The 57671-nt window shown below is 64.3% G+C and carries 46 protein-coding genes and 3 pseudogenes; 37 read left to right on the top strand and 12 right to left on the bottom strand.

Annotated elements, in window-relative coordinates; all coding sequences use genetic code 11:
• Positions 1 to 28: 28 nt before the first annotated feature.
• Positions 29 to 1372, top strand: a complete 1344-nt coding sequence (locus H3V53_RS22100) for an MFS transporter (RefSeq protein ID WP_336599764.1) — start codon at positions 29 to 31, stop codon at positions 1370 to 1372.
• Between the two features lie 72 nt (positions 1373 to 1444).
• Here the strand turns inward: H3V53_RS22100 and H3V53_RS22095 are convergent, their stop codons facing one another.
• Positions 1445 to 2170: a GntR family transcriptional regulator gene (locus tag H3V53_RS22095; RefSeq protein WP_336599763.1), complete on the bottom strand. Its 726-nt coding sequence runs from the start codon at positions 2168 to 2170 to the stop codon at positions 1445 to 1447.
• A 147-nt stretch (positions 2171 to 2317) separates the two neighbouring features.
• Here H3V53_RS22095 and H3V53_RS22090 point away from each other — a divergent pair, with 147 nt between their 5' ends.
• From H3V53_RS22090 to H3V53_RS22075, 4 genes are all read left to right on the top strand, one after another.
• Positions 2318 to 3538 carry a pyridoxal-phosphate-dependent aminotransferase family protein gene (locus H3V53_RS22090; protein ID WP_336599762.1) on the top strand — a complete coding sequence of 407 codons (1221 nt, stop codon included), beginning with the start codon at positions 2318 to 2320 and terminating at the stop codon, positions 3536 to 3538.
• 213 nt (positions 3539 to 3751) lie between these two features.
• Positions 3752 to 5029, top strand: a complete 1278-nt coding sequence (locus H3V53_RS22085) for an MFS transporter (RefSeq protein ID WP_336599761.1) — start codon at positions 3752 to 3754, stop codon at positions 5027 to 5029.
• A 24-nt stretch (positions 5030 to 5053) separates the two neighbouring features.
• Positions 5054 to 5803, top strand: coding sequence for a 2-keto-4-pentenoate hydratase (locus tag H3V53_RS22080; RefSeq protein ID WP_336599760.1), 750 nt, complete (start codon positions 5054 to 5056; stop codon positions 5801 to 5803).
• 34 nt (positions 5804 to 5837) lie between these two features.
• Positions 5838 to 8852, top strand: a complete 3015-nt coding sequence (locus H3V53_RS22075) for an FAD-binding and (Fe-S)-binding domain-containing protein (protein ID WP_336599759.1) — start codon at positions 5838 to 5840, stop codon at positions 8850 to 8852.
• A gap of 636 nt (positions 8853 to 9488) precedes the next feature.
• On the opposite strand, the gene H3V53_RS22070 is transcribed toward H3V53_RS22075, so the two are convergent.
• From H3V53_RS22070 to H3V53_RS22060, 3 genes are all read right to left on the bottom strand, one after another.
• Positions 9489 to 10379, bottom strand: coding sequence for an aminotransferase class I/II-fold pyridoxal phosphate-dependent enzyme (locus H3V53_RS22070; protein ID WP_336599758.1), 891 nt, complete (start codon positions 10377 to 10379; stop codon positions 9489 to 9491).
• 10 nt (positions 10380 to 10389) lie between these two features.
• Entirely contained in the window at positions 10390 to 10614 is a 225-nt protein-coding gene (locus H3V53_RS22065) for a hypothetical protein (protein ID WP_336599757.1), read from the bottom strand.
• Positions 10615 to 10789: 175 nt separating this feature from the next.
• Entirely contained in the window at positions 10790 to 11707 is a 918-nt protein-coding gene (locus H3V53_RS22060; RefSeq protein ID WP_336599756.1) for an AraC family transcriptional regulator, read from the bottom strand.
• A 153-nt stretch (positions 11708 to 11860) separates the two neighbouring features.
• On the opposite strand from H3V53_RS22060, the gene H3V53_RS22055 reads away from it, so the two are divergent.
• The 4 genes from H3V53_RS22055 (at position 11861) to H3V53_RS22040 (ending at position 16315) form a co-directional block, all read left to right on the top strand.
• Positions 11861 to 12760, top strand: coding sequence for a DMT family transporter (locus H3V53_RS22055; RefSeq protein WP_336599755.1), 900 nt, complete (start codon positions 11861 to 11863; stop codon positions 12758 to 12760).
• A gap of 290 nt (positions 12761 to 13050) precedes the next feature.
• On the top strand, positions 13051 to 15177 hold the full coding sequence (locus H3V53_RS22050; RefSeq protein WP_336599779.1) for an NHL repeat-containing protein: 2127 nt from the start codon (positions 13051 to 13053) through the stop codon (positions 15175 to 15177).
• Positions 15178 to 15327: 150 nt separating this feature from the next.
• Positions 15328 to 15582, top strand: coding sequence for a hypothetical protein (locus H3V53_RS22045; protein WP_336599754.1), 255 nt, complete (start codon positions 15328 to 15330; stop codon positions 15580 to 15582).
• A 133-nt stretch (positions 15583 to 15715) separates the two neighbouring features.
• On the top strand, positions 15716 to 16315 hold the full coding sequence (locus tag H3V53_RS22040; protein WP_336599753.1) for a LysE family translocator: 600 nt from the start codon (positions 15716 to 15718) through the stop codon (positions 16313 to 16315).
• Between the two features lie 25 nt (positions 16316 to 16340).
• Here the strand turns inward: H3V53_RS22040 and H3V53_RS22035 are convergent, their stop codons facing one another.
• The 5 genes from H3V53_RS22035 to H3V53_RS22015 all read right to left on the bottom strand — a co-directional run bounded on the left by H3V53_RS22035 (position 16341) and on the right by H3V53_RS22015 (position 21589).
• Complete coding sequence (locus H3V53_RS22035) at positions 16341 to 17555, bottom strand: winged helix-turn-helix domain-containing protein (protein ID WP_336599752.1); 1215 nt, start codon at positions 17553 to 17555, stop codon at positions 16341 to 16343.
• A 182-nt stretch (positions 17556 to 17737) separates the two neighbouring features.
• Complete coding sequence (locus H3V53_RS22030; protein WP_336599751.1) at positions 17738 to 18022, bottom strand: hypothetical protein; 285 nt, start codon at positions 18020 to 18022, stop codon at positions 17738 to 17740.
• Between the two features lie 268 nt (positions 18023 to 18290).
• Positions 18291 to 19997 carry an FAD-dependent oxidoreductase gene (locus H3V53_RS22025; protein ID WP_336599750.1) on the bottom strand — a complete coding sequence of 569 codons (1707 nt, stop codon included), beginning with the start codon at positions 19995 to 19997 and terminating at the stop codon, positions 18291 to 18293.
• Positions 19998 to 20049: 52 nt separating this feature from the next.
• Positions 20050 to 21039, bottom strand: coding sequence for a DedA family protein/thiosulfate sulfurtransferase GlpE (locus H3V53_RS22020; RefSeq protein WP_336599749.1), 990 nt, complete (start codon positions 21037 to 21039; stop codon positions 20050 to 20052).
• A 298-nt stretch (positions 21040 to 21337) separates the two neighbouring features.
• Entirely contained in the window at positions 21338 to 21589 is a 252-nt protein-coding gene (locus tag H3V53_RS22015; RefSeq protein WP_054923675.1) for a hypothetical protein, read from the bottom strand.
• Positions 21590 to 22031: 442 nt separating this feature from the next.
• On the opposite strand from H3V53_RS22015, the gene H3V53_RS22010 reads away from it, so the two are divergent.
• Positions 22032 to 22553 (top strand): methylated-DNA--[protein]-cysteine S-methyltransferase, encoded by a 522-nt coding sequence (locus H3V53_RS22010; protein ID WP_336599748.1) that lies wholly within the window; start codon positions 22032 to 22034, stop codon positions 22551 to 22553.
• A gap of 195 nt (positions 22554 to 22748) precedes the next feature.
• Here H3V53_RS22010 and H3V53_RS22005 read toward each other — a convergent pair whose 3' ends face one another.
• Positions 22749 to 24389, bottom strand: coding sequence for a methyl-accepting chemotaxis protein (locus H3V53_RS22005; protein WP_336599747.1), 1641 nt, complete (start codon positions 24387 to 24389; stop codon positions 22749 to 22751).
• A 384-nt stretch (positions 24390 to 24773) separates the two neighbouring features.
• Between H3V53_RS22005 and H3V53_RS22000 the strand changes: the two genes are divergently transcribed.
• The 7 genes from H3V53_RS22000 to H3V53_RS21970 all read left to right on the top strand — a co-directional run bounded on the left by H3V53_RS22000 (position 24774) and on the right by H3V53_RS21970 (position 34205).
• Positions 24774 to 28322, top strand: a complete 3549-nt coding sequence (locus H3V53_RS22000) for an ATP-binding protein (protein ID WP_336599746.1) — start codon at positions 24774 to 24776, stop codon at positions 28320 to 28322.
• A 296-nt stretch (positions 28323 to 28618) separates the two neighbouring features.
• Positions 28619 to 29728, top strand: a complete 1110-nt coding sequence (locus tag H3V53_RS21995; protein ID WP_336599745.1) for a porin — start codon at positions 28619 to 28621, stop codon at positions 29726 to 29728.
• A gap of 429 nt (positions 29729 to 30157) precedes the next feature.
• Positions 30158 to 32179 (top strand): acyl CoA:acetate/3-ketoacid CoA transferase, encoded by a 2022-nt coding sequence (locus H3V53_RS21990; RefSeq protein ID WP_336599744.1) that lies wholly within the window; start codon positions 30158 to 30160, stop codon positions 32177 to 32179.
• An 88-nt stretch (positions 32180 to 32267) separates the two neighbouring features.
• Positions 32268 to 32522, top strand: a complete 255-nt coding sequence (locus tag H3V53_RS21985; RefSeq protein ID WP_054923683.1) for a DUF6723 family protein — start codon at positions 32268 to 32270, stop codon at positions 32520 to 32522.
• A 101-nt stretch (positions 32523 to 32623) separates the two neighbouring features.
• Positions 32624 to 32863: a DUF2442 domain-containing protein gene (locus H3V53_RS21980; RefSeq protein WP_054923669.1), complete on the top strand. Its 240-nt coding sequence runs from the start codon at positions 32624 to 32626 to the stop codon at positions 32861 to 32863.
• A 693-nt stretch (positions 32864 to 33556) separates the two neighbouring features.
• Positions 33557 to 33796: a hypothetical protein gene (locus tag H3V53_RS21975; protein WP_336599743.1), complete on the top strand. Its 240-nt coding sequence runs from the start codon at positions 33557 to 33559 to the stop codon at positions 33794 to 33796.
• Positions 33797 to 33800: 4 nt separating this feature from the next.
• Complete coding sequence (locus tag H3V53_RS21970) at positions 33801 to 34205, top strand: hypothetical protein (protein ID WP_336599742.1); 405 nt, start codon at positions 33801 to 33803, stop codon at positions 34203 to 34205.
• Positions 34206 to 34294: 89 nt separating this feature from the next.
• Here the strand turns inward: H3V53_RS21970 and H3V53_RS21965 are convergent, their stop codons facing one another.
• Entirely contained in the window at positions 34295 to 35698 is a 1404-nt protein-coding gene (locus tag H3V53_RS21965; RefSeq protein WP_054923666.1) for a GntP family permease, read from the bottom strand.
• A 300-nt stretch (positions 35699 to 35998) separates the two neighbouring features.
• Here H3V53_RS21965 and H3V53_RS21960 point away from each other — a divergent pair, with 300 nt between their 5' ends.
• The 19 genes and pseudogenes from H3V53_RS21960 (at position 35999) to H3V53_RS21870 (ending at position 56414) form a co-directional block, all read left to right on the top strand.
• Complete coding sequence (locus H3V53_RS21960; protein WP_336599741.1) at positions 35999 to 37450, top strand: sigma-54 interaction domain-containing protein; 1452 nt, start codon at positions 35999 to 36001, stop codon at positions 37448 to 37450.
• Positions 37451 to 37525: 75 nt separating this feature from the next.
• A complete protein-coding gene (locus H3V53_RS21955) occupies positions 37526 to 38062 on the top strand; it encodes a BON domain-containing protein (RefSeq protein WP_336599740.1) in 537 nt (178 codons plus the stop codon).
• Positions 38063 to 38200: 138 nt separating this feature from the next.
• A complete protein-coding gene (locus H3V53_RS21950) occupies positions 38201 to 38479 on the top strand; it encodes a hypothetical protein (protein ID WP_336599739.1) in 279 nt (92 codons plus the stop codon).
• Positions 38480 to 38847: 368 nt separating this feature from the next.
• On the top strand, positions 38848 to 39051 hold the full coding sequence (locus H3V53_RS21945; protein ID WP_054923662.1) for a hypothetical protein: 204 nt from the start codon (positions 38848 to 38850) through the stop codon (positions 39049 to 39051).
• 259 nt (positions 39052 to 39310) lie between these two features.
• A complete protein-coding gene (locus H3V53_RS21940; protein ID WP_336599738.1) occupies positions 39311 to 39601 on the top strand; it encodes an H-NS histone family protein in 291 nt (96 codons plus the stop codon).
• A 542-nt stretch (positions 39602 to 40143) separates the two neighbouring features.
• Positions 40144 to 40992: pseudogene (locus tag H3V53_RS21935) on the top strand (aldehyde dehydrogenase family protein); the annotation flags it as partial.
• A 21-nt stretch (positions 40993 to 41013) separates the two neighbouring features.
• Positions 41014 to 41243, top strand: a pseudogene (locus tag H3V53_RS21930) (hypothetical protein); the annotation flags it as partial.
• 425 nt (positions 41244 to 41668) lie between these two features.
• Positions 41669 to 42238, top strand: a complete 570-nt coding sequence (locus tag H3V53_RS21925; RefSeq protein WP_336599737.1) for a fimbrial protein — start codon at positions 41669 to 41671, stop codon at positions 42236 to 42238.
• A gap of 83 nt (positions 42239 to 42321) precedes the next feature.
• Positions 42322 to 43062, top strand: a complete 741-nt coding sequence (locus H3V53_RS21920; protein ID WP_336599736.1) for a fimbrial biogenesis chaperone — start codon at positions 42322 to 42324, stop codon at positions 43060 to 43062.
• A gap of 231 nt (positions 43063 to 43293) precedes the next feature.
• Positions 43294 to 45924, top strand: coding sequence for a fimbria/pilus outer membrane usher protein (locus H3V53_RS21915; RefSeq protein ID WP_336599735.1), 2631 nt, complete (start codon positions 43294 to 43296; stop codon positions 45922 to 45924).
• 98 nt (positions 45925 to 46022) lie between these two features.
• The gene (locus H3V53_RS21910) at positions 46023 to 47075 is read left to right on the top strand and encodes a fimbrial protein (protein WP_336599734.1); all 1053 of its coding nucleotides are present in this window, start codon (positions 46023 to 46025) and stop codon (positions 47073 to 47075) included.
• A gap of 25 nt (positions 47076 to 47100) precedes the next feature.
• Positions 47101 to 48114 carry a fimbrial protein gene (locus H3V53_RS21905; protein WP_336599733.1) on the top strand — a complete coding sequence of 338 codons (1014 nt, stop codon included), beginning with the start codon at positions 47101 to 47103 and terminating at the stop codon, positions 48112 to 48114.
• 5 nt (positions 48115 to 48119) lie between these two features.
• Positions 48120 to 48677 (top strand): hypothetical protein, encoded by a 558-nt coding sequence (locus tag H3V53_RS21900; protein ID WP_336599732.1) that lies wholly within the window; start codon positions 48120 to 48122, stop codon positions 48675 to 48677.
• A 17-nt stretch (positions 48678 to 48694) separates the two neighbouring features.
• A complete protein-coding gene (locus H3V53_RS21895) occupies positions 48695 to 49129 on the top strand; it encodes a fimbrial protein (RefSeq protein WP_336599731.1) in 435 nt (144 codons plus the stop codon).
• Positions 49130 to 49336: 207 nt separating this feature from the next.
• Entirely contained in the window at positions 49337 to 50938 is a 1602-nt protein-coding gene (locus H3V53_RS21890) for a peptide chain release factor 3 (RefSeq protein WP_054923655.1), read from the top strand.
• A gap of 301 nt (positions 50939 to 51239) precedes the next feature.
• A complete protein-coding gene (locus H3V53_RS21885) occupies positions 51240 to 51803 on the top strand; it encodes a fimbrial protein (RefSeq protein WP_336599730.1) in 564 nt (187 codons plus the stop codon).
• Between the two features lie 73 nt (positions 51804 to 51876).
• On the top strand, positions 51877 to 52608 hold the full coding sequence (locus tag H3V53_RS21880) for a fimbria/pilus periplasmic chaperone (protein WP_336599729.1): 732 nt from the start codon (positions 51877 to 51879) through the stop codon (positions 52606 to 52608).
• A gap of 195 nt (positions 52609 to 52803) precedes the next feature.
• Positions 52804 to 55410, top strand: coding sequence for a fimbria/pilus outer membrane usher protein (locus H3V53_RS21875; RefSeq protein ID WP_336599728.1), 2607 nt, complete (start codon positions 52804 to 52806; stop codon positions 55408 to 55410).
• 11 nt (positions 55411 to 55421) lie between these two features.
• Positions 55422 to 56414: a fimbrial protein gene (locus H3V53_RS21870; protein ID WP_336599727.1), complete on the top strand. Its 993-nt coding sequence runs from the start codon at positions 55422 to 55424 to the stop codon at positions 56412 to 56414.
• 31 nt (positions 56415 to 56445) lie between these two features.
• Here H3V53_RS21870 and H3V53_RS21865 read toward each other — a convergent pair.
• Positions 56446 to 56934 (bottom strand): annotated as a pseudogene (locus H3V53_RS21865) (LysR family transcriptional regulator); the annotation flags it as partial.
• Between the two features lie 427 nt (positions 56935 to 57361).
• On the opposite strand from H3V53_RS21865, the gene H3V53_RS21860 reads away from it, so the two are divergent.
• The coding region (locus H3V53_RS21860; RefSeq protein ID WP_336599726.1) for a CoA-binding protein at positions 57362 to 57671 on the top strand (310 nt) is incomplete at its 3' end.

Genomic DNA, 57671 nt, shown 5'->3' with positions numbered 1-57671 from the left:
GGCGAATCCGGCCAACAAGGAGACAGGCATGAGCACACCCAACGCAGTCGCGGCGGACAGCCGCGACAACACACTATCGGCGACCGCCGACATCATCAGGAAGGTCACGTGGCGGCTGATGCCGCTCATCATGATCTGCTATCTGTTCGCGTTCTTCGACCGCATCAACATCAGCTTCGCGAAGTTCCAGCTGCAAAGCGATCTGGGCTTTTCCGACACCGCGTATGGCCTCGGCGCGAGTCTCTTCGTGATCGGCTATGTGCTGTTCGAGGTGCCGAGCAACCTGCTGCTGTACAAGGTCGGCGCGCGCAAATGGATCGCGCGGATCATGATTTCATGGGGTCTCGCAACGGCCGCGATGGTGTTCGTCAACAACGAATGGCAGTTCTACGGGCTGCGCTTCGTGATCGGCGCGATGGAAGCAGGCTTTGCGCCGGGCGTGCTCTACTATCTGACGCTGTGGTTTCCGGCGAGCTATCGCGGACGCGTGACGTCGCTGTTGTTCCTCGCGTCGGCGTTCTCGGGTCTGGTCGGCGCGCCGATCTCGGGCCTCGTGCTCGGGCAGATGGACGGCGTGTTCGGCATTCGCGGCTGGCATTGGCTGTTCATGCTCGGCGGCCTGCCGTGCGTCGTGCTGGGCATCCTTGTGCTGAAGGTGCTGAAGGACCGTATCGAAGACGCGGGTTGGCTGTCGCCGTCGGAGAAAACGTATTTGTCGAGTCAGATCGCGCAACAGGCGCAGCCGACCACGCACGGTCATTCGCTGCTCGGCGCGATTCGCACGCCTGGGTTCCTCACGCTCGGCCTTGTTTATTTCCTCATCCAGATTGCCTCGTATGGCCTGAATTTCTGGGCGCCGCATCTGATTCGCAGCGCAGGCACGCAGAGCCCGACGATCATCGGTCTGCTCACGGCCGTGCCTTACATCTGCGGCGCAATCTGCATGGTGGTGGTGGGGCGGATGTCGGATGCGTCGGGCGAGCGGCGCAAGTTCGTCAGCGTGTTGCTGTTGATGGCAGCCGTCGGGTTCTTCGCAGCCGGCTTCTTCGACAAGCAGACGACCATGCTCGTTGTCGCGCTCGCCGTGCTGGGCGGCGGCGTGATCGCTTCGATTCCCGCCTTCTGGGCGCTGCCGCCGAAGCTCGTGACGGGCGCGGGCGCAGCGGGCGGCATCGCGCTGATCAACACGCTGGGACAGTTGGGCGGCATCGTGAGCCCGGTGATGGTGGGACGCGTGCGCGACGTAACGGGCAGCACGACCCCCGCTCTGTATGTGATCGGCGCGTTGAGCCTGATTTGCGCGTTGATCGTGCTGGTTGGCTTGCCGCAGTCGTTGCGCCAGAAGGATCACACCGGGCCTACGAAAACATGATGCGTTGAAGCACGCATCACGAACAAAAAACGCACGGCATCGCGCCGTGCGTTTTTCATTTGAGCCGTTGATTCACGCCTTCAACTTCACTGCCGCCGCATCTTCGCGCGATTGCACCTGCAACACTGCATCGCGCTTGTCGAGCAGATGCTGCCGCAAGATCGCACTCAGACGCTTGCCGTCGCGTGCTTCAAGCGCCTTCAGCATTTCATCGTGATCGTGAATCGCGCTGTCCCACTTCGGCGTCTGGAAGTTCGAGCGAAAGCGCATCGCCTGCAAGCGGCGATTCAACGACAGATACGTCTGCCGCAAAGCCGAATTGCGCGCGGCTTCGTTGATCTTGTCGTGGATCGCCTGGTTGCGGCTGTAGTAACCGGCCAGGTCGTTCTGCGCGCGGCACGCGAGCATCGCGTAATGCAGCGCCTTGATCTCGCCGAGTTCGGCCGCCGTCATCCGCTCGGCGGCGAGTTCGCCTGAGAACGCTTCGAGTCCGCTCATCAGTTCGAACATCTCCCGCATCTCGGCTTCCGACATCTTCGACACCGACGCGCCGCGATTCGGCTCGATTTCGATCAGCCCCTCCGCCGCGAGCACCTTCAGCGCCTCGCGCAGCGGCGTGCGCGAAATGCCCAGCGTCTCGCACAGTTCGCGCTCGTTCAGTTTTTTGCCCGGCTCCAACGCGCCTTCGACGATGAAGCGCCGGATGTGCTCGACCACCGTGTCGTGCAAACGCTGGCGTTCGACCTTCGGCATCAGGGGCGGCGGCGTCAGGCCTGCGTCAATGTCCGAATTTTGCATACAAAAATCCTCAAGCACGATGTGCACCAATTTTAAAGCAACGGACGTGTATGGCGGTGATAGCAGGGGTAAACACTGCCTTGGGTTTGTCACAGTCTCTTTGTTATAGTTTTTTGCATGCAAAATTCAAATTGAGGAGATCGACCGATGCTGAAGCTCGACTTTCATCCCGCAGGCCGCCACTTTTTGCAGATTCCGGGTCCGAGCCCGGTGCCCGACCGCATCCTGCGGGCGATGAGCTATCCGACCATCGACCATCGCGGCCCCGAGTTCGGCGCGCTCGGCCTGAAGGTGTTGGAAGGCATCAAGAAGATCTTCAAGACGCAGCAGCCTGTCGTCATCTATCCGGCGTCGGGCACGGGCGCGTGGGAAGCGGCGCTCTCCAACACGCTGAGCCCCGGCGACCACGTGCTGATGTTCGAGACGGGCCACTTCGCGACGCTGTGGAAGAAGATGGCCGAGAACCTTGGCCTGAAGCCGGAGTTTCTCGGGCTTCCCGGCATCGAAGGCTGGCGGCGCGGCGTGCAGCCGCAAATGATCGAAGCGCGTCTGCGCGAAGACACGCAGCACGCGATCAAGGCCGTGTGCGTCGTCCACAACGAAACCTCGACGGGCGTCACCTCCGACATCGCCGCCGTGCGCCGCGCGATCGATGCAGCGGGCCATCCCGCGCTGCTGCTCGTCGATACGATCTCGGGCCTTGCGTGCGCCGACTATCGTCATGACGAATGGGGCGTCGACGTGACCGTTTCCGGTTCGCAGAAGGGCTTGATGCTGCCGCCTGGCATCAGCTTCAACGCCGTGTCGCAGAAGGCGCTCGAAGCCGGCAAGCAGGCGAAGCTGCCGCGCGCGTTCTGGGACTGGACCGAAATCATCGACATGAACAAGAGCGGCTACTGGCCGTACACGCCCAACACGAACCTGCTGTACGGGCTCTCGGAAGCGCTCGACATGATTCTCGGCGAAGGGCTCGACAACGTGTTCGCGCGTCACGACCGTCTCGCCGAAGCGTGCCGGCGCGCGGTGCGCGCGTGGGGCCTCGAGATTCAATGCGCCGATCCCGCCGTCTATAGCCCGGTGTTGACGGGCGTGATGATGCCGGAAGGCATCGATGCCGACGCCGTGCGCAAGGTCATCTACGAACGGTTCGACATGTCGCTTGGCACGGGCCTCGGCAAGATGAAAGGGCGCATGTTCCGCATCGGGCATCTCGGCGACTGCAACGACCTGACGCTGATGGCGACGCTGGCAGGCTGCGAAATGGGCTTGCAGCTCGCGGGCGTGCCCGTTGCCGCGAGCGGTTTGTCCGCCGCGATGTCGTTCCTGATGTCGCAGCCCAACGCGCCAAAGCTCAAAGCCGTCGCGTGATCTGCCGATAAACATCCGTTGAAGCAAAAACAACCACGAAGTACCGCGCGCCTGGCCAGCGCGACGCATCGCAAGAACAGAAAGACAAACACGCAAGCAAACCACCAACGACGCGACCAACGCCAACGGCAGACCCTGCAGACGGCGGTTCGCGCGGCATGAAGGCCGGACACGCCGCGCGAACACGCCGTTCACCAGCAACGGAGACAGACGATGAAGCGGTTTCGTGTGACCAGTGCGACCAGTATCGTTCTATTGATGCTATGCATCATGTACTTCATCACTTACCTTGACCGCGTCAACGTCAGCACGGCGGCGGCGGGCTTCGGCAAGGAGTTTCATCTTTCGCATACGGAAATCGGCCTCGTGTTCTCGGCCTTCGCCTATCCGTACCTCGTGTTCCAGATCATCGGCGGCTGGGTCAGCGACCGCTTCGGCGCGAAACGCACGTTGATCGCATGCGGCGCGATCTGGGCATTCGCGACGCTGCTGACTGGCTTCGCGGGCGGCCTCGTCTCGCTGCTGTTCGCGCGGCTGCTGCTCGGTTTCGGCGAAGGCGCGACTTTTCCCGCCGCGACGGCGGCGATGTCGCGCTGGGTCGCGAAAGAAAAGCGCGGCTTTGCACAGGGCATCACGCACGCGGCGGCGCGCATCGGCAATGCGGTTGCGCCCGGCGTGATCGTGCTCGTGATGACGACGTGGGGCTGGCGCGAATCGTTCTATATTTGCGGCGCATTCAGCCTGTTGTGGGTCATCGTGTGGGCGCTGACCTTCACCGAGTATCCGAAAGAGCATCGCCGCATCACGCAGGCGGAACTCGACGTATTGCCCAAGCCGAAAGGAAAGGCCGCGAACGTGCCGTGGAAGGCCCTCTTCAAGCGCATGACGCCCGTGACGATCGTGTACTTCTGCTATGGCTGGACGCTGTGGCTGTTCCTGAGCTGGATTCCGCAGTACTTTCTGCACAGCTATCAGCTCGACCTGAAGAAGTCGGCAGTATTCGCTTCGGCCGTGTTCTTCGCGGGCGTGATCGGCGATACGCTGGGCGGCATCGTTACCGACAAACTCTTCGAGCGCACAGGTAGCCTCAAGCGCGCGCGCAGCTGGATGGTGTCGATCTGCATGCTGCTCACGCTCGCGTCGCTCGTGCCGCTGATGCTCACGCACAACCTGTATGTGTCGATGGTGTGTCTGTCGGCGGGCTTCTTCTTCGCCGAGATGACGATCGGCCCGATGTGGGCGATCCCGATGGACATCGCGCCGGAATATTCAGGCACGGCGAGCGGCATGATGAACACGGGCTCGGCGCTCGCGGCCATCATTTCGCCCGTGCTGTCCGGCTATCTGATCGACACGTTCGGCAACTGGGAGTTGCCGTTCGCGGGCAGCATGCTGCTGATGGCCATCGGCGTCGTGCTCGCCTTCCGCATGCAACCCGAAAGCCGCTTCGCGGTCGGCGCAGAGCCGGGCGCGCAACCCGCCACGCCGTGAGGCGTGCACCACGCTAACGTTCGAATGACCATGCTGAGCCAACAACTTGCCGACGCGCGCGCCGACCACACGACGCTCGCGTCGCTGTCCCCCGACCTCGTTCCCGCCGATATGAACGCCGCGTACGCGATCCAGCATGCGTTGCTGGCGCAGCGCGGCGCCCGCATCGGCGGCTGGAAGATCGGCGCGAAATCCGCCGAGGGCGCGATCCAGGGCGCGCCGCTGCCTTCGACAGACCTTCATCTTGACGGCACACGTTTGCCGCGCGCGCACTACACGCCGCTCGGGCTTGAACTGGAGATTGCGTTTCGGTTCGGGCGAGCTTTCGAGCCTTCCGCGAACGCGTATCACGAAGTCGAAGTGCTCGCCGCCATCGATTCAATGGCGGCGACCATCGAGATCGTCGCGAGCCGCTTCGCGCAGTGGCCGAACGTGGACAAGCTCGCGCAACTCGCCGACCTGCAGAATCATGGCGCGCTGATCGTCGGCGAGTTCTCGAAGTATCGGCGCGATTTTCCGTTCGTCGCGCCCGCCCTTCGCTTCACGTTCGACGGGCAGGACGTGGTGAAGGCTACGCCTTCGAATCCGTGCGGCGACCCGCGGCGTTTGCTGACGTGGCTCGTCAATCACTGCACGCAGCATCATCGAATAGCGGTGACGCCCGACATCGTCGTGACGACTGGCTCGTACACGGGCATGTTCTTTCCGCAGCATGCGGGCACGGCGCGCGGGCAGATCGAAGGGCTTGCGCCCGTGAGCGTCACGCTCGAATAGCCCTGCTTTTCAAGCCTCTTTCCGGCCGAAGCTCATGTCGAACCCGAACCTGCTCGTCAAACCGATTCATCTCGTGCCGTCGGCGGCGCGCATGAGCACGCAGCTGGCGAACCGTTTGCGCAAGGAACTGCGCGGCGATGTGCTGTTCGACGCCGCAAGCCGCGGCCGCTATTCGACCGACGCGTCGATCTATCAGATCACGCCCATCGGCGTCGTGGTGCCGCGCGATCAGGACGATCTTCGCGTCGCGCTCGACATCGCACGCAGCGAGCGCGTGCCGCTGCTCGCGCGGGGCGCGGGTTCGAGCCAATGCGGACAGACGGTTGGCGAGGCGCTCGTCGTCGATACGAGCAAATGGTTGAATCAGGTTATCGCGTTCGACAAGGCGCAACGCACGGTGACAGTCGAGCCCGGCGTCGTGCTCGATCATCTGAATGCATGGCTGAAGCCGCATGGCTTGTGGTTTCCCGTCGATGTGTCGACGGCGGCGCAGTGCACGATCGGCGGCATGGCCGGCAACAACTCGTGCGGCTCGCGCTCGATCGAATACGGCAACATGGTGCATAACGTCGAAGCGATCGACGCGATTCTCGCGGACGGAACGGAAGCGCATTTCGCCACGCTGCGCGACGCGCCGCAGGGAGCGCGCTTGCAGCAAATAGTGGAAAGCGTGCAGGCGATTGCACTGCGCGAACGTGACGAGATAGTCGCGCAGGTGCCGAAGGTGTTGCGGCGCGTCGCGGGCTACAACATCGATCTGTTCGATTGCCAGAATCCGCGCGCCTATACCGACGATGGCTTTGCGAATCTCGCGCATCTGCTGGTCGGTTCGGAAGGCACGCTCGCGTTCAGCCGCCAGTTGACGTTGAAGCTCGCGCCGCTGCCCGCGCACAAGGCGCTCGGCGTGGTGAACTTCCCGACCTTCTGGCAGGCGATGGATCTGACGCAACACATCGTCAAGCTGAAGCCCGTCGCCGTCGAACTGGTCGATCGCACGATGATCGATCTCGCGATGAGCAACCCGTCGTTCAAGCCGGTGATCGCGAAGGCACTCGTCGGAAAGCCCGAAGCGATTCTGCTCGTCGAATTCGCGGGTGAGGATCGCGATGAACAGCTCGCGTCGCTGAAACAATTGACGCAGCTGATGGACGATCTCGGCTTGCCCGATTCCGTCGTGCAAATGCCCGGCGCGAGCGAACAGAAAGCGTTGTGGGAAGTGCGCAAGGCGGGCCTGAACATCATGATGAGCATGAAGGGCGACGGCAAGCCCGTGTCGTTCATCGAAGACTGCGCGGTGCCGCTCGAACATCTCGCGGAGTACACGAGCCGTCTGACGGAAGTGTTTCATCGCCACGGCACGGAAGGGACGTGGTATGCGCACGCGAGCGTCGGCACGCTGCACGTGCGGCCGATTCTCGACATGCGCCGCGACGGCGCGACGAAGATGCGCGCGATCGCCGAAGAAGCGGCCGCGCTCGTGCGCGAATACAAGGGCGCGTATTCGGGCGAACATGGCGACGGATTGTGTCGAGGCGAATGGGTGGCGTGGCAGTACGGTCCGCGCATCAACAAGGCGTTCAGCGAGATCAAGGCGCTGTTCGATCCGCAGAACCGGATGAACCCCGACAAGATCGTGCGTCCGCCGAAGATGGACGACGCGCGCAATTTCCGCTTCGCGCCTGGATACAAGGAGCGCGCGATGATGCCTGCGCTCGACTGGTCGGCGTGGAATGTGACCCGCGATCCGATGACGGGCGTGGAAAGCGCGCCGGGCACGGGCAGCGATCTTGCGGGCGGACTCGCGAAAGCCGTCGAGATGTGCAACAACAATGGCCATTGCCGCAAGTTCGACGCGGGCACGATGTGTCCGAGTTATCGCGTGACGAAAGACGAGCAGCACGTGACGCGCGGGCGCGCGAATACGCTGCGGCTCGCGCTGTCGGGCCAGCTCGGCGCGGAAGGGCTCGCGAGCGACGACGTCAAGGACGTGCTCGATCTGTGCGTGTCGTGCAAGGGCTGCAAGCGCGATTGCCCGACGGGCATCGACATGGCGAAGTTCAAGATCGAGGCGCGCGCTGCGCGGGCGCAACGGCACGGTGTGCGGTTGCGCGAGAAGATGATCGCGTTCATGCCGCGCTATGCGTCGCTTGCGGCGTGCATGCCGGGCGTGTTCGCGTCGGTGGGCAACACGGCGTGGTTCAAGCGCGCGCTCGGCTTTGCGCCGCAGCGTTCGTTGCCGCGCTTCGTCCGACCGTTTCTCGCCGATGCCGTCGTGAAGGCTCGCGTGCCAGGCGCCGCGACGACGGCACAGAAAGAGGTGCTGCTATTCGTCGATACGTTCAACAACAGCATCGAACCGGAGAACGCGCGCGCCGCGCAACGCGTGCTCGAAGCGGCAGGCTATACGGTGCATTTCAACGCGCTCGCGGGTGAGCGCCCGCTTTGCTGCGGCAGAACGTTTCTCGCGGCGGGTCTCGTCGATGAAGCGAAGCGGGAGGCGCGACGGATGCTCGATGCGTTTCGGCCGTTCGTGGCGCGCGGCGTGGCTGTTGTGGGGCTGGAGCCGTCTTGTCTGTTGTCGTTGCGTGATGAGTTTCTGCAGTACGGCTTTGGCGAAGAGGCCGAGCGTCTGTCCGGGCTCGCGATGCTGTTCGAGGAGTTTCTGGTTCGCGAGCGCGAGGCCGGTCGGCTGAATCTGGCGTTAAAGCCCTTGGGCGATGTGGACCAGGCGTTGCTGCACGGGCATTGTCATCAGAAGGCATTCGATGCGTTGTCGCCCGTGCAAACCGTGCTGAAGTGGATTCCCGATCTGAAGGTATCGACGGTCGAATCGTCGTGTTGCGGCATGGCGGGCAGCTTTGGATATGAGGCGGAGCATTACGAGGCTTCGATGGCGATGGGGGAATTGTCGTTGCTGCCCGCTGTGCGCGCTATCAATGCAAATACCGTGATGGTGGCCGACGGCACGAGCTGTCGGCATCAGATTCATGATGGTGCCGGGGTTGAGGCACTGCATGTCGCGCGTGTGTTGGAGAGGGCGTTGAGGTAACGTGCGACAGGACACCATAGTCGATGAGGCGGAGGCGACCCCGCCGCTGTGGGGCTTACTTCAGCCTGACTGACCGCAAGATAGCCGGCGCTTCCTTCACAGCATGCGCCTTTGAACGATGAAGGATGTCGGTCCAATCCAATATGGCATGGATAAGGTTGTATCCTTTTGCGATTTCACCAGCTCGTAGCAATCGTCACTGATTGCTGACGACGACCCGTCCTTGTAGTTACCGGGCATGCTGGAAAAGCCTCATAGAGTATTTCCCCGGGGCTAGCCGTTTGCTTCTTTTTGACCGGCGTAGTTGCGCTGAATAACATGAGAGTTCCGTCTTCCCGGCGCACGCCTGATGATCTTCTTCAGGTTCGCGTCGTCGCAGACGATCTCGAAGTGGATCTGCGGGTACTGCCCGTAGATCTGGCCGGGTGCCGAAATACCTCACTCCCAATTACACGCAACGCCGCGAAAGCCCACCAGCAGATTTCTCCGGAATCGCATCACCCTAGACGCAGGACAAAAAAAGACCCGCCTAAGCGGGTCTGCATTCAGAACTTTCATCAAGCCGTCAATTAAGAAGTACTACTGGGGCAACAGCCCGACATGGAAGGCAGAAAACGCCACCCGAGCCGCCGAACATCAACCTCCAAATCCCCGCAAAAACCCCGACACTCTCCCCAACCCCTCGACCAGCACATCGCGATTATTCGTGTACCCGATGCGCACATAGCCCTCGACATCAAGCGCGCTACCCGGCGTAAACATCACGCCTGTTTTCTCAATCAGCGCCACACAAAAATCCCGCGACGTCATATCGATATCGATCCGCACGAGCGCAGTCGTCCCCGACTTCGGCTTGACGTAAGACAGCAACGGTTCGTCGGCAATCCACGCATCGAGCAACGCGAGGTTCGTGCGCAAAATGCCGTGGTTGCGTTCGAGAATCGCGTGGCGGTTCTCCAGCGCGATTGCGGCAAGCAGATCGTTCAGCATGCCGACGCTGATCGTGTTGTAGTCGCGATGCGTGCGCACGCGCTCGAGCAATTCGACGGGCGCGACGATCCAGCCCACGCGCAGGCCCGCAAGCGACCACGTCTTCGATACGCTGCCCGTGCTGATGCCCTTTTCGTAGATGTCGGCGATCGATGCCGTAAAGCCATCGCCTTCCTGGTCGGTACCGCGATACACCTCGTCGCACAACACGTACGCGCCGCACGAACGCGCAATCTGCACGATCTGTTCGAGAAACGCGCGGTCCATTAGCGAACCGGTCGGATTGTTCGGATTGTTGATCGCGATCACGCGCGTCGATGGCGTGACCATGCGCCGGAGTTCGTCGAGATCGGGCAGAAAGGCGTTTTCTTCGCGCAGCCGCAGAATGCCAACTTTCGCGCCATAACTCTCAGGAATCGAATAGTGCTGCTGGTACGTGGGCAACACGGAAATCACGTGATCACCGGGTTCGACGAGCGTCTCGTAGACGAGCGCGTTCGCGCTGATCGCGCCGTGCGTGATCAGCACATTGGGCACGTCCTGCCTGTCATACAGCGCCGCGACATTTGCGGCGCAAACGCTCCGTGCCGTCGATCGATCCATAGGTCAGCTTCATCGGCAGAATCTCGCCGAGCAGCGCGTTTTCCTTGCCCGCGATCTTCAGCAACTCACCGACTGTCAGCGATTCGACACACGTTTCCGCAAGATTCAGCTCGCAATGGTTCTCGTAGAGATCCATCCAGCGTTCGACTCCGAATTCCCTGATTTGCATGAGTTCTTCCTCGAGTGAAAGCCCAAAACCAAGTATAGACTTATTTGTCTCAAATAGACAAATATTGCAAAGCGCGCGCGAGCGCGCAGCACCGGATCGCGCCAGATCTGGTGGAAAGGGGGAAATCAGCGGAAAGCGTACGCCTTGACGGCGGCGCGCTGCACGACGCGGCGTGTCAACCGCCGCGCAGCACCTGGCGATAGACGGCAGGCGACACCCCCGCGCCTTGCCGGAAGCGATGACTGAAGTGGCTCGCGTTCGCGTAGCCGCATTGCGTGGCGATGTCGGCGAGCGGCAGCGAAGTGGTGCGCAGCAGAACACGCGCGCGTTCGAGCCGTTGCTGCGCGATCCACGCGTGCGGCGGCAGGCCGAACGACGCACGGAACATCCGCGCGAGATGGAATTCGGACAGATTCGCCACGCGCGCCAGCTCGCCGAGCGTCAACGGCTGCGTGAGATTCGCGTCGATGTAGTCGCGCAACCGGCGCCGCGTGGCGACCGCGAGCCCGCCTTTGAGCACGGCGCCCGTGCGGTTCACGCCCTGCGAGCGCAACAGCAGGCTCAACACCTCATGCGCGGTTGCGTTCGCGCGCAGCAGGCCGTCGGCGTCGTCCCACCCGTCGTTCGCGAGCGACTGGCAGAGCGCCGCGATCTGCTCGTCCTCGAAATAGGTGCGGTCGGCGAGCGTCAGTTCACGCGGCTCGCGGTCCAGTTCGCGGATCGCGCGTTGCGTGAAGTGTTCGGGCAGGAAATACAGATGCATGAAATGCATGTGCCCGCGCACCCACCAGCGCGACTCGTGATCGCCGGGCAGCGCGCACAGGCGGCTCGGCGCGCCGTAGCGCCCCGGCAGTTTCTGTCGCTCGGTGCGGTAGCCGCCGTCCAGATAGCACGACAGCGTGTGATGGCCGGGCTGCTCGTAGATCGTCTCGGCTTCTTCCGTTTCGCGCGTCCAGATGGCGACGGCGAGCTGATCGCCCAGCCATGCAAAGCGGTCGAGCGTCGCGTTCGCCTGGCTCAGCGTCTGGCAGACCGAGTGCAGGCCGAATGGCGGAGCGGCGGGATCGGTCGAGACGATAGACGGTGTGTTCACGGGAGCGGCGCGAGAGACGATACGGTTGCCGGAAGTATACGGCGAGCTTGCACCGGGCGTCGGGCTGTCGGCCAAAAGTGCGCAATTCTGGACAATCGAACGGACGTGCGCAGGCGCATAGTCGGCGCCAATGTCTTGTCTGGCGCTCAAATCATGAATCTGCTTTTGTATGTTGTGACCGTGCTGATCTGGGGCACGACCTGGATCGCGATCAAGTGGCAACTCGGCGTCGTGCCGGCGCCCGTTTCGATTGCGTGCCGCTTCTGGCTGGCTGCCATCGTGCTGTTGGCGTTGCTGAAAATCATGCGACGGCCGGTATGGCCGCCGCGTGCCGCGTGGCGCTTTCTCGCCGCGCAGGGGCTGGCGCTCTTCTGCGTGAACTTCCTGTGCTTCTACTACGCCGAAAGCATCGTGCCGAGCGGCCTCGTGGCCGTCGTGTTCTCGACGGCGCCGCTGCTCAATTCGCTCAACGGCCGGCTTTTCATGGGCCGTCCGCTGCAGCCGACGGCCATCGTCGGCGCGATTCTCGGGCTGGCGGGCATAGCGTGCCTGTCGTTGCAGCAAATGGCGGGGCATCTCGGCGATCAGGCCGAGTGGATCGGACTCGCCGTCGCGTTCGCGGGAACGATGTGCTTCTCGGCGGGCAATCTGCTGTCGAGCCGCATGCAGTCGATGGGGCTGCATCCCATCGTCACGAATAGCTGGGCGATGCTGATCGGCGCGAGCGTGCTGACGCTCGGCAGCCTGGCGGCGGGCTTGCCTTTCGCGCTCGACACGGACGCGCGCTATCTGGGCGCGCTCGTCTATCTCGCCGTGCCCGGCTCGGTGATCGGCTTCACGGCCTACCTGATGCTGGTCGGGCGCATCGGGCCCGAACGGGCCGCCTATTGCACGGTGCTGTTTCCCTTCGTCGCGCTGGCAGTGTCGACCGTGTTCGAGGGATACCGCTGGTCGGCGCTCGCCGTGGCGGGTCTCGTGCTGGTGGTGGCGGGCAATCTGGTCGCGTTTGGCCTGACACGGCGGCTGTTCGCGCGACGCGCGTGCGCCGCCTGATTTCCACTGCGAACGTCAAAGCTGATGCCCATTCAATACGAATAAAAGCATAAAAAATCGCCATTCGATTTATTTAAAGGAGGCGGTCGTACGCCGATTTGAGAAGATAAGAAATAGTTAAATCATGTTCCATGCGAATTGAGTCATCCATCGCACGGAATGGCAAATGCTGCCGCTCGAGCGCATTGGAAAAATGCGCCTGCATTCGCCACTGTTTTGCTTCTCGCAAGGACACGACCGTGAAAGCCTCAACCTGCGTCGCCGCCGCGCTGCTGGCGCTCGGCAGCCTGATGTCCGTCGATGCTGCCGCCCAGCAGCAATTGACCTACACCACTTCCTGGATAGGCAATAGTTTCGGATTCGGCGATGGTAAATGGATGCAACAGGACATTCAGGCAATTAACGTCGCGCCTGATGGAACCGTATTCACCAATTCGCCTTGGGATGAAAGCGGCAGTGAAATCGGTGCCTATAAAAATGGCGACAAGATTGCTGTCGCCGGCGCGACGCATGGCTGGGGCGCGGCGGGCGGCGACGCGATCGCATCCAACCACGCGTACCTTTACGCGGCGATGTCGATCGGCAATCAGAACAACCGGCTGGTCGGCGCGGACTACCCGCCCGCGGGACAGACGTGGTTCGGCATCACGCGGCGCACGCTCGCCAACATCGCCGTCGGCGCGCTGTTCGACAGCGGCATCGGCAACAGTGCCAACGCGACGAAGAACAGCTTTCTGCGCGTGAATGCCGTCGCGACGGGCACGGATGCAGGCATTCGCGGGCTCGCGGCGACAGACAGCGAACTGTTCGCGTCGGACACATCCGGCAACCAGATCGTCGTGTTCGATGCGAACACGATGCGGCGTCTGCGTTCCTGGAGTGTCGCGGCGCCGGGCCGCATCGCGATCGATACGGATGGCTCGGTCTGGGTAATCAGCGGGTTCGGCACGGCCGGCGCGAGCGTGCTCCATTACTCGCCGGCGGGCGCGCCGCTCGCGGGCACGCTTGCGCTGCCTGCGGGCACCCTGGCTGCGGATATCGCCGTGTCGCCTTCTGGACAGATTTTCGTCGCCGACAACGGCCCGAAACAGCAGGTGCTCGTCTACGACAAGACGGCGAGCGGCGCGACGAAGCAAACGGGCGCGCTCGGCACGCGATACGGCATTTTCCACGAACGCAAAGGCGCGCCGGGCAACTGGCGCTTGAACGGCATCACGGGCATCGGCTTCGACCGGGCGGGCAACTTCTATGTGGCGCAGAACGGCGAAGGGCCGCGTCCGCTCGGCTCATCGACGGTCGGGCAGGGCGCTGTGCTCGAAAGCTACGCCTACGCGACGCGCTTCAACTGGCGGCTGCAAGGACTGACATTCGTCGACGGCGCGGCCTTCGATCCCGCCACGCCGGATATCGTCTATACGGGTTCGAAGCGCTTCACGATGGACTACTCGCAGCCGCCCGGCCGCGAATGGAAGTACGCGGGCTTCACGCTCGACCGCTTCGATTTCCCCGACGATCCCGCGTTCCACCAGCCGCGCGGCGTGCGCGGCGAGCCGATAATGCGGCGGATCGACGGACGGCCCTATCTCTACACGCTCGACCCCGGCGCGCACTACCTGAACGTCTACCGCTTCGACGCCGCGCATGGCGAAGTGGCCATCCCGTCGGGCCTGTTCGCGCAGAACCCGTTGCCGGGCAACTGGCCGGGCGGCCAGCCGGCATACGGCGAATGGATGTGGCGCGACGCGAACGGCGACGGTCACGTCGACGCGAACGAGATCACGGGCAATCCGTCGACGGGCAGCACGGTCGGCAACGGCTTCTGGTGGGTCGACACGCCGGGCAACGTGTGGCTCGCGACGCCCGCGAGCGGCATCCGCGAGATGGCGCTGCAGGGCTTCGACCTCGCAGGCAACCCGATCTACTCGTATGCGGGCGCGAAGACGTTCGCGATGCCCGCGCCGTTCAGCCGCATCGCGCGCATCGTCTATATCGCCGAGACGGACACGATGTACGTGTCCGGCTACACGGGCAGCCTGCCGTGGGATGCGGCGCACTGGAAGGAAGCGGGCCGCATCCTCGTGCGATACGACAACTGGAGCTCGTCGCCGACGCCCGTCTATGCGATCGCGCTGCCGTGGAACACGGCGAGCAACCCGCAGGTGACGCCCGTCGGCGTGGCGGTGGCGGGCGACTATATTTTCGTGGCCGAACTGTACACGCCGAAAGTCGACGTCTACGACGCGCGCTCCGGCCAGCTGGTGGGCTACATGACGCCGGGCGCCGCCGTCGGCAACACGACAGGCTGGGTCGACGTGTATCTGGGTATCAGCGCGGTGCGGCGCGATAACGGCGAGTATGTCGTGCTGCTCGAAGACGATGCGCGCGCGAAGATTCTGATGTATCGCTGGATGCCCTGAGCGCCGCCTGAACTCGTCGCGATCGCCAGCGGTCGAATCATGAACGGCCCCACGCGTGCGGTCTGTGCGAATGGACGGCTGCACGCGATCGGTATATATATGACCGCACCATCCCTTTCTTTCGAGCCAGAAGAGGAGCGATATCCCATCATGACGCCCGATCCGCACAAGCAGGAAACCGGCGTACAGCCGGACCTCGAACATCTCGACGCTGCCGTCTCGCATGTGCACGAGATGGTGTCGACGGGCAATATCGCCGTCAGCGCGGCGCGCGGCATCCTGTACAGCCTGATCGAAACGCTCGGCGCGCTGGTCGGTGATCCCGACTTGCCGGAGCACGCGCGTTCCGGCTATGAAGGTCTGCTCGAAACGGCGCGCGAATTGCGCGTCAAGCTCGATCGCTGAACGCTGAACGCTGAACGCCACGCGCGTCGGCGCCCCCGGCAAGCGCCGCGCGCGGCGGTCGTTTCACACCATTCGGCGCTGTCGCGCGACTGTGATACAAAGGGCGCTCGTTCAGATCCGCCCGTCTTTTCCGATGCTCCCTGCTCCCGCCGCCGCGCTGCTCGCGCTCGGCATCATCGTCGTTCTGATCACGCCCGGTCCCACCAACACGCTGCTGGCGGCGGCCGGGTTGCGTCAGGGCGCGCGCCGCTCGATGCCGCTGATCGGCGCCGAACTGGCGGGTTATCTGGTGTCGATTTCCGCGTGGGGACGCTTTCTCGCGCTGGCCGCGCACACGCTGCCGTGGCTGCCGACGGCGCTGCGCATCGCGAGCGGTCTGTACATTGCGTATCTCGCCGTCGACATGTGGCGCGCGGCCGTGGCGCTTCCCGGCTCGGCACAACGGACGAACGGGCCACGCGCGCTGTTCGTCGCGACGCTGCTCAATCCTAAGGCCCTGCTGTTCGCGGGCACGATCTTTCCTTCGGCGGCCTTCGAGCAGGTTGCGGCCTACGCGTTCGCGATGTCGCTGTTCGCGTGCCTGCTCGTGCCGATCGCGTTGGCGTGGATCTCGTTCGGCGCGGCGCTCGGCAGCGGCAGGCTCAGATGGCTCGACCCCGTGAAGATGCAGCGCGCGGCGTCGATCGTGCTCGGCGTGTTCTCGCTGTCGCTTGCGTGGGCCGCGCTGCACTGACAGCCCCGACGTCGGACGCGCGCGGTTAGTCCGCTGTGGCGACGAGCGCGTCGGCGAGTCCATCGGGCGCGGACGTGATTTGCAACTGCGGCGTGCCGTGCCAGTCCGCGCAACGCTGCAGCGCGCGGCGCAAATCCGACGCCAGCCGGCCGCTCACGCGCACGCCAGGCTCCAGATGCAGCGACTTCAACTCGAATATGCCGCTCGCGCGATGCGCTTTTGCGTCGACACGCCCGATCAGCTTGCCGCGATTGAGGATCGGCAGCACGTAGTAGCCGTACTTGCGCTTCGCGGCGGGCACATAGCATTCGATCACGTAGTCGAAGTCGAACAGCGCCGCCGCCCGCTTGCGATCCCAGACGACGGGATCGAACGGCGAGAGCACCGTCGTCACCGTCGACGACAGTTGCCCGTTCGACGCCGCGTCGATCATCGGGGCGACATCGCGATGCACGAAAGTCGCCTGCTTCCAGCCTTCGACGCGCACGGGCATCAGCTCGCCCTCGTCCGCGAGTTGCTGAAGCCCTTCCGTGTAGGGGCGGCGCGGCATGCGGTAGTAATCGGCGACCCAATCCGCGCGCACGACGCCCAGCGCGCGGCAACTGCGCCGCAGCAGTTCCGTCGCGACGGCCTCGGCGGGTTGAAGGTCGCGCGCGTCGCTCCAGTGCGGCAGCACGCGCGCCGTCACGTCGTACACGCGCTGGAAATTGCGCCGCTCGGCGACCATCAGCTCGCCGATCGCGAAAAGCACTTCGAGATGCCGCTTCTCCGGCTTCCAGTCCCACCAGCCGTTGCCCTTGCCCGCTTCGCGCGCAAAGTCCGCCGAGCGCACGGGCCCTGTCGCGTGGATATGCGCGAGCAGACTGTCGATGTCAGCGCGGTATTGGGCGTGCCAGTCGGCGGCGTATTTCCAGCCCATGTCGGACGGATCGAGCATCCGGTGGCGCATCAGGCCGTAATCCTCGATGGGCAGAAAGCAGGCTTCGTGCGACCAGTATTCGAACAGCTTGCCTTCGGCGAGATGTTCGTCGAGCCATTGCGGCTGATACGCGCCGATCCGGCTGAACAGCACGAGATAAGGACTGCGCGCGACGACGTGGATCGTGTCGATCTGCAGTTGCGCCATTTGCCGGATGGCGTCGAGCACATCGGCTTTGGTCGCCTTGCGGCGCGGCGGGGTGAGCAGGCCTTGGGCGGCCAGGTGCAGGGTGCGGGCGGCGGATATCGGCAGTATGATCACGCGGATGACGTCGTAGCGGTCGGGGCGGCGGCGCGCTGCAGCAGACGGTGGGCGCGCCCCGGCGGGACAAACGGCATGGCTTCGCGTCATGCCGGACTGTCGCTACTGTAGCGTGGCCCGAACGATCGCACTGTCAGAATGCACGCGGCGCGCTCGGGTCTGCCGCCACGAAGCGGGCCGCGCTACCAGCGTCCGTGATGACGCCCTTCCCAGCCGCGATGCCGGCCGTGATCGTGCCAACGCGGTCCGCCGCCCCAATAGCCGCGCCGGTAACCGCCGTAGCCGTAGTAGACGGGCGGCGGCGGCACATAGACGACAGGCGGCGGCGCGTACACGACAGGCGGCGCCGCGTAGACGGGAGCGGGCGCGCCCAGATACACACCGACGCCGACGTGCGCCGACGCCGCCGTCGAAGCGCACGCGATGGCCAGCCCGAAGGCTGCCGATACCATCGCACGTTTGATCATGCTGTTCTCCTGTCCTTGATGATCGTGCCCTTGCGAGCTGTCCAACGCCGTCCGCCGCCGACGTGCCAAACGGCCGGGCCGTCAGCCTGACGAGTTGCTGACTTGATATTACGAAACGGAAAGGATCACAGGTGCAAGCAGACCGTCGCTTGTGTAACAACCAGTAAGCACGCTGATGATGCAGGGAGTGTGTGAAGCGATTCCGGAGCGGAAGCCGGAAGCGGCCGGCCCGCGCGACGCAAGCGCAGGCCGGTGCAGGAACGATGGATCAGGCGCCGAGCGCGACTGTCGTTTCGCCCGCGAGCTGCGCGAGCATCTGATGGATTTGCGCGACCACCTGCGCGCCTTCGCCGACGGCGGCCGCAACGCGTTTCGTCGATCCCGCGCGCGCATCGCCGATTGCGTACACGCCTTCGACGGACGTATTCAGGTCGCACGCCGAATTGGCGCCCGTGATGACGAAGCCCTTTTTATCCAGTTGCACGCCGCAACTGCGCAGCCAGTCGGTGTTCGGATCGGCGCCCGTGAACAGGAACAGATGCCGCGAGTCGAAGCGGTCGCGTCCGTCGGCGCAAGGACTTTTCAGCCCGACCTGCGCGAGGCCGCCTTCCGTGCCTTCGAGCCAGCCGATCTCCGTGCCCGGATAAACGGTGACGTTCGGTAGCGACGCAATCCGGTCGATCAGATAGCGCGACATCGTTGCCTCGAAGCCGCTGCGGCGGATCAGCACGTGAATGTGCTTCGCGTGCGAAGCGAGATAGACGATGCCCTGGCCAGCCGAATTGCCGCCGCCGACCAGCACGATCTCCTCGCGCTTGCACAGCTTCGCCTCGACGGGCGACGCCCAGTAGTAGATGCCGCGTCCGTCGAAGCGGTCGAGCCCGTCGATCTCCGGCCGGCGATATACCGCGCCGCTCGCGATCACCACCGACTGCGCGCGGATGCTGCCCTGGCACTGCAGTTCCAACCGGTACGGACGCTCCTCGCAATGCAGATGCTTGACCTTCACGGGAATCGCGACATGCGCGCCGAACTTCTGCGCCTGCACGAACGCGCGGCCCGCCAGCGCCTGACCGGAAATGCCCGTCGGAAAGCCGAGATAGTTTTCGATGCGCGAGCTGGCGCCCGCCTGGCCGCCCGGCGCGCGGCCGTCCAGCACGATCACGGACAGACCTTCCGACGCCGCATACACGGCAGTGGCGAGGCCCGCCGGACCCGCACCGACGATGGCCACGTCGTACACGTGCTCCGAGTCGAGGTCGGGGATCATGCCGAGACACGTCGCCAGTTCGGGGTCGCTCGGATGGCGCAGCACGGAGCCGTCCGGGCAGATCACGAGCGGCATGTCTTCGGGGCCGGCTGCGAACTGCTCGATCACGCGCAGTCCGTCTTCGTCGCGTTCGTCGAGCACCGTGTGAGGATGGCCGTTGCGCGACAGGAAACCTTGCAGCGACACCAGCCGCCGGTCGTTGCTCTTGCCGACGATGATCGGCCCGCCCGCGCCGCGCTCGATCAGCCCGACGCGACGCAGGATCAGCGCGCGCATGATGCGCTCGCCGAGTTCGGCTTCCGCGACAATCAGTGCGCGCAGGCGTTCCGGCTCGATCAGCAAGGCCTCGACGGGTTCGAGGGCCAGGCCGTCGACGAGCGCGGGCTTGCCGGACAACTGACCGACTTCGGCGAGAAACGAGCCTTTGTGATGGACGTTGACGAGCAGTTCGCGCCCAAGGCCGTCGCGCTGATACACCTTGACCGACCCCGACAGCAGCACGAACATCCCTGGCCCCGTGCTGCCCGTGCGGCACAACAGCTCGCCCGGCTCGAAGTGGCGGCGTTCGCCAAACTTGCAGATGCGCTTGATTTCGTCTGCTTGAAGTTCGGGAAACATCTGATGACGGCGCGTCGACAGCGTCGAGAACGGCGCCTCGTTGACAGCGGCGCGCTGCGCGTCTTCACCCTCTCGCGTTACACCCATACATGCGCTCCTAGCTTTGCTGCGGACCGCTGCGGCCGCAGCGCGATCCCGTTCAGACAGTCTTTGGCGTGATGCCGAGGTCCAGCGGCGGTTCGATTTCTTCGGCGAGCGGCTCGAGCTGGCGGCCGGCGTCGCGCCATGCATCGAGCCCGCCGCGCAGCGGCACCACGTCCTGGAAACCGGCTTGCGTCAGTTGCTTCGCCATCCATGCCGCCGACACCTCGTTCGGGCACGAGCAATAGATCACGAGCTTCTGGTCGTGCGGATACTTCGCGACGATTTCGTCGAGCTGGCGCTCATCTGCGAATACCGAGCCGGGAATCACGAACGGGTCGAGCGCGCGCTTTTCCTGCGAGCGGATGTCGAACAGGACGGGCGAACGCTTGTCGAGCATCAGGTTGTACAGCTCGTCGACATCCATGCGCGCGGTGGCGAGCTTCTTGATCAGCTGACGGCGCCGATACCAGCGGTACGCGCAGTAAATGGCGAGCAGCACCGCGACGATCACAGCCGTCATCTTGCCCAGACGGCTCGCGCCCGCGAACAGCATGTCGATCTGCTGCGCGAACACCACGCCCAGCACGAGACCGAGGCCCGACCAGAGCGTTGCGCCGATGCTGTCGTAGGCGAGGAACGTGCGGTACGGCGTGCCCATCGCGCCCGCCATCGGAATGGACACGATCGACAGGCCCGGCACGAACTTCGCGACAGCCAGCACGCGCACGCCCCAGCGGCCGAAGAAGCGCTCCGTCTTTTTCACGCAGGTGTCGCGCGACAGCGACAGCTTGCACAACGTCTTGAGCGTGTTGCCGCCGTAGATGCGGCCGGCCGCGAACCATGCGCTGTCGCCGATCAGCGTGGCGAACACGGCGAGCACGAGCACGGGCAGCACCTGCGCACCGACCGACCCGGGATGCATCGCGGCCATCGCGCCGAACAGCACGAGGCAAGGCATGGCGGGCACGGGCAGCCCGATCGACGCGGCCAGCACGTTGACAAAAACAATGGCAGGCCCGTACTGCTCGACGAGATCATGTAGCATCGGCTTACTTTGGCGACCGTTTCGGCCCCGAAGACGACAAGAGTGGACTAAAAGATTATGGACGCATTTTCAACGCGTGCAAGAGAGGTGCGTTGCGCGTCGGGGATACTGCCAAAAAGCGGGAAAACCGCGTGCCGCCTCGATCTTCGACGGGAAGATGTCGGCGCGACCGGTGAGCGCCATGCGACGTTCGACCAGACTCCGGATATGGCGATGATTGCGGCAAAAACAAGCGTCGCGGCGCTCCGTTGAATCTGCGCCGCGCGCCCGTGGCGATGCGACTGTCGACTGCTGTGCGTTATTGACGGTGATTGTGCTGCTCGCCCGGCAGTTCGGCGCCGTGCGCGCGAATGGCGGCAATCAGTTCCGCCGGTGTGATTTCATAACGCACTTCGCGGTGGATGCCCGGCTTGCGCTCATCGACTTCGATCAGAAGTATGCCTTTCCCGTCTTCAGTCGATTCGAGGCGCAGCGAGCGCAACTCGCGCCCCGTTTCGTCGTCGTGCTCGGTGAGCAGGGCCATTGCCCCGGAAGACCCGGTGGTGCGCATCGAAAATTCCCTCTTGCGTGATTGAACAACGTTGCCGAACAGGCATTGTAAGGGCAGTGCGCATACGGCGTCTGTCGCGTGTCGCTCACACTCGTCCGATTATGCGAACGCGGCGCGCGCAGTGCCTCGACGGGACGCGGCGCTGAGCGCAAACGCAGGCGTGGTGCGGCTTCGGGGGGCGCGTGCCGGCTTCTCCGAGGGCTGGCGGCGCGTTTTTCGGGCACCGTCGAAGGGCACCATGCACGCATCCGATGCATATGCGCGCCCCGCGTCGAACGGCTGTCACGGCCATGACGCGTGCGTGTGTTTGCAACCGGAAAGATGACGGCAATGACCGCAATGACCGCAATGACCGCAATGACCGCAATGACCGCAAGAAGCGGGAGGCCGTCGCGCCGCGCCGTGCGCTACAGTGGTTCATCGGATCAGGCAGGAGGGTCTCATGAAGCAATGCATGTCGATGCCGAGCCCGCTCGGCGACATTCTGCTGCGCGCGGAAGACGACGCGCTGACGGGCGTGTACTTCGTCGGCCAGAAGTATTTTCCCACCGCCGACGGCGCGCTCGCCGCCGACAGTTCCGCGCACGTGCTGCTCGCCGCGCGCGAACAGCTCGTCGAATATTTCGCGGGCGAGCGCCAGCAGTTCACGCTGCGGCTGCGGATGCTCGGCAGCCCGTTTCAGCGCGACGTCTGGGAACAACTGGTGGAGATTCCGTACGGCGAAACGGCCAGCTATGGCGGCATCGCGCAACGTCTCGGCATGCCGCTGTCGGCGTCGCGGGCAGTCGGCGCGGCCAACGGGCGCAATCCGCTGTCGATCGTCGTGCCGTGTCACCGCGTGATTTCCAGCGCGGGCGACCTGACGGGCTACGCGGGCGGTTTGCATCGGAAGAGAGCGCTGCTGGAACTCGAGCGGCCGATGTCGAAGGCGCCACGGCAACTGGAACTGCTGGCCGTCGGTTGACGCAGGCGTGATGCGCGTCACGCGGGTGCGGGCGCAAACGCGGCGCGCAGATAAAAAACAGCCCGTCCGGTTGGGACGGGCTGCTTAAACGCCGTTGTTACTCGGGTCAGCCGGCCCGCACACAAACCTGGGCGCTGACGGAAGTATCTTTATTGGCCAATTGCGCGCTGTCGAGATGGGGCTAACGATGATCTGTCAGATCAATGCATCCTCTTCGACGGCCATGCGCGCGGCACGAACGGGCGTCGGCTTGCTGGTCGTGCCGCACGTGGCGGGCGCGCCCGCCACCGTGAACAGGCGCACGGCTTCGTCGAGCACGTCGGCCTGTTCGGCCAGACGCTGCGCCGTCGCGGCGGCCTGCTCGACCAGCGCGGCGTTCTGCTGCGTCGCGCTGTCCAGGTGCGACACGGCCTGATTGACCTGGCTGATGCCGTCGGCCTGTTCGCTGCTCGCATTCGCCACCTCGACGATCAGCGACGACACGCGCGTCACCGCCTCATCGATGACGGCCATCTGCGCCGTCGTGCGCGCGACGAGTTCGGTGCCTTGCGCAACTTCGTTCACCGTCGTGTCGACCACCTGCTTGATTTCCTTCGCCGAAGCCGCGCACCGCTGCGCGAGCATGCGCACCTCGCCTGCGACGACCGCGAACGAGCGGCCCGCCTCGCCCGCACGCGCCGCCTCGACGGCGGCATTGAGGGCAAGAATGTTGGTCTGGAACGCGATGCCGTCGATCACGCCCGTGATGTCCGAAATACGCCGCGAAGCCTGCGTGATGCCCGCCATCGTCTGCTCGACCTGCTGCGCAACCGTGCCGCCGAGCGCGGCGGCCGCCTGCGCGTCCTTGGCGAGATCGAGCGCGCGCACGGTGGCGTCGGCGTTTGCCTGCACGGTGGTGGTCAGCTGCTCCATCGTCGCCGCCGTTTCTTCCAGCGACGCCGCCTGCATTTCAGTGCGGCGCGCGAGATCCAGATTGCCCGTCGAGATTTCGTGCGCGGCGTCGAGCATGCCGCCGATCTGCGCGCGCACGTCGAAGACGATCGCGGTGAGATTCGCTTTCAGCTGATTGAGCGCATCGAGCACGTCGCCGAGATCGTCGCGGCGCTCGATCGTCAGATCGACCGTCAGGTCGCCCGCAGCCATGCGCGTGGCGAACGACGCCATCGCGCCGACGGGCTGGCCGAGATGGCGCGACAACAGCAGCGCCGAGCCGGCGCCCGCCGCCGCCGTCACGCCGAAGGCAATCCAGAACGGCAGCGGCGGCGTGCCGCTCCAGGCCGCGAGGCCGGCCGCGAGCAGCGCGACGGGCGCGACCATGTAGCCGATGGTGGCGCGCAGCGCAACGGGCAGACGCGTCAGCGCCTGCAGCCGGCCCGCCACGCCCGTGCGCACCACGACGCCTTGCCGCAGGCGCATGCCGCGCGCCGCGCCCGCGCGTATCTTCGCGTACAGCGCGTCCGCTTCGCGCACTTCGTCTCGCTGCGGCTTGGTGCGCACGCTCAGGTAGCCGACGGGCACGCCGTTCTCGACGACGGGCGTGACGCTCGCGCGCACCCAGTAGTGATCGCCGTTCTTGCGCCGGTTCTTGACGAGCGCTGTCCATGGGCGGCCGGCGCGGATTGTCGTCCACAGATCGGCGAACGCTTCGGCGGGCATGTCGGGATGGCGGATCAGGTTGTGCGGCTGGCCGATCAGTTCGTCGCGCGAGTACCCCGACACGGCGATGAAGGCGGGGTTGCAGTACTGGATCTTGCCTTTGAGGTCGGTCGCGGACACGAGCATCTGCGACGACGGGTAGTCGTACTCGTTCTGGGAAACAGGCTGATTGTTGCGCATGACCTTCTGACGTTCGTTGGACTGCCGGATGCCGGGCATCCGAATGGTTCTGTCAACTTTATCGGCCGAGACCCTTGAGGCTTTAGGGTTTTCCTGGTATTTGACTCAGGTAAGCGCGAGGCGCGCCGATAACACAGAGTTGCGCGGCGCGTCGTTGGCGGCCCGGCCCGTCAGGCTGCGCGCCGGGGCACAATCAATGTTTAGACGGATTGCCCGGCGCGGCAAACCACCTAGACTCGTTTTCATCGGGGCTTTGCCTGCGCATTGCGTGCGGCCACGCCTCGCGCGAACGTCCCGCAGACCGACCGGTTCACGAAGCAGCCCGTCAACGGCGCGCAGCGACATGCCTTCGATGCGGCCTGCGAACCCACGAGGCGCGACTGTATGCAAAACCTACTCGATCGCACGCAGGAATCGCTGGCTGAAGGCTTCGCGACGCTGTCACGCTACGCGCGGCGGCAGCGTCGTCTCTATCTGGCGACCATCGCGGTGGTGCTCGTCATTCTGGTGGTGTCGGCGTCGTTGCTGTCGGTGCTCGCGATCGGCAAATACGTCGACTACATGCGCAGCATCCGCGCGCAGGATGCGGCGAATTTTTCGGTGTCGATCCATCGTGGAGAGTCGTTTCTCCGCCGCGCGGCGCTGACGGTCGCCTACTACGCCAACACGGACGAAGTCCAGCGCGTGCCCGCGGACATCGAGGACGCGGTGCGCCAGACAGGCGTGGCCGTCGGCCCGGCAGCGGGCCTGAACGCCAGCTATGACCTGCTGGTGTCGGACGCGACCCGCGCGCGCTGGGGCGAGAGCCTGAACGCGAATCTGTGGCGGCTGGCTTCCGCCGCGACGTCGACGCTCACCACACGCGTCGCGTTCGACGTGTCGTACCGGGCGGAGATCGTCGGACTGACGGAAGACTATGCGGCGCTGATGCCGGGGCTCTCGCCTGCGACGGACCCGCACGCGCCGCCGCTCGCGCCCGCGCTGATCGGCACGCTGCGCGATTCGCTCGAGCGCAGCGTGCTCGCGCAGACGGGCGCGCGCGCGCCGGCGAAGGGAGCCTACGTGCTGGCGGGACCGTACCGCGATCCGCTGCTCGGCGCGCCCGCCATGATCGCCGTCACCGCGTACTACGCGGGCGAGACGCCCGTCGCGCTGATCGCCATCGTCGAGCCGCTCGATCAGTTCTTCAACGTGCCCGCCCGCACGCCGCACGAAGGGACGCTGGTGCTGGCCGGCAGCCGCGGCGTCATCAAGACGCAGCCGCCCGTCGACGCCGACACCTCACGCGAACTGATGCTGCGCGCCGCCAGCCTTCCGCCCGACACGCCGCGCTACTCGGCTGACGGCGTCGTGTTCACCGTGCCTGTGAGCAATACGTCGTCGCTGATCTGCCATCTGTCGTGGGGCGACGTGATCGGCGCGCTGCGCTGGCAGCTCGGCGCGATTGTCGGCGTGGCGCTGCTGGCGGCGCTCGCCGTGATCGTCACCGCGAAGTTCTGGGGGCTGAAGCTGCTGCGCCGCTCCAACGAGGAGGCGATGCGCGCGCTCGAAAGCGAAACGATCAATCACATTCTGGTTGCCGCGACGCCCGTCGGACTGTGCATCGTGCGGCAGCGCGACTTCCATATCCTGACGTCGAACCAGCTCGCGCGCGAACTGCTGCACGTCGCCGATGCGCCGGCGGCGCTGCCCGCGCACATCGCGGCCGCCTTCAAGGAGCGCAACGCGCACGAAGCGGGCGCCACGCGCCTCGGCAAGTTCGCCGAATTCATCGTCACCGCGCTGCCCGTCGAGCCCGCCGACGCCGACAAGCCCGACACGCAATACCTGCAGATCAGCTACGGCGCCGCGCGCTATCAGGGCGAGGACGTGCTGTTCTGCGCGCTGCTCGACGTGACCGTGCGGCACGCGCTTGGCCAGCAGATTCGCGCGGCGCAGCGCGAAACGGAAGCGATGATGAACGCGCAGACCAGCTTCTTCGCCGCGATGAGCCACGAGATCCGCACGCCGCTGAACGCGCTGCTCGGCAATCTCGAACTGCTGTCGATGACGCCCGGCCTCGACGCGTACCAGCAGCGGCTGCGCGCGGTGGGCGCGGCAGCGGACGGGCTGCGCCACATCGTCAACGACATCCTCGATTTTTCGAAGATCGGCGCGGGCAAGATGAAGCTGTTGCCGGAAACCTTCAGGCCCGTCGAAGACCTCGAAAACCTGGCGCTGTCGTACGCGCCGCTGACGGCGGGGCGGCCGCTGCGCTTTTACGCGCATCTGTCGCCGACGCTGTATCGCCCGCTGCGCGGCGATCGCGCGCGGGTCGTGCAGATCGTCAACAACCTGCTGTCGAACGCGTTCAAGTTCACGTCGAGCGGCAAGATCACGTTGTCGGCGCATGTCGAGCCCGATGTGCACGACCGGCCGGTGCTGATGTGCCGCGTGATCGACTCGGGTATCGGCATGGATTCGGCGCTCGTCGCGCGAATCTTCAATCCGTTCGTGCAGGCGGAACCGACCTCGTCGAGCCGGTACGGCGGCACGGGGCTCGGCCTGTCGATCTGCGCGCGGCTGTGCGAGCTGATGGGCGGCAAGATCGGCGTCGAGAGCGTGCCGGGCCTCGGCAGCGCGTTCACCGTGTCGATTCCCCTCGAACCGGCCGCCGAAGCGCTCGCGGCGGGGGCTCCCGATTCGTCGCGCGAGCCGCGCGGCAGCGCGCTCGTGCTGTGTCAGGAGGCCGGCTCGGCCACCGTGCTCGACGACATGCTGGCCTACGCGGGCTGGATGGCGAGCAGCGTGACATCGGTGGCGGCGGCGGAAGCCTGGCTGCGCGTGCATCGTCCTGCGTTCGTGATCGTCACGGGCGAATACGACCTCGGCACGATTGCCGCGTTGCGCGCGATCCAGGCCGTGCCGATCGTCTGGCTGACGCGCAGCGGGCAGCATCGTCCGACAGCGCGCGCCGAAGGCGTGTTCGAGGTGACGGAATTCAGCCACGACGCGATATTCGCGTGCATCGAGCAGCTGACGGGCGTCGAGCCGCCCGTCGAGGCGCCGCCTGCCGCATCCGCTGCTGACGAGCGCGCCGCCGATCCGTCGCTGAAGGGCTTGCGAGTGCTGGTCGCCGAGGACAATCCGCTGAACCAGACGCTGATCTCCGAGCAACTGACCGCGCTCGGCTGCGAGCCGATGCTCGCCGCCGACGGCCGGGAAGCGTTGCTGCGGCTCAGGCAGACGGAAGCGGACCTCGTGCTGACGGACATCCATATGCCGATCATGGACGGCTACGCGCTGATGGAGGCGTTGCGGCAATCGCATCCGCATCTGCCCGTGCTGGCGTTCAGCGCGGTGGCGTCCGCCGAGCAGATCGACGAATGGCGGCGGCGCGGCTTTGCCGCCTACGTGCCGAAGCCGGCGTCGCTGCGGCAGGTGGAAACCGCGCTGCTGGCTCTGGGACTGCGCGCGCGGCCGGCCGAAACCGGCGCGGCAGACGACCCCGCAACGGGCGGCGCAACCGGTGCAACCGATACCGCAACGGACGCCGCGACCGGCGGCACAACCGACACCATCGCGACCGCCGCTTCGAATGATGCGGCCCGCGTCCCTCACGAACCGCCGCCGCCCGACGACACTGCGCCCGCCCTTGACCCCGCCGACAAAGCCCGCTTCATGCAGATGCTCAAGGCGTATCTGGCGACGGATCTGCCCAAACTTGCGTCGATCATCGAAAGCGGGGACGTGAAGGCTTTGCGCGCGTGGGCGCACGGCGCGGCGGGCGGCTTCCTGGTTGCGCAGGAAGCGGCGCTCGCCGCGCAATGCCGCGAGCTTCAATATCTCTGCGACGGCCAGCCGCAATGGACACCCGCCCACGGCGCGCGCGCCGCCGCGTTGCACGACCATTTGCGTAGCACATTCGGCCTCGGTGTGGCTTCCATTCAATGAGGTTTGTGCGTCGCACGAAAACAACGCTGACGGCGCGAGATGGAGTTACGCTGTGCGGAAGATTTCGCCCGGACGGGCGTGGCGGCGATCTTGCCGCGGGCACGACGGCGCGGTCATCGGTTTCGATTTGACTACTCCTGTCGCACGCAAACCGAACATCAGTTTTTTTGCAATCTGTAATCTGGTTGACGAAGCGGATGCGCCGCGGTGTTGACGCGCACCACTTGTGCATGTGGCTGTCGTTCCTATAAAAAGTCGCCTTCTGGATCGAACGACTCAACCTCGAGAAGCCAAGCATGTCCGCAAATAAAACCAACAAGACAGCCGTAGCGGCCGCCGCAGGCGCCATCCTTCTCGCACTCGGGCCCAACGCGCAGGCGCAAAGCAGCATTTCTATGTACGGCGAACTGGACACGGGCCTCGCGTATCTGAGCAACGTCGGCGGACATTCGCAATGGCAGGCCACGACGGGTCTCGTCGACGGCAGCTATTGGGGCTTGCAGGGCATCGAAGACCTGGGCGGCGGTTATCGCGCGATTTTCCGGCTCGAGCGCGGCTTTTCCGTCACGTCGGGCGAGATGCTCAACGACCATCCGTACTACGTCGGTCTCGGCAGCGACAAGGCGGGCACGCTCACGCTCGGCCATCAGTACGATCTGATCCACGATTACTTCGCGCCGTTCACGCTGACGGGCGGCACGGGCGGTACCGCTTTCGCCCATCCGTTCGACAACGACAACGCCAACAACACTTACCTCGCGGCGAATTCGGTGAAGTACGCGAGTCCGTCATTCGGCGGCCTGACGTTGGGCGGCATGTACGCATTCTCGAATGCGGCGGGGCAGTTTGCGAACAACCGTGCGTACAGCTTCGGCGCGAGCTATCAGAACGGTGCGTTGAATGCGGGCGCGGCGTATCTGCACGCGAACGGGCGCGGCAATTCGTCGACGGGCGCCTACGATGCCGCTGTGCTGCCGAGCGTGACCGATGTCTTCGAAGCCGCTGTGCAGACACAGAACACGTACGGCTTCGGCGTGAGCTACGCGATCGGCGACCTGACGATGGCGGCCGCCTGGTCGCGCTCCACCTACACCGGCGTGACCGTGATCGATACGGGCGACAGCGCGCCGTCGATCGGCTTTTCGAACTACGAGCTCAACGGCGTCTACCAGTTGACGCCGAGCGTCGCGCTGGCGGGCTCGTACACGTACACGAAGGGATCGGGCTCGCACTGGCACAACGGCGGCGTGCAGGCCGACTACCAGTTCTCCAAGCGCACGGACACCTATCTGGAAGCGATCTACCAGCGCGCTTCGTCGGGCGCGCCGGCCGTCATCAATTCGGCCGATCCGTCGTCGAGCCACAACCAGGTGCTGATCGGCGCGGGCTTGCGGCACCGCTTCTGACGCACGCCCGCGTCGGCGAGCTACACCTGTTTTCAGGGGTCAAAACGATGATGTCGTTGCAGGGGCAACGAGATTCATGCACACGCTCATCCCGCACGCGTGATTCACATGCAGGCTGCATCGTTTGGATGGGATTGCGCTTTCACGCGGTAAAGCCTGGCTTACCTAAACTTCCAGGCGCGACAAGACCGCAAGCCTGGGACGAAGGCCGTTAAGCGACCACCGGTTCGGCGAATCGGAGCCGGACGGCAAGCCCGCCGATAAATGCTGACGATCCCGTTGCGGCTTGTTAAATTGTTTGTTCAGGCACCGCAAAGACCGTTCGGAAACCGGGTTGCAACCGTAGCGTCGCAACCCGCGATGGCGCCGTCCGGACAAGAGACCTGAGAACGGAGACCTGAAAGCGGAGACCTGAAAGCGGAGACCCCCATGCGTGCCATATTCCAATACCCGTTTCCCGTCACCGAGCGCAAGGTTGCGCGCAACAAGGTGGTCAGCGCGCGCGCTGCCGTCGAGCTGATTCGCGCGGGCGATACGGTCGCGACAGGCGGCTTTGTCGGCGTCGGCTTTGCGGAAGAGGTGGCGATTGCGCTCGAAGAGCGTTTCTTCGAGGCGAACGCGGCGACCTCGGGCGGACCGGGCGCGCTCGGCACGCCGGACGTGTCGAACGCGCATCTCGACCTGACGCTCGTGTACGCGGCGGGACAGGGCGACGGCAAGTCCAAAGGGCTGAACCATTTCGCGCACGAAGGGCTCGTGCGGCGCGTGATCGGCGGACATTGGGGGCTCGTGCCGAAGCTGCAGCAACTCGCCATCGAGGGCCGCATCGAGGCGTACAACCTGCCGCAAGGCGTTATTTCGCATCTGTTCCGCGACATCGCCGCGGGCAAGCCGGGGCATCTGTCGACGATCGGCCTCGGCACGTTCGTCGATCCGCGTCACGGCGGCGGCAAGCTGAACAGCCGGACGGCGGAAGAACTCGTCCAGCTGCTGCAGGTCGACGGCAACGAATATCTGTTCTACAAGACCTTCCCCGTCGATGTCGCCATCATTCGCGGCACGACGGCAGACGCCAACGGCAACGTCACGATGGAGCGCGAAGCGCTGACGCTCGAAGCGCTCGCCATCGCCATGGCCGCGCGCAATTCGGGCGGCGTCGTGATCGTGCAGGTCGAACGGCTCGCCGACACGAACACGCTCAATCCGCGCGACGTGAAGATTCCGGGAATCATGGTCGATTGCGTCGTGGTCGCGCGGCCCGAGCATCACTGGCAGACATTCGCCGAGCCGTATTCGCCCGCGTTCGCGAGCGAGTTGCGCGTGCCGGCGAGTTCCGTGCCGCCGATGGAGCTGTCCGAGCGCAAGGTGATCGCGCGGCGCGCGGCAATGGAGCTGATGGCCAATAGCGTCGTGAATCTGGGTATCGGCATGCCGGAGGGCATCGCGAGCGTCGCGAACGAAGAAGGCGTGATCGATCTGTTCACGATGACGACGGAGCCCGGCGTGATCGGCGGCATTCCGGCGGGCGGGTTGAATTTCGGCGCGGCGACCAACACGCAGGCCATCATCGATCAACCGTATCAGTTCGATTTCTACGACGGCGGCGGCCTCGACATTGCGTTTCTCGGACTCGCGCAGGCCGACCGTCAGGGCAATCTGAACGTCAGCAAATTCGGGCCGAAGCTCGCGGGCGCGGGCGGCTTCATCAACATCAGCCAGAGCGCGAAGCGCGTCGTGTTCGTCGGCACGTTCAACGCGGGCAATCTGGATGTCGCCGTCGAAGACGGGCGTCTGAAGATCAATCGCGAAGGCGTTTGCCAGAAATTCGTCGATGAAGTCGAGCACCGCACGTTCAGCGGCGAATATGCGGCAAAGCGCGGGCAGCCCGTGCTGTATGTCACCGAGCGCTGCGTGTTCGAGCTGACGCCGCGCGGCCTCGCGCTCACGGAAGTGGCGCCCGGCGTCGACGTGCAGAACGATATCGTCGCGCTGATGGGTTTTGCGCCGCTCATCGAGCGGCCGCCGCGGCTGATGGACGAGCGCATCTTCCGCGCGGCGCCGATGGGCTTGCGCACGCTGCTGCTCTGTTTGCCGCTGCACGAGCGCTTCAATTACGACGCCGACAAGAACATGTTCTTCGTCAACTTCGAGGGCTTGCAGGTGAATTCGCAGGAACAGATCGACGCGATCCGCAACGAGGTGGAGTCGCGGCTCAAAGGCGTGCGCATCAGACCGCAGGCAATCGTGAATTACGACAACTTTTCGATCAGTCCGGAACTGATCGACACGTACTCGGCCACCATTACGAAAGTCGTCAACCAGTTTTACGCAGGCGTGACGCGCTATACGACGAGCAGTTTTCTGCGGATGAAACTCGGCGACGCGCTGGAGCAGCGCCACGTCGCGTCGTACATCAACGAACGGCCCGGCGACATCGTCCCGCCCCGCTGAACACGCGTGCCCTGACATGAACCGCTCACGATGCACGTGCGAAAATGACGCCTTTCGCACGACAGTTCACGCATTCAAGAAGTCCATCATGAGCAGTTTCATTCCTGGTGTGCCCGGCAAGAGCGAAAGCGATTTTGAAGTCAGCGCGGGCTCGAAGCTCGCTGGCTACCGGCGCTTTTTCGGCGTGCTGCGCGTGGTGCGCAAGACGGACGGGCGCTTGCTGTTTCCATTCGACGGCGCGCCCGATCTCGGCCCCTATCCGACCAAAGAAGAGGCGCTCGCGGCGGCGCAGGTGTACGGCGAACATATCGTCGAAGGCGATCTTGCGCGGCCCGAGTTGTAAGCGGGCGGCGCGCGCGCCTTTCTGTTCGGGCCCCGTGCTTTGCGCTTGAAGCGTGCGGTTGGCACGACTATCGTTTGAATGGACCCCTGCCGGAGGCGATCATGCGCGCTGATGCCGTCGATGTGCATTTCGATAGTGCACACCTGTTTCTCGATCTGTCCGACGGCCGCGCCGTCGAATTTCCACTGAACTGGTTTCCCACGCTCGCCGCCGCCACCGACGCCGAGCGCACGCATTTCGCGATTTCGCTCGACAAGCAGCAACTCATCTGGCCTGAACTCGACGAGGACATGGACGTGACGGCGTTGATGCTGTCGTTGCCCGAATCGATGCGTCATTAGCGGTTGCTTTTCACGTCGAACTATCGGCACGCGTCGCCCGTCGCGGCGCGGCGATTCGTGACGCCTGGTGACCTTGCCCATGCGGGGTTCGTTTTACGCATGCGTTAAAATAGAAGCTCGGTGTCAATCGGAGTCTATGTGCGATCTGTCGTTATTTATCTCACGCCTTCCCTGGACACCATGACGGAATCGTTATCGGCAAGCGCGGGCGCGCGCGAAGTTATCAGCGCTCGCGTCGATCGCACTGCGATTGCCGAGCATGATCGGGGCAAAGTCGTCGTCGAATCGACGGCGCACGATGATCCGTCGGTTCAGGCTCTCTAACAAGAACAAAAATGAACGGCGCGCTTGCTCTTGCAGCGCGCCGTTTTTTGTTTTGGCACGCCGTTTGATGCCGCGTGCATCTTCACTTTAACGATTACCGATAAACGCGGCATTCATACGTAATGACGCCTTGAATGCAGTCGCGCAATAGCATCTTTTCGATGCAAACCAAAGTCAGTTTTACCCGCTGATTGCACGTTTTAATTGCGTCGCTGTGCATTTTTTTCTGTGATTTCCATTGCATTTTGCATGATTGCAATTCAGCTCCGCACACGCTTGATTGAAAGGGGAATTGCATGTACGGTTTAAACAAAGAAGCGAAATAATGCTTCGATATATCCAAGAACCGAGAGAACCGAGGGCGGACGAATGAACCCCATCATCGAGCGAGACATTCTGCATGTGACGCAAGTGATGCGCGCGTCCCTATGCCAGTGCGAACAAACGTTGGACGTCGACTATTGGCGACGGCGTCTGACGGTATTGCTCGATTTGGATTCCCTTACGGAATCGCAACGTTATTCCGTCGAAGGCCTCTTGCACGAAATCGATGAATTCGAACAGGAGACACATTCAACGCATGCCGCCGCATTACCGCTTGCGGGGTAAAGACATGACTCTTTCACTTGCGTGGGATTTGCGCGCCAAGGCAGAACTGCTGACATATCTGATCGTCGCCCATCTGCTCGAAAGGAGGCAGCATGGAAAATGGCTTGCCGTGACGGAAGTGGTCGAACGGGAGCGTCGCTGGTTCGAGTTGCACGAAGACGTTGTGCCGTGGCTCGAACGGATATCGATATCGAGCTGGTCGCGGTCGCTCGCCATCCGGCTGGAAAGCGGCATGCCGCCGCTAAGCCAGCGATCCTACGAAAAGCTGTTGAAGCGCAGTGCGCGAACGCTGGATTTCCGTGTCGCGCTGATTCGCTTCGTCTATCTGCACAGCTTCAATCACCTGAGTGAAAACGGATGGTTTTTCTATGGGCGATTGCGCGCACATGTCGACGACGATCGCCGGTGAATACGCATGAATTGCGCTGACCGGCCACCATAGAATCGGTTTTTCGACGCTATGGCCGCCGTTTCAGCAATGCAGGATCGAATGCGCTATCAGACGAGGCCGGTCGCGTAGTAAAGGCCGATGACGAAGAACACGGCGAGCGTCTTGATGATCGTCACGGCGAAAATGTCGCGATACGACTCGCGGTGCGTGAGACCCGTCACCGCCAGCAGCGTGATCACGGCGCCGTTATGCGGCAGCGTGTCCATGCCGCCGCTCGCCATCGCGACCACGCGGTGCAGCACTTCCATCGGAATATGCGCGGCTTCCGCGCCCTTGATGAACAGGTCCGACATCGCCGCGAGCGCGATGCTCATGCCGCCCGACGCCGAACCCGTGATGCCCGCCAGCGAGCTGACGGATACGGCCGCGTTCACGAGCGGATTCGGAATGCTCTTGAGGGCGTCGCTGACCACGATGAAGCCGGGCAGCGCGGCGATCACGCCGCCGAAGCCGTATTCCGACGCGGTGTTCAGCGAAGCCAGCAGCGCGCCGCCGACAGCCGCCTTGGTACCCGAAGCGAAGCGCTCTTTCACGCGGGCAAACGCCGTCACGCAGACGAGCAGAATGCCGAGCAGCAATGCGCCCTCAACCGACCAGATCGCGACCACGGCCTTCACCGCCGTCGTCACGGGCGCGCCGTGGTTGCCGGGCAGCACGTCGGGCGACACCGTGTACGACGCGCCGTACCAGTCGGGAATCATGCGCGTGAGCACGAAGTTCGCCACGCCGACCAGGACGAGCGGCGCGATCGCCAGCAGCGGATGCGGCAGGTTCGACGTTTCGATCTGTTCCGGCTCGTTCACGAGCGACGTGCCGTAGCCTTCGCCCTTCGCCATGGCCGTGCGGCGGCGCCATTCGAGGAACGACAGCCCCACGACGATGATGAACAGCGAACCGGCGATACCGAGGCCGGGCGCGGCCCAGGCGGTGGTCTTGAAGAACGTCGTCGGAATGATGTTCTGGATCTGCGGCGTGCCCGGCAGCGAATCCATCGTGAACGAGAACGCGCCCAGCGCGATCGCGCCAGGCATCAGGCGCTTCGGAATGTTGCTCTGCCGGTAGAGTTCGGCGGCAAACGGATACACCGCGAACACGACGACGAACAGCGACACCCCGCCATACGTCAGGAGCGCGCACACCGCGACAATCACGGCATTCGCGCGCGCCCGGCCGATGTAGCGGATGGCCGAATGCACGATCGAAGCGGCGAAGCCCGACAGCTCGATCACCTTGCCGAACACGGCGCCGAGCAGGAACACGGGGAAGTACAGCTTCACGAAGACGACCATCTTCTCCATGAAGATGCCCGAAAACACGGGCGCGACGGCGGCGGGATCGACCAGCAGCACCGCGCCGAGCGCGGCGATCGGCGCGACGAGGATCACGCTGTAGCCGCGATAGGCGGCGAACATCAGGAACGCCAGGGCGGCGAGGACGATGACAAAAGCCAATTGAGTCTCCAATGCTTGGTTGTTCTACGTGGACGCGCGCGGCGGCCGGCGCCCGCTTACGCAGGTTCCATGCCATGCCCTTCGTGTGGGGCTTTCCGGCCGTGCGGCGCCAAAAGGCGGCGCGACGATTCGAACGATGGTGCCGAATTGTCTCAAAATGGAGACGAAATTTCCGCCCATACGGTCGATGCGGCGAAGCATACCCTAATCGGCGGGGTTGTTGCAGGTCTCGTACGTGAGATAATCGGTCCACGATTTGAGACAGCAAGCATAAAAAATAGAGAGGGAGACAGCGACAACATGATGAACGACTGGTCGGGCCTGCCCGCCACCTACAGCGATGTGCTGCGCCGCGCGATGGATTCGCTGTTCCGCACGTTCGAAAACTTCAGCGAAGGCACCTTCATCGTCGATGCCGACGCGCGCGTCGTGTGGATCAACAAGCGCTATGCGGCGCGTTTCGGTTTTGCCGATCCGCAGCAGGCGATCGGCCGCGACTGCGAAGCTGTCATTCCGAACAGCCTGATGCGCGAAGTCGTGATGACGGGCAAGCCGATCCTGCTCGACGTGCTCGAAACCGACCGCGAGCCGCTCGTCGTGACACGTCTGCCGCTCAAGGACGACGCGGGCAAGGTCGTCGGCGCCGTCGGTTTCGCGCTGTTCGACGAGATGAAGGCGCTCACGCCGCTTTTCTCGCACTACTCGCGCGTGCAGGAGGAACTGATCGCGACGCGCCAGTCGCTCGCGCAGGCGCGCCGCGCGAAGTACACGTTCGCGAGTTTCGTCGGCACGAGCGCGGCGAGCCTCGAAGTGAAGCGCCAGGCGCGTCGGGCCGCGCACGTCGATTCGCCCGTGCTGCTGCTCGGCGAAACGGGTACCGGCAAGGAGCTCCTCGCGCACGCGATACACGGCGCGTCCGCGCGCGCGACCAAGCCGCTCGTCACCGTCAACGTCGCGGCCATTCCCGACACGCTGCTCGAAGTCGAGTTCTTCGGCGCGGCGGCGGGCGCCTACACCGGCGCCGATCGCAAGGGACGCGTCGGCAAGTTCGAACTCGCCGACGGCGGCACGCTGTTTCTCGACGAAATCGGCGACATGCCGTTGCCGCTGCAAGGCAAGCTGTTGCGCGTGCTGCAGGACCGTGAGTTCGAGCCGCTCGGCTCGAACCGCATCGTGCGCGCCGACGTGCGGATCATCGCGGCGACGTCCGCCGATCTGCCCGCGCTCGTCGCGCAAGGGCGCTTCCGCCCTGACCTGTTCTACCGGCTGAACGTGCTGACCATCCACGCGCCGCCGCTGCGCGAACGGCAAACGGACATCGAGGCGCTCGCTTATACGATTCTGGAAGACCTCTCGACGCAGGTGCGCGGAGGCCATTTCGAACTGCAGGACGACGCATTGCGGCTGCTGTGCTCGTACGGCTGGCCAGGCAACGTGCGCGAGCTGCGCAACACGCTCGAACGCGCGGTGATGCTGTCGGACAGCGAACGCATCGACGCGTGCGCGCTCGCGCCGTTCATCGGAACCATGCGCGGCCAGCCTGTGCCCGCTGCGCCCGCCGCAGCGTCTGCTTCTGCATCGCGCGACGCGCAGCCGCAGCAGTGGGCGGACGCGATGGCCGCATTCGAAAAGCGCTTTCTCGACGACGCGCTGCGCGCCTGCGACGGCCGCGTCACGGAAGCCGCGGCGCGCATCGGCATGGGCCGCGCGACGCTCTACAAGAAGATCGCCGCGTACGGCATCGACGTGTGAAACGCCGCGCGTGGCGGGGGCGCGCGCTGCGCAGTACGATCGTGAGACCGGAAGCCACATCAGGGAGACGCGCCCATGACACGCTGGACCATCGGCATCATGCTGTTCGTCGCGAGCGCGGCGTGCATCGGGTTGCATGCGCAACAGGGGGCGTCGGCGACGGCGCCGGATGAACGGCGCAACTGGTACAACGATCCGTTCTTCGCGCTCTCGCACGCGATCGCCGATTGTCCCGTGCCCCTCGGCCCCATGATGACCCACGCGCAAATGGAAGACGACGCGCACTATCGCGTCGAACGCGGCACCACCTGCTGGCTCGCGCACAAATGCACGAAGCCGAATTCGTACATGTACGACGCGGATATCGCGACCGCGATCCATGCCCGCTTTACCGATCCCCATGCGTTCAGCGGCACGAGCCTGTGGATCACGGTGCAGCGCCGCTTTGTCTATGCGGAAGGCTGCGCGCCCGCATCGTTCGACAGGCAGGCGCTGCAGCAGCAACTCGAAGCGATACCCGACGTCGAGCAGGTGTTCGTGCGCATCAGCGCGAGCACGCAGGGGCCGATGCCCTACAAGACGCTTGCGCAACCCGACAGACAGCCGCAATGACGCAATGACGCAATGACGCAATGACGCAATGACGCAATGACGCAATGACGCAATGACGCAATGGCGCGATAAACGCAATGCAAGGCGGGCATGGCACAATCCCGTTCGTCGAAAAACAAGTGGCCAACGGGGATTTTCATGAATCGGAGTCAAACACTTGCAGCGCGCGTCAAGCATCCGCTTCGCGGCGCGGCGCTCGCCGCCGCACTCGCAATGACGGGCGCGCTCGCCGCCTGCAGCAGCGCGCCGCCGCTTTTCTCGCCGGACGGCCGACCCACTACGCTCGTGCAATGTCCCGCCGGCTCGGACAATTGCGAACAGCAGGCGCAGGCGATGTGCGGCGGCGCGTTCGACGCGATGCGCAACACCACCGAGAACGGCGTGCGCAGCCTGCTGTACGCATGCCGCGCAAAGTAAGCGCTCCCGTCTCCCTGACCTTCGTCATGCCGGCCCCGCGCCGCCGGCTCCCATTCTGAATCGCGGCGCGCGCCGCCCGTCTCGTTTCCGGCGCGGTCGATGCGGGCGCATCGACTTCAAGCGCCGAAGCACCGTTGCGCTCATGCATCGCGCGGACGTTTCCGTGCGGCGCCCAACGGAACGCGCCGAACTCCTCGTATAGATTCTTGAGCAACGAATGCGTTGGCGATCAAGCGATCAGAAGCATCTCATTCGGTCCGGGAAGCGTATGCAGGCAACACAACAACATTAAGAACACGGCAGCCGATTTCCCGCGGCACATAGTGTGCTGACCGAACACGCCTTCGCAAGAGACGACGGGGAAATCAATGAATCACGAGCAGATCGAAAAAGACATCGAGCATCTGGAGCACGTCATCTTGCGCATTTCCGCGGCGGACGGTATCCCGCTGTCATACTGGCGCGGCCGCATCAATTCGGTGTCGGTTGCCGCGCTGGTGCCGTCGCAAGTCAGGCGCGTCCAGAAGCTCAGCGACACGCTGCACGCACTCGAAGTCCGTTACAAGCGCTGAGCGCCGCCACGTCGCGCGAGCGCCTTCGCCGGGCCCGTCGAGAACCTGATCGGACAGATGCTGATGCAGCGGCGCTGCGTCGAGCCGTTCGACAGGGTCGTCGATTTCGGGCGTCCGCTTGACGACGCCATCGATGATCGCCCGTCAATGACAACGCGCCGTGTTCGACCGCCCCAGCCGGCACGACACGGCTACCCGGCACTTTTTAGGTCTGGTACGGTCACAGTTGCCGTACAGCCCTGCAAGGAGACTCTGCCAGATGGCCACATACAAGCAGCTGACCGCCCAGCTCGAAAAGCTTCACAAAGAGATGGAACAGGCGCGGGAAGAGGAAGTGACTCAGGCGATCGCTGACATCAAGCAGAAGATCGCCGAATACGGCATCACTGCCGAAGAGCTCGGTTTTTCGAGCAAGGCCCGCGTGCCGCGCAAGCCCGCGCTGCCACCGAAATACCGGAACCCGAAGACGGGCGAAACGTGGAGCGGCCGCGGACGCGCGCCCGGCTGGCTCGCCGGCAAGAATCGCGACAAGTTCCTGATCGGCGAATGATCCTTGCTCGCGCCCGTCGACGCTCGATGGGCGCGTTCGTTACGCTGTTCGCGCTGCTCCTCTTTCCCGCGCCACTGTCCCGCCTGGCCTGACGCGCGGTGCGCCTCGCAAAAGCGCGCCGTTCGCGCGCACCGTTGTGAATCTCCCGAAAACGCTCACCTTTGACACACGCAGCTCATTCGAGCGCACGCGCGGGGACTGTCGTCGTCCGCGTGTAGCGCGTTTGCAGGCTTCGCGATGGACGCTCCGCCACGCCATGCCGCCGCGTGAAAGCCTTATGCAGCAAGGGTTTGCAGCAGCCGTCCGAGGCGCCACCCGCTCGTGCCGGTGTCCGCGAAGAACGTTGACGCGCGCTAATTGCGGCGCGGCGCGCGGGCGCACAGTGCGTCGTCCGCAGGCTTCCCGAAAACGCTCACCTGTGCGTGCGCATCGCCGGCAGAGGGTGACTCAGTGGAAACCCGGGGTTGAGTGCGCCTCCTACCCCGGATCAAACAACATCGCTTCATCGTCCCGCTTTTCGGCCAGCACAATCAGCGCATCCGGGTGTGTTCAACATCGTGTCCGGCGATGCGGTGGCGATCGGCGGCGTGCTGACGGCATCGCCTGTCGTGCGCAAGCTGTCGTTCATGGGCTTCACGCGTGTCGGTAAGCTGCTCGCGAAGCAGTCGGCGGATACGCTGAAGAAGCTGTCGCTGGAACTGGGCGGCAGCGCGCCGTTCATCGTATTCGACGACGCCGACATCGACGCCGCCGTGCAGGGCGCGATGGCGTCGAAGTTCCGCAACACGGGGCAGACCTGTGTGTGCGTGAACTGCTTCTACGTGCAGGACGGCATCTACGACGCGTTCACGAAGGCGCTGACAGCTGCCGTGAAGAAGATGCGCGTCGGCGATGCGCTGAAGGTCGACGTCGAGCAAGGACCGCTGATCAACGAAGCGGCGTTGCTGAAGGTCGAGACGCACGTCGCGGATGCGTTGCAGCACGGGGCGAAGGCGCTGACGGGCGGCAAGCGTCACGCGCTGGGCGGCACATTCTACGAGCCGACGGTGCTCGTCGACGCGAAGCAGCCGATGCTGATCGCCGAAGAAGAAACCTTCGGCCCGGTGGCCGCGTGCTTCCCCTTCAAGACGGAAGACGAAGCGATCAAGGCCGCCAACGACACGCCGTTCGGCCTGTCCGCGTATTTCTACACGCGCGATCTGCGCCGCCCGTGGCGCGTCGCGCAAGCGCTGGAGAGCAGCATGGTCGGCATCAACGAAGGGATCATCTCGACGGAAGTCGCGCCGTTCGGCGGCGTCAAGCAGTCGGGCCTCGGCCGCGAAGGCTCGAAGTACGGCATGGATGAGTACGTCGAGTTGAAGTACATGATGATGGCGGGCCTTGGCCGCTAGGCGTCGGTGCTTCGTTCGCCACGCGCGTGCGGCGTCGGACTGGCGATCGCGTGCAGCCGCCTGCGTTCGGCCGCCGGCACGTTCCTGCTGCCGCTCGGGATTGCGCAACCCGGCTTCCATTCGACGATGCTCGCGCTGGCGACCGTGCTGCTGGCCGGCATGATCGTCTCGATTGCTGGACGCCCGAAACCAGGCATCTGACGTTGAATCAGACGAAGCGGCGGATAACGGCTCGGCCGCCAAGCCGCTAGCCCGCTGGTTCGCAACAAAAAAGCCCGAAGCGCCGGAAAGGGTGGTTGGGCTTTTTCATTGGCCTGGTTTTTGGCGCGCGTGGCGTCGCGTAGTGTCGGCGATCCGCTTCAAGAAATTTGAACAGTCCGAGCGATGGCTCATCGCGATAGCAAAAATCAGAATCCGATCTCAAAAGTGCCGCCGATCTGGCTACCTTCGTTTGCGAGGTTGACGCGGCGCGCGTAGGAGAAAACCGTTCGCGTCTCAAATTTTTGAGAGTCGTCTTAGAGATTCTTATCGTCGCCATTTTTAAGATTCTCTCCATGCAGAACATCGCGAGGCGGCCGCGAAACGAACGGACCCGCACGAGCGATGGGCTAAAGCGGCGCACACGCCGGACCTCACAGCAGTTTCTTCGTTCACCCGGATTCTCAGGAGCATCAACATGCAAAAGCGCCTCATTCCCGCAGCCGTGATCGTCGCGATGGGCCTCGTCAGCCTCGCATCGATCAAAGCCCATGCCGCTGACGGCACGATCACGATCACAGGCAGCGTGACCGACACGACGTGCTCGATCAACGGCGTCGCGGGCGGCCAGCAGTCGAACGTCCTCACGACGCTGCCAGCCGTTCCCGCCGACGCGCTGGCGTCGGCGGGAACGGTGGCCGGCACGTCGAATCTCGGCGACATCCGCTTCTCGCTGACGGGCTGCTCGGGTACCGCGACGAAAGCCGTGGCGCGCTTCGAGAACGGCCCGACCGTCGATCAGAGCAGCGGCTACCTGATCAACCAGGCCAGCGCTTCGCCGGCACAGAACGTCGAGGTGCGTCTGCTGAACGCGCAGATGCAGCCCATCAACATCCTGACCAACGCGAACAACGACGTGGCCGCCAGCGGCGCGACGATCACGGGCGGCGCGGCCACGCTGAACTACTTCGCGCAGTACTACGCGACGGGCAAGGCGCAGCCCGGCGGTGTGAGCACGATGGTTCAGTACACGATGCAGTATCAGTAAAGGTGATTCGAAGGCGTTTGTTTCGGCACGCGCCTTCGTCAGTGAGACTGTTTCGGACAATGCGTGATTAACAGGTGGGCGCGATGAAAACGATGGGTCGGTTGCTGGCGGGACTGGGCTTGGCATGTGCGATGTTCGCGGGCGCGGCGCACGCGAGCGTGACGATCGGCGGGACGCGGGTTGTGTATCCGCTCGATCAGCGTGAGGTGACCGTCAAGCTGAACAACGACAGCCATACGCCGTCGCTGGTGCAGGTCTGGATGGACGACGGCAACCCGGACGCAAAGCCTGCCGACAGCAAGACGCCGTTCGTCATCACGCCGCCGATCTTTCGCATGGACGCGGGCAAATCGCAGGCGCTGCGCGTGATGTACACGGGCGATGCGCTGCCGCAGGATCGCGAGTCGGTTTATTGGCTCAACGTGCTCGATGTGCCGCCGAAGTCCGACGCCGCACCCGACTCGAACACGCTGCAATTCGCCTATCGCACGCGCATCAAGGTGTTCGTGCGTCCGCCGAAGCTGCCCGGCACGCCCGACGCAGCGCCGCGCCAGCTCGACTGGAAGGTCGTGCCCGCGCCGCAAGGCAAGGGCCAGGCGCTCGCTGTGTCGAATCCGACTGCGTATCACGTGTCGTTTAGCGAGATCACCGTGTCGGCGAACGGCACGACTTACAGGAACGACAAAGGCGGCATGGTCGCGCCGCGCGGCAAGGAAATCATCGTCGTGCCGCAGATGAACGGCGTGCAGTCCGGCAAGGTGCACTACATCGCGATCAACGACTTCGGCGGCGCGATCGAAGGCGACGCAACGCTCGCGCCCTGACCGCCCGATCGGCGCATCACGGTGCGCCGATTTCCCGGCGAACTGGCGCCATCGCTATCTTGAAAGTGCGCGTTCGAACGTCGTTTTGAATCGCGTCGAGCCTTGCCTGACAAGGCTCTCCGGCATTCCAAAAATAGGAGTCGTCTGAGGTACTTCTATCTCGCAAATCCATAACATCGATTCGTACCTGATCAACAGGCCGACGTTTCACGCAATCGAAGTTATCGGATCATGAAGCCCTCACGCCAACGTCAATCGCAGCATGCAGCCGCCGCAGTGCGTGGAACGTTTGTACTCAATCCCGTGACGGCTGTCGTGCTGTCCGTATTCGCGATCGTGGGCTGCGCAAGCCTGAACCCGGCGCATGCCGCCGAACCGGACGATGCCCCGAAGTTCGACACGACGTTCCTGCAGATCGACACGCAACGCGTCGATATCGCGCGCCTCGCGCGCGGCAACATCGTGACGCCGGGCGATTACAGCGTCGATATCGTCGTGAACGACAACCGCATTGCACGCGACACCGTGCGGTTCGTCGCGACGCGTGCAGGCGAGAATGCGCGTGCATGTCTGACGCGCAAGATGCTCGAGGGCTTCGGCGTCGATTTCACGAAGCTGCCGGACAACGGCGAACACAGCACGCAGAAAGAAGCCGCCGACGCCTGCATCGACATCGGCGCGCTGATCCCGGACGCCGCCGCCGACTTCGACTTCACCGAACAGAAGCTCTCCATTTCGATTCCGCAGAAATATATGCGCAACATGGCGCGCGGCTATGTGTCGCCGGACTTGTGGGAAACCGGCGTGAACGCGGGCTTTCTCAGCTACAACGCGAACGTCTATCAGACGAACGCGGGCGGCATGCAGTCGGCGCAGGGGTATCTCGGTTTGAACGCGGGCGTGAACATCGGCAGCTGGCACTTCCGGCATCAATCGTCGACGACGACGGCCACGCGCCAGGCCACGCAGTTCGACAACATCGCCACGTACGTCCAGCACGACATCACGAAGCTGCGCGCGCAGGCGACGCTCGGCGACGCGCAGACCACGGGCGAGGTGTTCGACAGCGTGTCGTTTCGCGGCGCGCAGATCGCCACCGACGACCGCATGCTGCCCGAATCGCTGCGCGGCTATGCGCCTGTCGTGCGCGGCACGGCGGAATCGAATGCGCGCGTGACGGTGCGCCAGAACGGCCAGGTGATCTACGAAACGAGCGTGTCGCCGGGACCGTTCGAGATTCGCGATCTGTACGCGACGGGCTACGGCGGCAATCTCGACGTGACCGTGACGGAAGCCGACGGCCGCACGAAGAGTTTCACCGTGCCGTATGCCGCCGTCGCGCAGTTGCTGCGCCCCGGCACGACGCGCTTCGCCGTGACGGCGGGCCAGTTGCGCGACGATTCGCTCGAAACCAAACCAGCCTTCACGCAGTTCACGATGCAGCGCGGGCTGACGAATCTCATCACGCTGTACGGCGGTGGGATCGTGTCGAACGGCTACGTCGCGGCAAATGTCGGCGCGGCGTTCAACACGAAGTACGGCGCGGTGGCCGCCGACCTCACATCGGCGCACACGCAGGTTCCCGGCTCGGCGACGCAGCAGGGCCAGAGCCTGCACATCGGCTACAGCAAGTTCATCGACATGACTGACACCAACATCGCGCTCGGCGCGTATCGCTATTCGGATGCCGGTTACCTCGGCTTTGCCGATGCCGCGCGCCTGCGCGACTACGCGCTGCACGGCCACGACGCCAGTACCGTCGAGCGGGAGCGTGGCCGCCTGCAACTCACGGTCAACCAGAACCTGAAGAACGGCAGTTCGGTGTACGCGACGATGTCGTCGCAGCATTACTGGAATCGTCCGGGGCGCGACGTGTTTTATCAGCTTGGCTATTCGAACGGTTTCAGATATGGCACCTACAGTGTGACGGCGGGCCGCACGCGCAGCGCCGACGGCACGCTGTCGAACGAGATCATGGTGAGCACGACGATTCCTCTCGGCCACACGCAGCACGCGCCGATGCTGACGACGAACCTCAGCACGGGCACGAACACATCGGGCATGCAGGCGAGCCTCAGCGGCGCGGCGGGCGAGAACAACCAGTATGCGTACAGCGCGTACGGCTCGGCGGCCGGAAACCCGGGCGCCGATGTCAGCGCCAACGGCGGCGTGAGCGGCGCCTGGCGCGCGCCGTACGCGCAGGTCACGGCTTCGGCGAGCGGCGGCGCGCATTCGTCGCAGGTGTCGGCGGGCGTGAGCGGCTCGGTCGTCGCGCATCCGGGCGGCGTCACGCTCTCGCAGACGGTCGGCGACACGTTCGGCATCGTCGAGGCGAAGGGCGCGGAAGGCGCATCGGTGTCGGGCACGACGGGCGTGAAGGTCGATTCGCATGGCTACGCGGTCGTGCCGTTCCTGACGCCGTATGGAATGAATACCGTCGATGTCGACCCGAAGGGTTCGTCGACGGATGTCGAGTTCCAGTCGACGTCCGAACATGTCGCGCCGCGTCTGGGTTCTGTCGTGATGCTGAAGTTCAGGACGGAGATGGGCCGCGCGGCGCTGATTCGCGCGCCGCAACCCGGCGGCGAAGCGCTGCCGTTTGGCGCGGAAGTGACGGATGGCAGCGGCCGAAACGTGGGCGTCGTCGCGCAGGACAGCCGCATCTTCGCGCGCGGGCTCGAAGACAACGGCACGCTGGTCGTGAAATGGGGCGACGAAGCGGGGCAGCAGTGCAGCGTGAAGTATGCGTTGCCGGTGAAGGGCGGCAAGGCGGAGGTGGGGTATGCGTCGGTGGAGGGGCATTGCGTGCCGGGTGCGGCGCTGACCGCAAGCGTCGATGGCAATGTCGGTCAAGTGCACTGATGAGAGGACTTGTGATGTTGTCTGCTTCGGAATCCATCGGCAATCATCGTTGCGGCCAGGACGAACGCGCGTCGGTCCGTTGCGATCGAGCCAGAAGCGTGGCGGTCTGCCCGTGTTGGAAACGTCTGATTCGCGCGGCCCTGACGATTCTGCTGATCGGCCTTGCACCGCTCACCGCGCGCGCGGGTCTGACTTGCAATACCGGCAACCTCAATAAGGTGTTGGCGGCGGGTACGATCGCGATTCCGTCGAACACACCCGTCGGCGCAACGGCCGCCACGTTGGCGCCCAGCGCGTTTCAGTTCAACTGTCGGTTTCTCAGCACCCTGAGTCCGGGCAACGACACAGCTGCGACGCTGTACGCTGACTTCAAAACGACGGCGCCGCTCGCGGCGGGCTATTCGGACGTGTACCAGACGGGTATTGCGGGTTTGGGCGTGCGTTACACCTTCAATTCGACCGAATGCAATGCGAGCAACGTCGTGCTCAGCAACGGTTCGATACGGCTCAATTGTCCTTTTGCCGGCAACATCGACGGCCCTTATACGCCCGCCAATCTCACGGTGACGGCCGCGCTGATCGTGACGGGCGCGATAGCGCCGGGTGCCTCGAGCCTGACCAGCGTGCCTGCCGTGACAATCGGTTTCGGGACATCCGATCAAGGCGGTTACTGGAACCAGAACCCGCTCTATACGGGCATCGCAACGGGCGTGCTGGTGCATTCGACCTGTTCCGTGAACAGCAGTGCTGTCGCCGTCAACCTGCCGCAGGTCAACACGGGCGCGTTTTCGTCCGGCGTGGGCGCCGTGGCCGGCGCACAGACGTTCTCGCTCTCGCTCACATGTTCGACAGGCGCCACGGTGTTGATCACGTTGACGGACAGTTCGGACCCGGCCAACGGGAGCGCGACGCTGCACTTGGCTTCGGGCTCCAGCGCGCAGGGCGTGGGCGTGCAGTTGCTGAACAGCGGCGGAACGCCCGTTGCATATGGCGCCGATTCTGCTACGCCCGGCAACACGAACCAGTGGACGGTCGGTGCGTCGCCCAATGGCACGCTGCAGGTGCCGATGACAGCGCGCTACGTCCGCACGGGCGCCGTATCGGCTGGATCGGTGAAGGCGCTGGCCACTTTCACAATGTCGTATCAATAAGCGTCTTCGATCAGACGAACTCGAAATGACCATGTTCATCGCGTGCCTCAAGCGCCTGTTACTCGCCGTCGCGCTGGCCAGTTTTGCCACAGGCGCCTGCGCCCGCTACAACGACTGCACCGCCCCGCTGCCGATGTCGGTCAATATCCCGTCAGTCGGCATTCCGGCAAATCTCTCCAACGGTCAGGCGATACCGGGCGCGCGAGCGTCGTTCAATATCCCCATCAATTGCACGATCAACCCGGGTGGAGTCTGGTGGATGACGATGTTCGCCGGATCGTTCTCACTCGTAGCGGGTTACTCGGATGTCTATACGGCACCCGGGCTGGGCGCAGGGGTCGGCTTCCGCATCCGCGATGGGTCGGGAGCCACCATGACGCCCGTCAGCAATTCCGGCACGATCAACACCTTCCAGTTCGGGGCGGCCCAGCTGGGCGCGAATGTCGTGCAAGGTTCGTTCGAACTGGTCAAAACGGGCGATGCGGTGGTGGGTACGTTCAGTTTTGTGACCGGGGTGCACATCCAGAATCAGGAATGGGCAAACGCCGGCACGCAGTCGGCCAGCACCTTGTCGTTCAACTACACGATTACGGGCACGGCCGTGCCGACCTGTTCTGTCACCACCACCGACATAACGGTGTCGCTGCCCACGGTATCCGTATCTGCCTTCAAGGGCGTGGGCGCAACGGCGGGCACGACACCGTTCGGTCTCTCGCTGAATTGTGCGAGCAACGCGAAACCATCCATCAGTCTCACGGATGCTGCCGCGCCGTCGAACGAGAGCAACGTCCTCACGCTTTCTGCCGGATCGACGGCGGCGGGTTTGGGTGTTCAGGTGCTGTATCAGATGCAGCCGCTGCCATTGGGCCCGATGAGTTACGTGTACACGGGCGGCACGCCCGTGACCAATGTGACTGCGCTCGGCACCCGATCCGGCGCCGCGAGCGTCAGCTTCACGGCGCGCTATATACAGACGGCGCCGAGCGTCAATCCGGGTACGGTGAATGCCGTCGCGACATTCACGATGTCGTATCAGTAACGCGAGTGATCGATTCTCAGTCGTCTCGTTCGGATGAGGGCATTTTGAACATTGTTATCAAGCCGCACCGTCTGCTCTATGTGATCGCGATGCTTGCGTTGACATTCGGCTTCGCCGGCCGCGCACACGCCGACTGCACAACGCCGACGGGACTGCCCACAACGTTCAACTACGGCTCCGTCGCAGTTGGAGACGCGGTTGCCGTGGGCGACGCCATTCCGGGCACCGTCCAGTCGTTTCACATGGTCGGCAAGTGCACTTCGAGTTCGACATGGAGCAAACCGGTCGTCGCGTGTCTGAATACGGGTACGCCCGTGTCAGGAATGACGGGCGTCTATCCCACCTCCATCTCTGGCATTGGCGTGCGCATGCGCGATTCCGGCGGCAATCCGATGGTGGGTACAGGCGGATGCTCGACCACTTCTTCATTAGGAAACACAGGAGCGGATGGAAGTTTCGACGTCTCGGGGTCGGTCGAACTGGTCAAAACGGGGCCGTCAGCAGCGGCACGATGTCGGCCATCGTCTACTAAACGGGTGTGCTCAACACGGGCATTCAGCTGAACAACGGTGCCAACACCATGACGCTCGCGAGCGTTCCCGTGCGTGCAGTGACCTGTTCCGTGACGGCCGCGACATCCAATCAGACGATCCCTCTCGCGACCGTCAGTCCCGCCATGTTCCCCGCCGCAGGGGCCGTTGCGGCGAGAACGCCGTTTTCGCTGGGATTGAATTGCCAGACAGGCGTCAAGGTCGCCGTGACCTTCAGTTCGACGTCCGGCACGACGGGCATCGCTTCTGTGCTCGGCAACCTCGGCACGGCGACGGGAATCGGCGTCCAGATGCTCGATTCGACCCAGACTTCGCTCGTACTCGGCAGTCCGTTGGTGCTGACGTCCAGCACGACGGGCAATATGTCGTTTCCGTTCTATGTCCAGTACTACCGGCTCGGCACGGCGCCCGTGGTGTCGGGCACTGTGCGCGCGACTGCCATTTTCACGATGAGCTATCAGTAGCGCGTCGCGCCACGGCGCACTGATCCTTCGAGCGACGCGCGGCGCGCGCCCGGAACGTGTCTGCCCCGCCCCCGCTATACTTATAGGTTGCTCCGGCCCGTGTATCATCGCGGCTTCGCCGTTCTTGCGGGCGGGGCCGGCACCTCGCCGCCCCGTTTCCCGTATCGCCGCCTGCCACAAGGGCGTGCGCCATGACCCTAATTGCCCATGTCAGTCTCCGAACTCAAACGCCGCCGCACTTTTGCGGTCATTTCCCACCCGGACGCGGGTAAAACCACGCTGACGGAAAAGCTGCTGCTGTTTTCGGGCGCGATCCAGATCGCCGGTACCGTGAAGGGCCGCAAGAGCAACCGCTACGCGACGTCCGACTGGATGGAGATCGAAAAGCAGCGCGGCATTTCCGTCGCGAGTTCGGTGATGCAGTTCGAGTACGGCGACTGCGTGATCAATCTGCTCGACACGCCGGGCCACGAAGATTTCTCCGAAGACACCTACCGCGTGCTGACGGCCGTCGATGCCGCCGTGATGGTGATCGACGGCGCGAACGGCGTCGAAGCGCAGACGCTGAAGCTGCTCGAAGTCTGCCGCAGCCGCAAGACGCCCATCGTCACGTTCATCAACAAGCTCGACCGCGAAGTGCGCGAGCCGCTCGATCTGCTCGACGAAATCGAACAGCATCTGGGCGTGTCGGCCGTGCCGTTCACCTGGCCGATCGGCATGGGCAAGGACTTTCAGGGCGTCTACGATATCCAGAACGATCAGGTGCGCGTGTTCCGCGCGGGTCAGGACACGATCGGCGGTGAAGTCGAGACGCTGCGCGCGCCCGGCGACGAAGAAGGCGAGCGCCGCTTCGGCCACGCGTGGGTGCGTGCGAAAGAGGAAATCGACCTGATCACGGGCGCGACGCCCACGTTCGATCGCGACGAATTTCTCGCGGGCCAGCAATCGCCCGTACTGTTCGGCTCAGCGATCAACAACTTCGGCGTGAAGGAAATTCTCGACGCGCTCGTCGATCTCGCGCCGCCGCCGTCCGCGCGCCAGACGGTGCAGCGTCCCGTGCTGCCGGAAGAGCCGAAGTTCACGGGCGTCGTGTTCAAGGTGCAGGCGAACATGGACCTCGCGCACCGCGACCGCGTCGCGTTCATCCGCGTGTGCTCGGGCCGTTTCGAGCGCGGCATGGCGCTGAAGGTCACGCGCAACAACAAGACGTTCCGCGCGAACAACGTCGTGACGTTCCTGTCGCAGCGCCGCGAGACGGTCAGCGAGGCCTACGCGGGCGATATCATCGGTATTCCGAATCACGGCACGCTGAGTCTCGGCGACACGCTGACGGAAGGCGAAATGCTGCAGTTCGTCGGCTTGCCGTTCTTCGCGCCGGAAATTTTCCAGACAGTCGAAGTGGTCGATCCGATGCGCTCGAAGCAGCTCGGCGAAGCGCTCAAGCAGCTGGGCGAAGAAGGCGCGATCCAGGTGTTCAAGCCGGTGGTCGGCGGGTTGATGATTCTCGGCGCGGTCGGGCAACTGCAGTTCGAGGTGGTGTCGCATCGTCTGTCGACGGAATACAAGGTCGACGTGCGGATGGCGCCCGCGCGCTACAGGATGTCGCGCTGGGTAACCTGCGACGACGCGGGCGAACTGCGCCGCTTCTGCGATTCCTACGCGCCGCGTATCGCCTACGACGCCGCCGATGCGCCCACGTATCTCGCGTCGCACGTTTCGGAAATCGAAGTTGCGCAGAAGGCGTGGCCCAAGATCGTGTTCAACGAACTGCGCGAGCATTCGGGCGCGCCGTTCAGGAAAGCGATGTAGCACGCTTCGCATCACAGATTATTTTTCGGCAAAGCCCGAAGCACCTGACAAAGGTGCTTCGGGCTTTTTTCTTGTGGCTCCCCGCAAGCCGCACGCGTTTTGCATATTCCAACAAGGTTGCATCCTCAACGAACAGCAGCGTTGACATTCCTCATTCATGCCGCGTGACCGGCGATGCTACTTTTCCGGTCACGCTGGAAGCCAAATGTAATGAAGGATGACGCCATCGCGGGCCGTCCGCCTGGCTTCCGTGGTGTGTAGCGACGAAGCCCTTCAACCGTGCATTTTCAGGAGCATCAATATGCAAAAACGCGTCCTCTGCGCCGCATCCATTGCCGCCTTCGCAGGCTTGCTTTCGACGTCTGTCATGGCCGCCGACGGCACGATCACGATCACCGGTTCGGTCACCGACACCACCTGCTCCATCAACGGCGCGGCGAGCGGCTCGCCCGCCGACGTCGCGGTGACATTGCCCAGCGTGCCGACCAGCTCGCTGAAGTCGGCGGGCGCGACGGCGGGCACGTCGAATCTCGGCGACATCAAGCTCGCGCTCAGCGGCTGTTCGGGCGCCGCGACCAAAGCCATCGCGCGCTTCGAAAACGGACCGACCGTCGATCAGGCGAGCGGCAATCTGATGAACCAGGCTTCCGCGTCGCCCGCGCAAAACGTGCAGGTCCGTCTTCTGAACGCGAAGACCGAGCCGATCAACGTTCTCACGCAAGACAACAACGATATCGGCACCGACGGCGCGACGATTTCGGGCGGCGCGGCCACGCTGAACTATTTCGCGCAGTACTACGCGACGGGCGAGGCGCAGCCGGGCAACGTGAGCACGTCGGTGCAATACACGATGCAGTATCAGTGAGCGCGCGTCCGTGTGCGCGCCGTCCGGTCCGGGCGTCGAGATTCGCGTGAACAGCACGATGAGGCGCAGAGCCATGGTGCGTTGGAGTGCCGCCGTGCTGGCGGGATCGGTCGCTGCGGGCGGCGCGCTCGCCAGCGTGACGATTGGCGGCACGCGCGTGATCTATCCGCTCGACGAGCGGGAAGTGACCGTCAAGCTGACCAACGACAGCAGGAATCCGTCGCTGGTGCAGGTCTGGCTGGATCGCGGCGACGAAGACGCCAATCCTGACGATATCGCCGTGCCGTTCGTGATCACGCCGCCGATCTTCCGCATGGATCCGAAGAAATCGCAGACGTTGCGCGTGATCCATGGTGGTGGCGAAGCGCTGCCGCAGGATCGCGAATCGGTGTACTGGCTCAACGTGCTCGACATTCCGCCCAAGGCAGCGCCGCGGTCCGACGCGAACATGCTGCAGATCGCCTACCGCACGCGTATCAAGCTGTTCGCGCGTCCGCCCGGTTTGCCCGGCTCGGCGGAAGAGGCGCCGCGCCGCGTCGCGTGGAAGATCGTGCCCGCGAGCGATGGCGATGGACAGTCGCTCGCGCTGTCGAATCCCACGGCCTTTCACGTCTCGTACAGCAGGATCACGGTGTCGGCGAATGGCCGCGCTTTCGAGAACGCGAGGGGCGGCATGGTCGCGCCCTACGGCAGCGAGATCATCCCAGTGCCCGCGATGGACGGCGTGCACGCGGGCACGGTTCGCTACACGGCGATCAGCGATTTCGGCGGCGCGATCGAAGGCGACGCGGACATCGCGCCGTGACATGCAGGTCGTCATCAAGGCGCAGGCGGCCGGGTTCCCGGTCGCGGCGTTTTCTCTCGTAGTTCCGACATCCGGCGCCCTGCGCCATCGCGCACGGAGGGCTGCTGCGGGCGTGCGTTTTGTGCGCTCGCGGTCGGCGCTGTCGGTTCGTTCAACCACAACGGGCGCGGGCTCCGTGCGCGGGATTCCTGATACATGGACTTGCATCGGCATCATTCACGCCGTTCGTTATGCACGGCGACGCGGTCGGCCGCGTTGCGGCCAGCCGCCGTGCTCGCGCGCTGCGTGTTCCCGATCGTTGCCGGCTTGCAGGCGGAGTACGCATTGGCTGGCGACGCGTCGAATCAGGTCGACTTCGACGGCCTGTTCCTGCGCTCGGGTGCGGCTGTCGACGTGTCGCGCTATGCGCGCGGCAATAACGTGGCGCCGGGCGCCTACAACGTGGATATCTGGGTCAACGGTACGCGTGTCGCGCGCGACGACGTGCGCTTCGTGCCCGCGGGCGACGACGGAAGCACGCGCCCGTGCCTCGCGCGCAGGACGCTGGAACATTGGGGCGTCGAGTTCTCTCGCATCGCCGGCTTAGGGACGGGGGCAGCGTCAGAAGCCACCGCGGATTGCATCGACGTCAGCCAGGCCGTGCCGCAGGCCACGGTCGATTTCGACTTCACCGAACAGAAGCTCGAAATCTCGGTGCCGCAGATGTACATGCGCAGCACGGCGCGCGGCTACGTGCCGCCCGAGTTGTGGGACAACGGCGTGAACGCGGGCTTCGTCAGCTATAGCGCGAACGCCTATCAGTTCAACAACGGCGGCGCGCGCTCGACGCAGGGTTATCTCGGGCTCAATGTCGGCGTGAACGTGGGCGGCTGGCATTTTCGGCATCAGTCGTCGCTGACGGCGATGACCGGCCAGAAAACACAGTTCGACGACATCGCGACCTTCGTCCAGCACGACGTGACGAAGCTAAAGTCGCAAGCGATCCTGGGCGAGTCGCACACCACGGGCGACGTGTTCGACAGCTTCGCGTTTCGCGGCGCGCAGCTCGCCACCGATGACCGCATGCTGCCGGAATCGATGCGCGGTTATGCGCCTATCGTGCGCGGCATGGCGGAGTCGAATGCGCGCGTGCGCGTGACGCAGAACGGCCAGACGATCTATGAAACGATCGTGCCGCCCGGTCCGTTCGAGATCGCGGATCTCTATCCGACGGGCTATGGCGGCAATCTCGAACTGACGGTGACGGAAGCCGATGGCCGGGAAAAGAATTTCACCGTGCCGTATGCGGCCGTCGCGCAATCGCTGCGGCCGGGCATCACGCGTTTCGCATTCACAGCGGGCGAGCTTCGCAACGATGCGCTCACCTCAAAACCCGTCTTCGCGCAACTGACCGTGCAGCGCGGCCTGACGAACCTCGTGACGCTCTACGGCGGCGGCATTGCGGCGAGCGGGTACGTGGCCGCAAATCTCGGTGCAACGCTCAATACGTCGCTCGGCGCGATAGCCGCGGACGTCACGTTGGCGCGTACGCAGGTGCCGGGCCAGCCGTCGCTGCGTGGGCACAGTCTGCACGTCGGCTACAGCAAGTTCGTCGATTCGACGGACACCAATATCGCGCTCGGCGCATATCGCTATTCGAGTTCGGGCTACCTGAATTTCACCGACGCCGCGCGGTTTCGCGACTACGTCAAGGGCGGTTCGACGGGCCATCCCGCCGACCGCACGCGCGGCCAGTTCCAGTTGATGGTCAGCCAGAATCTCGCGAGCTACGGCTCGGTGTTCGCGAACGTCACGGCAGAGGACTACTGGAACCGCAGCGGACGCAACGTGTTCTACCAGGCCGGTTACTCGAACGGTTACCGGTTTGGCACGTATAGCGTGACGCTGGGCCGCACGGAAAACGCGAGCGGCGCGCCGTCGAACGAAATCATGCTGACCACGACGATTTCGCTCGGCCGCTCGCGCCAGGCGCCGACGTTGTCGGCGAGCTTCAACCAGAGCGGCAATCAGTCGAGTCTGCAGACGAGCATCGGCGGCACGCTCGGCGATCGCAGCCAGTACTCGTACAACGTCTATGGCGCGGCGCGCGACGGCTCCACGGGCGGCCTCGATGCGAACGGCGGCGCGAGCGGCACCTGGCGCGGCCGCTACGCGCAACTGACGGCGTCGGCGAGCGGCGGCGCGCGTTCGTCGCAGATGGCGGCGGGTGTGAGCGGCTCGGTCGTCGCGCATCCGGGCGGCGTCACGTTCGCGCAGGCCGTGAGCGAAACGTTCGGCGTCGTCGAGGCGATGGGCGCCGAAGGCGCGGATGTGCGTGGCGCGCCCGGCGTCGAAGTCGGCGCCGACGGTTACGCCGTCGTGCCGTATCTGACGCCGTATTCGATGAACACGGTGGAACTCGATCCGAAGGGTGTGTCGATGGATGTCGAGTTCGCGTCGACGTCGGAAAGCGTGGCGCCGCGTTTCGGCTCGGTCGTGATGCTGAAGTACCGCACGACGATGGGACGCGCCGCCTTGATCCGCGCGCCGCAACTGAGCGGCGAAGCGCTGCCGTTCGGCGCGACGGTGTCGGACGGCAATGGTCTCGACGTGGGCGTCGTCGCGCAGAACAGCCGCATCTTCGCGCGCGGTCTCGAAGACAACGGCACCCTCACCGTGAAGTGGGGCGAGACGGCGGGCGAGCAATGCACGGTGCGGTATTCGCTGCCGGTGAAACGTCCCGCGGCGGATATGGGATATGTCTCCGTCGAGTCGCATTGCCTGTCGAACGCCGCGCTGAACCTGAGCGCCGCTACACCGTGAGAAGAGCGAATATGCGAACCCTTCCCTTGAATCATCTGTTGGCAGCCGTTGCGCTGGCGGGCGTTGCACCCGACGCTTTCGCTGTATGGAACGACTGCACCGCGCACCTGCCGATGACGGTCGACCTCGGCTCGGTTGCGATTCCCGCAAACCTCGCCAGCGGCGACGTCATACCCGGCGCCCGGGCGTCGTTCACCGTGTCGATCAATTGCACGGTCAAGGCGGGCGAGGGTAACTGGGCGATGAGCTTATCGTCTGGATCGTTCTCGCCCCTGCCGGGATTGCCGGATGTCTTCACCGCGACGGGATTGCGCGCGGGCGTCGGTTTTCGCATCCGCGACGCCACGGGAACACCGATGCTGCCGATCGTCTACAACGGCACGCTCAACACGTTTCAGTTCGGCCCTCTGCGAGAGGGCGCAAACATCGTGCAAGGCACGTTTGAACTGGTGAAGCTCAGCGATGCGGTGACGGGAACGTTTGGTTTTTCGACGGGCTTGCACGTTCCGAATCTGGAATGGGCGAACAACGGCGATGGGCCGGCTAGCACCATGTCGTTCAGCTATACGATCGCGGGCACGGCTGTGCCGACCTGCTCGGTCACGACCACAGACGTCGCCGTGTCGCTGCCGATGCTCGCCGTGTCGGCCTTCAACAGTGCGGGCGCAACGGCAGGAACGACGCCGTTCGGCATCCTGCTGGATTGTGCAACCGACGCCAAGCCGTCCATCCGCTTTGCGGATGCCACGTTGCCTTCGAATCAGAGCAATGTGCTCACGCTTGCACCGGGTTCGACAGCGGCGGGCCTCGGTGTCCAGGTGCTGTATCAGATGCAGCCGTTGCCATTCGGATCCGGCGACGCGCCCGTGACCAATGTGACTTCTCTTGGCACGCGGTCCGGCCCCACGCGAGTCGCGTTCGAGGCGCGATACATACAGACAGCGCCGAGCGTCAGTCCCGGAACGTTGAAGGCCGTAGCGACCTTCAACCTGTCGTACAACTGATGCCTTTAAAGCAGGACGGAACGGTCGAAGTGGCGCCGCAGGCGAGTGCTGCTGCCGTCTCTATGAGTTCGGAATGCGCGTCGTGCAGCGGGTCGCGGACGAAGCGGATGTTGCAATGACAGTCGTCGGTGGGCTCCGTGCGCATGGACAGTTCGACGTCCGGCAGTTCGACTGCGAGCGAGCCGAGGCGCGGCGAAAACCATTGCGTCGCGAACGTGGGCGGCACGGACAGCACGAGGCGCCTGCGGCCCTTCGCTGTCATGACCTGGCGCGTGCCGCGTTCGAGCGTACCGAACGCATCGGAGACGCACGGCAGCAATCGCTGGCCCGCCTTCGTCAGACGGATGCCCTTGTGATCGCGCTCGAACAGCTTCGCGCCGAGCGATTCCTCAAGAATCTTGATCTGCCGGCTGACGGCGCCTTGCGTGACGCACAACGCAACGGCCGCGCGGTTGAAACTCATGTGCCGCACCGTCTCTTCGAAAAAGCGCAGCGTGATCAGCGAGGGCAGGCGCCGCATGATTGTTCCTTCCGTCTCATCTTTTGCTTTGTTACGCGCCCGGGCGTTCGCCCTGGCCGGCGCCGCAGGGCATCGCGCGGGCGCTTGGCGCGCCAGGACAGATGCGGCCGGGAGGCCGCGTCGCGCATCGTGGGGCGATCTACATGGTGCGTCGAACGGCGCGTACGCGGCGTGGCGGGCCGCCACCGCGCATGCAGAAAGCCGATGCATCGGCGACCGGCGCTTCGCTGCGCGCTCGTCTGGCGCCTGCTGCGGACGGCGGAACACAACGGCGCCAGCTTCCTATGCCGATCCGGCTCATGCCGCCTGCCTGCGCCGCCGCCGCAGCCTGACACACCTATGCCCGCGCTCATCGCCTATCCTGATGACATCGCGCGCGCATCCGCCGACCCGCGCCGCGCGCCTCTCTTTCACTACCGGAGCGCCCGTGACTGTACGAAATCTCGACGCGTTGTTTCGACCGCAATCCGTCGCCGTGATCGGCGCCTCGAACCGTCCCGGCAGTACGGGCGCGATGGTATGGAAGCGGCTGATCGAAGGCGGTTTCGGCGGCCCGGTGTGGGCCGTCAATCCGAAATACGACATGCTCGACGGCCACGCATGCGTGAGCAATGCGGGCGACCTGCCCGAGGCGCCGACCGTCGCGATCATCTGCACGCCGCCCGCGACGTGGCCCGGCCTCGTCCATGCGCTCGGCGGGCGCGGCACGCGCGCGGCGATCATCGTCGCGAGGCGCG

The organism is Paraburkholderia bengalensis, from assembly GCF_037126505.1.
GTDB classification, from domain to species: Bacteria; Pseudomonadota; Gammaproteobacteria; order Burkholderiales; family Burkholderiaceae; genus Paraburkholderia; species Paraburkholderia bengalensis.
The sequence above is the reverse complement of the archived record's forward strand: the minus strand, read 5'-3'. Positions and strand labels throughout refer to the sequence as shown.

Excerpts from the sequence above, each read along its gene's own strand:
- H3V53_RS21950 (WP_336599739.1), top strand. The coding sequence starts at position 38,201 with ATGAATCGGAGTCAAACACTTGCAGCGCGCGTCAAGCATCCGCTTCGC.
- H3V53_RS22025 (WP_336599750.1), bottom strand. The coding sequence starts at position 19,997 with ATGGGTGTAACGCGAGAGGGTGAAGACGCGCAGCGCGCCGCTGTCAAC.
- H3V53_RS22075 (WP_336599759.1), top strand. The coding sequence starts at position 5,838 with ATGTCGAACCCGAACCTGCTCGTCAAACCGATTCATCTCGTGCCGTCG.
- H3V53_RS22005 (WP_336599747.1), bottom strand. The coding sequence starts at position 24,389 with ATGCGCAACAATCAGCCTGTTTCCCAGAACGAGTACGACTACCCGTCG.
- H3V53_RS21925 (WP_336599737.1), top strand. The coding sequence starts at position 41,669 with ATGCAAAAGCGCCTCATTCCCGCAGCCGTGATCGTCGCGATGGGCCTC.
- H3V53_RS21960 (WP_336599741.1), top strand. The coding sequence starts at position 35,999 with ATGATGAACGACTGGTCGGGCCTGCCCGCCACCTACAGCGATGTGCTG.
- H3V53_RS21995 (WP_336599745.1), top strand. The coding sequence starts at position 28,619 with ATGTCCGCAAATAAAACCAACAAGACAGCCGTAGCGGCCGCCGCAGGC.
- H3V53_RS21955 (WP_336599740.1), top strand. The coding sequence starts at position 37,526 with ATGACACGCTGGACCATCGGCATCATGCTGTTCGTCGCGAGCGCGGCG.
- H3V53_RS22010 (WP_336599748.1), top strand. The coding sequence starts at position 22,032 with ATGAAGCAATGCATGTCGATGCCGAGCCCGCTCGGCGACATTCTGCTG.
- H3V53_RS22055 (WP_336599755.1), top strand. The coding sequence starts at position 11,861 with ATGAATCTGCTTTTGTATGTTGTGACCGTGCTGATCTGGGGCACGACC.
- H3V53_RS21905 (WP_336599733.1), top strand. The coding sequence starts at position 47,101 with ATGACCATGTTCATCGCGTGCCTCAAGCGCCTGTTACTCGCCGTCGCG.
- H3V53_RS21890 (WP_054923655.1), top strand. The coding sequence starts at position 49,337 with ATGTCAGTCTCCGAACTCAAACGCCGCCGCACTTTTGCGGTCATTTCC.
- H3V53_RS21945 (WP_054923662.1), top strand. The coding sequence starts at position 38,848 with ATGAATCACGAGCAGATCGAAAAAGACATCGAGCATCTGGAGCACGTC.
- H3V53_RS21985 (WP_054923683.1), top strand. The coding sequence starts at position 32,268 with ATGAGCAGTTTCATTCCTGGTGTGCCCGGCAAGAGCGAAAGCGATTTT.
- H3V53_RS22085 (WP_336599761.1), top strand. The coding sequence starts at position 3,752 with ATGAAGCGGTTTCGTGTGACCAGTGCGACCAGTATCGTTCTATTGATG.
- H3V53_RS21895 (WP_336599731.1), top strand. The coding sequence starts at position 48,695 with ATGACGCTCGCGAGCGTTCCCGTGCGTGCAGTGACCTGTTCCGTGACG.
- H3V53_RS22090 (WP_336599762.1), top strand. The coding sequence starts at position 2,318 with ATGCTGAAGCTCGACTTTCATCCCGCAGGCCGCCACTTTTTGCAGATT.
- H3V53_RS22045 (WP_336599754.1), top strand. The coding sequence starts at position 15,328 with ATGACGCCCGATCCGCACAAGCAGGAAACCGGCGTACAGCCGGACCTC.
- H3V53_RS21990 (WP_336599744.1), top strand. The coding sequence starts at position 30,158 with ATGCGTGCCATATTCCAATACCCGTTTCCCGTCACCGAGCGCAAGGTT.
- H3V53_RS22040 (WP_336599753.1), top strand. The coding sequence starts at position 15,716 with ATGCTCCCTGCTCCCGCCGCCGCGCTGCTCGCGCTCGGCATCATCGTC.
- H3V53_RS22000 (WP_336599746.1), top strand. The coding sequence starts at position 24,774 with ATGCAAAACCTACTCGATCGCACGCAGGAATCGCTGGCTGAAGGCTTC.
- H3V53_RS22030 (WP_336599751.1), bottom strand. The coding sequence starts at position 18,022 with ATGATCAAACGTGCGATGGTATCGGCAGCCTTCGGGCTGGCCATCGCG.
- H3V53_RS22065 (WP_336599757.1), bottom strand. The coding sequence starts at position 10,614 with ATGCAAATCAGGGAATTCGGAGTCGAACGCTGGATGGATCTCTACGAG.
- H3V53_RS21975 (WP_336599743.1), top strand. The coding sequence starts at position 33,557 with ATGAACCCCATCATCGAGCGAGACATTCTGCATGTGACGCAAGTGATG.
- H3V53_RS22020 (WP_336599749.1), bottom strand. The coding sequence starts at position 21,039 with ATGCTACATGATCTCGTCGAGCAGTACGGGCCTGCCATTGTTTTTGTC.
- H3V53_RS21915 (WP_336599735.1), top strand. The coding sequence starts at position 43,294 with ATGAAGCCCTCACGCCAACGTCAATCGCAGCATGCAGCCGCCGCAGTG.
- H3V53_RS22015 (WP_054923675.1), bottom strand. The coding sequence starts at position 21,589 with ATGCGCACCACCGGGTCTTCCGGGGCAATGGCCCTGCTCACCGAGCAC.
- H3V53_RS22095 (WP_336599763.1), bottom strand. The coding sequence starts at position 2,170 with ATGCAAAATTCGGACATTGACGCAGGCCTGACGCCGCCGCCCCTGATG.
- H3V53_RS21940 (WP_336599738.1), top strand. The coding sequence starts at position 39,311 with ATGGCCACATACAAGCAGCTGACCGCCCAGCTCGAAAAGCTTCACAAA.
- H3V53_RS22100 (WP_336599764.1), top strand. The coding sequence starts at position 29 with ATGAGCACACCCAACGCAGTCGCGGCGGACAGCCGCGACAACACACTA.
- H3V53_RS21920 (WP_336599736.1), top strand. The coding sequence starts at position 42,322 with ATGAAAACGATGGGTCGGTTGCTGGCGGGACTGGGCTTGGCATGTGCG.
- H3V53_RS21875 (WP_336599728.1), top strand. The coding sequence starts at position 52,804 with ATGGACTTGCATCGGCATCATTCACGCCGTTCGTTATGCACGGCGACG.
- H3V53_RS21885 (WP_336599730.1), top strand. The coding sequence starts at position 51,240 with ATGCAAAAACGCGTCCTCTGCGCCGCATCCATTGCCGCCTTCGCAGGC.
- H3V53_RS21870 (WP_336599727.1), top strand. The coding sequence starts at position 55,422 with ATGCGAACCCTTCCCTTGAATCATCTGTTGGCAGCCGTTGCGCTGGCG.
- H3V53_RS21880 (WP_336599729.1), top strand. The coding sequence starts at position 51,877 with ATGGTGCGTTGGAGTGCCGCCGTGCTGGCGGGATCGGTCGCTGCGGGC.
- H3V53_RS21970 (WP_336599742.1), top strand. The coding sequence starts at position 33,801 with ATGACTCTTTCACTTGCGTGGGATTTGCGCGCCAAGGCAGAACTGCTG.
- H3V53_RS22050 (WP_336599779.1), top strand. The coding sequence starts at position 13,051 with ATGTCCGTCGATGCTGCCGCCCAGCAGCAATTGACCTACACCACTTCC.
- H3V53_RS22080 (WP_336599760.1), top strand. The coding sequence starts at position 5,054 with ATGACCATGCTGAGCCAACAACTTGCCGACGCGCGCGCCGACCACACG.
- H3V53_RS21980 (WP_054923669.1), top strand. The coding sequence starts at position 32,624 with ATGCGCGCTGATGCCGTCGATGTGCATTTCGATAGTGCACACCTGTTT.